Source organism: Acinetobacter bereziniae, from assembly GCF_016576965.1.
GTDB classification, from domain to species: Bacteria; Pseudomonadota; Gammaproteobacteria; order Pseudomonadales; family Moraxellaceae; genus Acinetobacter; species Acinetobacter bereziniae.
Genome location: NZ_CP066120.1, coordinates 1 through 43,270, shown reverse-complemented (window position 1 = coordinate 43,270; position 43,270 = coordinate 1). Strand labels below are relative to the sequence as shown.

Below are 43,270 nucleotides of genomic sequence, written 5' to 3'. Positions count from 1 at the left end.
GTTGATCGTCTGTCCCGTCTAAGCCAAGCAGACTTCCAAGAACTTAAGCGTAGAATCCAAGAGAAGGGGCTTCGCTTAGTAGTTGCTGACCTTCCGACTACTCATCAACTAATCCAAACCAATGACAGTATTACAAGTTCGATCCTAGATCTCATCAACAATATGCTGATTGATCTACTTGCTACTATGGCTCGTTTGGATAACGAGAAACGTATAGAAAGGATCAAGCAAGGCTTAGAGCGTTCAGGGTACAAACCATCAGGTAAGAAACCAAATGAAGCCAAGCACAAAAGAATCAAGGAGTTGCTTGCTACAAATAACATGACTAAGCAGGAAATTGCGAAAGCTGTTGGTTGTGGGGTAGCTACTGTGTATCGAGTAATGAACCAAGGAGAAGATGCAGAGCTGAATCAGCTTGTCGAATCTCGTGCACAACAAGGCAGGATTCGAGTAGCCATTGAAGACCTTTAGTTGAAATGTTAGCCACTTTTTTGGTCCTAACTGGCATGACTTGCGATACATGAAGTGGCATTATTATCATAACCTATAGGTGTTTGCCTATAAGCCAAACTTTCTATAGTCTTTGACAATTACAATTCATAAAAACTAAGTATGCCTGATCAACAGCTTTCCCTCAGTGAATACCTCGAAACAGTTCAAGAGATCGTAAAGATTTCCTTTGGTGATCCTGTATGGGTTAAAGCTGAAATTAGAAGCCTGAACACCAAGAGTGGTCACTGCTACCTAGAACTTGCTGAAAAAGAAGAGGGCACTGATAAAGTCATTGCATCTTGTAAAGGAACCATTTGGAAGTCCACTGCAGCTAAGCTTCTGTACAAGTTTCAGAACGAAAGTGGAATGGAGCTGTCAAAGGACCTGAATGTTCTGATTAAAGTCAAAGCCAGCTTTAGCCCACAATATGGGTTCTCAGTAAACATTGAAGACATTGATTCAAGCTTTACGCTCGGTGATCTTGCGAGACGTTACCAACAGATCGTAAAGCAACTCACAGAAGATGGCTTGATTGACAAGAATAAGAAGCTCCCTACACCATTTGACATCAACAAAGTTCTCGTCATTGCACCTGAACAAGCTGCAGGATTAGGAGACTTTAGGAAGGATGCTGATATTCTGCATAAAGCTGGGGTCTGTGAATTCATCTATCACTCAGCAACATTTCAAGGTAATACAGCAGCAGCAAGTATCATTGCTTCTTTAAGCCAAGGATTAAGACAGTGGGCCAATGAATACAAAACACCTCCTGACTTGATTGTCATCATTCGTGGTGGTGGTGCTGTCAATGATTTGGCTTACTTGAATGATTACGATCTAGCTGCTTTGCTTTGCAAACGATCAGTACCTATTTGGGTTGGTATTGGACATGAACGAGATAAGACCATTCTCGATGAAATTGCACATCGATCTTTTGATACACCAAGTAAAGTGATTGGCGGTATTAGAAACCATATTGCTGAACGTGTAGATGAGGTCAAGGTTTTCATTCAATCCATCCAACTGTACTCTCAGCAGCAGATCCAAGCGTACCAAAGCCAAAATGATCAGTTAATGCAAATCACCAAATCTATGGCTCAGGCACAACTTAATCAAGCCAGCAAACAAGCTGACCAAGTGAAGACGAATGTCCATTACTTTGCTCAGCAACAATTGAAACGAGCAACGCTTAATGTGGAAACGCTGATGCGAATGACGCTGATCCAAAACCCTACAAATGTATTGGCTAGAGGTTATGCCATCGTTCGTAGTGGAGGGAAGGCTATAACATCCATTCATCAAGCCAAGGATCAAACTTTGGCGATTCAATTACATGATGGTTTAATCAATACACAAGTTTTACAGGTGAAACCAAATGAGTGAACAACAACTAACATTTAAAGAAGGCTATGACATCTTAAAGAAGAATGCTGAGCTTCTAGAGTCTCAAGAGGAGCCGGACATTGATAACCTGATGAAAGTTGTTGAAGAATCCATGGCAGCTTATAAAAGCTGTAAGCAACGCATTGATGCAGTACAACAAGCATTGAATGAAAGCTTTAAGGATTAATCTTTAATTGTTAGCAGTTGATCCCATTTAAAGTAGTTCTGTGTTAGCCGATTTCGTGACATATTCCATGTTCTGTTCGGCATTAAACTCGCGCCCAAGGCAATCTTGGTTTTGCCATACTTAAGATGAATCGCTTCAAGGGAATCCATCAAAGCGTCACTGATCTCGATATGCTTCATGTCGGTAAACATATCATATACATGGCTTGCCTTTGGTTCGAGACACGTTAGAATCACGCCACATTTCTTGAAGGCAATGTCCTTGGCATACAGGCCATCAATCATCGCTGTAGCGAGTTTAGATAGCAGCAATAAGTTGTCGGTAGGTTCTGGTAAAGCCAAGGATAAAGACTTGTTGTAGAAGGGCTTTGAGCTATCAAATGGGTTTGATTGTACGAAACCAATCAGACAACCACACAACAGATTATCATCTCTCAGTCTGCTAACCGCATCCATGACATATAGCGACATAGCCTCCTTGAGATCATCAATATGGTAGATGCGTTGACCAAAAGAGCGACTCGCAATAATTTGCTTCTTGGCTGGTGGCGTATGTTCCAGTTCAATGCAAGCAATTCCATGGAGTTCCAATAAGGTTCTGTGCATCACTACAGAAAATTGGTCCCTGATCATCACAGGGGAAGTCAAGACAAAATCCATAACTGAATGAATCCCCAGGCTGTTGAGCTTCTTGGAATGCTTTCGGCCTACGCCCCAGATTTCACCAACATCTATGGCTTGATGCAGAGTTTCAGCAGAGCATGGATCCATTGAAACCAAGTTGCAAACACCATTGAAGTAAGCGTTCTTCTTGGCAATATGGTTCGCTAGTTTCGCTTCAGTCTTTGAGCGGCCAATGCCAATACATACAGGTAAACCAAGCCAAGAAAACACACGCTGACGAATTTGATGGGCATATTCAGTCAAGTCGTAATTCTCTGAATGAGCTGTCAGATCCAGAAAGCACTCATCAATTGAGTAAATCTCCTGCTCTTTGGGAGATACAAAATCGGACAGGATTTTCATGAATCTGCGAGACATCTCTGCATACAATGCATAGTTGCTCGATAGCACCTGCACCTGATGCTGCTCTACGATGTCCTTGATCTGAAAGAGAGGAACACCCATCTTGATGCCCAAGTCTTTGGCTTCTTGGGAACGTGCTACAGCACAGCCATCATTGTTGGATAGCACAATGACAGGCTTATTGTTCAAGCTTGGGTTAAAGATGCGTTCACAACTGACATAGCAGTTATTGATGTCTACTAAAGCGTAGATCTTGTTTTTACATTCCATGTTAAGAAACCAAGAAGAATGATGAACGCTACTAACGCTTTCTGAATGGCTTGATGACAAAAGTCACTACACCCCAAATTAGCATTTCCTGCCCATCTTGCAGATGAATGTCGGAATACTCAGGGTTCTCTGCTTTAAGCCAACGATTATCATCACCTTCGATCATGAGGCGTTTTACAGTGAACTCATTGTCGATCAGTGCAATCACGATGTCTTCATGCTTGGCTTCAATGCTACGGTCTACAATCAGTTCGTCATCAATCTCAATACCTGCATCCCTCATGGAAAGTGAAGCGACTCTCACAACGAATGTTGCTGCTTCATTTTTGATGAGGTGTTCATTCATGTCTAATGTTTTGTCGACATAATCCTGGGCAGGAGAAGGGAAGCCAGCAGCAACCTTTTCTGAAGCCAAAGGAATACTCATTACAGAGCTTGGATTCACTAGGGTTATAGATGCTACATCATTGAACTTGGCTTTATTTGATCCTGTTAGGTAATTCTTTATTTCAAGAATTCTAGACTCAGGCACACGAATGACCTTAGTAGGTTCATCATATAGAGGCTTTCTACCTGCACCATCTCGACTACCTCCACGTTGTCCAACCATACAATTCACTCCCCAACAATTGAATATGTAACATAATCAAATGATAGGGGATGAGCTTAATCGAAGACAATGAAATTACGATGAATGGTTGATGTGAATCATCAAATGATGTTCCTTTGAGCAGACCTTTACTTATGTCAACGTAGAGGTCAAACCAAGAGGAAGAATAGTTAGTGCCGCCTTCGGCGGTGTTTTGGGATAACCGATTAATGCAAATCCAAACCAAAGGAAACCACTATGAAAATCATGAACCGTACCGGTTTTGTCGGAGACTTTTTTATTTAAGTTAAGCCACCTGACCTAACGGGTTAATCTTATCATAGTACATTGCTTCAAACTCAAAAGGCGACACATAACCTAGTGCACTGTGTACACGCTTTTTATTGAACCAATCTACCCAGTTTAGTGTCGCAAGTTGTACATCTGCTAAACCTTGCCAATCTGCTTTTAAATATTCAATCACCTCTGTTTTGTATAAGCCATTCACCGTTTCAGCCAAAGCATTATCGTATGAATCACCAGTTGTATCGACTGATGCTCGTAAATTTGCTGCTTCTAAACGATTGGTATAGCGAATCGAAAGATATTGCACACCCCTGTCGGAATGATGAATCACATTCTTTGGCATGCCTCGATCGTGCAATGCTTGCTCAAGTGCATCGAGCACCATATCTGTATTCATCCGTGTAGATACTTTCCATCCAACAATTGCTCGTGAGAACACATCAATAATAAAGGCGGTATAGACCCAGCCTGAATGAGTTTGAATATACGTAAAGTCACTGACCCATAATTGGTCAGGTCGATCAGCACTAAAATTACGTTTCACTAAATCATCTGCTCGTTTTTGATCATCTCGGTTGCGGGTAGTTTGTTTGTTCTTACCACGCCAAACACCTTGTATATCTAGCTTCTGCATCAATCGAGCAACTGTACAACGTGCAATAACATAACCCTCACGTTTCAATTGTTGCCAAACTTTACGTACACCATATCGACCTGAACTTTCCTTCCAAATTCGTTTAATTTGTTCAGCATGATGCTTATAATGTAGATCTCGTTTCGCTCGATGTTCTGGATTGTCAGCGAGATCTAAAGTTCGGTAATAAGTTGAAGCTGCGATCGGTAAAATCCTACAAATCGCATCAACACCATATAAGTCTTTATTGTTATGGATGAAATCCACCATTATTTGTGTGGGCGGTCGAGCTCCGCCTGGGCGAAAAAAGCGGCTGCTTTACGTAGAATTTCATTGGCACGCTTTAATTCTTTAATTTCACGTTCCATTTGCTTCATTTTTTCTTGATCAGATATCTGTTGTACTTTAATAGGATTTTGCTGATCTAAATGCTTTTGATGCCAGGCACGAAGTGTTTCAGGAGTACAACCAATCTTAGGCGCAATTGCTGTGATTGCAGCCCAAGTAGAAGGATAATCTTTTTCAGATTCAATTAGTAATTGAACCGCTCTTTCTCTAATTTCGGGGGTATAGGTTGGTTTTTTCATCGGAATAGTCTCTCAGAATATTGAGTCTCCGACAAACCCGGTACGGTTCACTTCCTTATTCCAGCATTTGATTAGGTAGAAGATTGGTTGACCGCCATTCAGTATAGCTTGATCTAGGAAGGCTTGACGCTTACAGCCCTTGATCTTCATTTGTTGTCTTCTTAGTACGTGGCTTTCTTGTTTTTGGTAATACAGGTACACGTGCATCTGCTGTTGCTTTCTTATTGGCTTGTACCAGATTAATGTTGTTGACTTCTAGGCTTGCTTCTAAAGCATTGTCGATACCGCTTTTAAAAGTTTTAATTTCAAAGTCTTCAGGAGCTTTGAAGTACTGTTCAAATACAGTTACAGGAACAGTAGGTCCATTTAGAATAAGCTGTAGCTTTGTTTGATCTGATAGCTCAGGACTGAAGTCTTGATATGTTGCTAATACGAATTTCTTTTTATTGGTGATGATGAATACTGAATACATGGTTGTATCTCTTTTTATTTGAAGTTGTTTTTATTCTTATTGTTTTTCTGTTTGCTTATAATTTTTAGTTATAGAAAACAGATACATATATAACATATTTTTATTATACTGTCAATCCTTATAACTTTTAGGAATAAGAATACCTATTCTGCATAGGCTATTCGTATTTGTAGTCTTTAAAATCAGTTCCCTCTACAAGTGTCATACACGTAAGGAAAGCTACATCACTTGCTAACTGTTCATCTCTTACGTTCCAGAACTCATCTACAACTGCATTAATTAGTTGCTTATAATAGTTTTTATAAAAGGAATGCTTGTTTAACTGTGTTTCTAAAGTATTGAAATAACCTACCTTAAATTCTTCTTTTCCTATGTCTTCATATTTTTGTATTTCGACAGAACTTTTGGCTATATCCTCCGCTACAGCACAAAGACTAAATTTGTAATTATGATCCACTTCAATAGCTTGAGCCATAGTACCAGTACAAGCCAACAGTAAAGTTAAAACTATCTTTTTCATATTAAACAGTTATATGTAAAGTTGTAGCTTCATTCTATTTGATTAGTATTGAAAAATAAACAGCATACAAAACAGATTAGTAGGCAGTCAGTTCAATGTTTGATATGGATACGTGCCTGTTAAGGTACGGATACAGATTAAAGATTGATTATCTGACTGTTAAAGGTTGTTATTCATTGACTGTTAAGGAAATGAATAAGAAGCTTGTTATAGGTTGAACAACTATTTTTCTATAAGAAGATATGAGAACGACTGAAAGGAGTTCGATATATCGCTCTATTCTTTTTCTTTATTTGAAAAATTAATTAAATATTTATTAATTAGTTATCTGTATTTTTTTATAATTTCTTCTTTAAGATTCAAGTTAAAAAAAGCCCTAAAAGATTGACTTTTTTGATAGTCCCAAGACAAGGTTTTGTCTAGCCTTATTTTATAAGACTTTTTAAGCTTCCTTCAAAATCAGTTGAAAACATTGAGTTATAAAAGAATGGACCTCAGCTCGAAACTTTACGAAGTATAGCGAGTAACAACGAAGCTATGCTGAAGTAAATGTTTGAGCAACCAACCGACTGTATGCAATAGCTACAGTAATGGAAGGAACAGAGGGCGGTCAGTAAATAGGCTTTAGGTGCTATGTCTGTGTGCGCTTATGTGTACCTAGAATCCGTACATTTTTGTTTTAAGGTTTTTGCTTTTTTCATTTTTAAAAACAAGTAGTTATAAAATGTCTAAGACAAGGTTTTGTCTACAGCCTTTAAATTTTCCTTTATAAATTCACTGTAATTTGAGTATCGAATTGCAGCGAAAGCCGTATAAAACCTAAGATCAATTAAGACCGAAATCTGTCTTACTTATCCACAGTTTTAAATTTAAAAACAAAACAAGTGTTTAGCTAGACAAATAAAGCAATTCAAGACAAAAATAGATCCACAAGACAAGTTATTGACATTATCTGTCTTGATGTAATATAATCTGTCTCAAGAGGGGAGAACAGTCTTCCATTACAACAATATGCAATGAGGATAATAAAACGTGCAAATAGGAAAAATAAGCACAGTGTTTAAAGTTTATGATGCAATGATGGGTAGCGGTAAGACTACTCAAATTATAGAAAACATTAGAACAGCAGAAAAAGACCAGAACTTTCTTTACATCACTCCATTACTTGATGAATGCCATCGTATTTCAGGTACAACATACGATCCTGAAGATGTATTAAAACGTCCTTTAATTACCACAGAAGACGATACAAGCGTTCATTACGCATATTTAGATGATGCTCCTTTGAAGGAAAGACGTTTCAAGCATCCAAGCTATAAGGGTGGAAATAAAGCTGAAAGCTTGCAATACCTGTTAAAGAACAAAGAAAACGTAGTCAGTACACATCAGCTTTTTATGAACCTAACACCAAATATGTTGGATGATGCGAAAGACTATGTACTGATTATTGACGAAACAATTCAAGTCTATGATGTATATACAGAGCATTCATCTACAGAGTTAGAAGCTCTTTTCCGTTTAGGTTGGATTCATGTTGATGATGATGCTGTCACTCTTCGTTTCAACCGTGAAAAGTATGGTGATAACGGTGGTGACCCGACGGGTACGAAATATGAAAACCTAGCAACAATGTGTGATCTCGGTCAGCTCTTGTATGTGGACCAGAAGCTGATTGTTTGGGAATTGAGTATCGACACACTGAGATCTTTTAAAGAAGTCTGGATTGCTACTTATATGTTTGAAGGCTCTCAAATGTCAGCGTATTTGAAATCGTATGGCGTTGAGTATGAACTGATCCGTTTTGGTAACAAGCCTTCTCAAATTAAGCATTTAGTCACTATTTCAGATAACAAGTTTATTAATGAGATTGGTACTAAAACTACAGCATTGAGTTCAAGCCAATTCAAATCAAATAAGAAAGCTTTATGTGAGCAGTTGTCAAAAAATCTTGATAACTATTTCCGTAACCATGTTAAAGCGAAAAAGTCAGATAGACTTTGGACTTCATTTAAAGAAGCACATTCAGCAATTGCTGGATCACGCTATAAAGAAGAATGGTTAGCCTTCAATACAAAGGCAACTAACGAATACAAAGACAAAACCAACTTAGCTTACTTGATGAACCTATATCCAAATCCAATGGTTGTTAAAGCTTCAGCTATGAAGGGATTCCCTGTTAAGGAAGATGTATTCGCTCTATCTGAGATGGTCCAATGGATATGGCGTTCTGCTATTCGTGAAGGTAACCCAATCAATATTTATGTACCAAGCTCAAGAATGCGTAGTTTATTACAGCGTTGGTTAAATGATGAATTTGAAAATTCTGCTGCTGAAGATATTGAAGTTACAGAAGAAGCCGAACAGTTAGAATTAGTTTAAATTGGCTTTGTTGCACAAAGATTTGAAATGCAAAGCGCCCCTAATTGAGCCAAATTTAAGGCGTAACTTGGGTAAGTGGTCGACCTAATTCCGTAAATCTGTTAAGGACTGCTACACGTGCATGGATCTCATTCACTTGGCTATCAAAACTCCTTGCACTGAGTTTATCTCCTAATAATTTGATGCAATGCATCTTAGTTTCAACCAACTTCGCCGATGATAGCCTGACCATTTTTTCCATAGTGTCCTGCCTAAACGTTTAACTGTTCGAAGTAATTCATTTCGCTCTAGCGAGCTACTCTTTGTATCTTTCCATGGTTTCGCATTTTTTCTAGGTGGAATCACCGCATGTGCTTGCCGATCTGCAATGACCTCACGGCATTGCTTGGTGTCATAAGCTCCATCGGTATAAACAGAGTCAATCTGCTCATCTTGTGGAATCTGATTAAGTAAATCACCAAGCACCTGTGAATCACTGACATTATTGGTTGTAAGCTGAACTGCTCGTATTTGTAGGGTTTTGGCATCTATACCAATATGTAGTTTACGCCATTGGCGACGATATTCAGCTCCATGTTTCTTGCGTTTTCATTCGCCCTCACCTAGAAACTTCATGCCTGTAGAGTCTACGAGTAGATGCAGCCCATCGCTACTTTTTTGGTAGCTGATTGCAATATCAATATGCTTTTGTCTTCTACAAAGCGTACTGTAATCTGGTGCGGTCCAATTTAATCCGCAAAGTTTAATCAGACTTTGCACAAAGCCAGTGACCATACGTAAAGATAGACGGAATAAGGATTTAATCATTAAGCAGCATTGGATAGCTGCGTCGGAGTAGGTTTGATTTCGCCCTTGTTTGCCTTTTGATGGAGCATACCATTGCGTAGCAGGATCAAACCAAATGACAATATTTCCGCGACTCATGAGTGCTCGGTTATATGCGGGCCAATTGGTTGTGCGGTAGATTTTGTGTGTAGGCTTCTTCATTTGAAAATTATATCGCTGAAAAACCCTTTACAGATAGGTTTGTGCAACAAAGCCTTACGACGATCACACTCAGCTATGCATTCACCTTGCTGATTTTATTGCTACATACAACTTCGACCGCAGACTCAAAACACTCAGGGGCCTGACTCCCTACGAATTCATCTGCAAACAGTGGATAGATGAACCTGAACTTTTTAAGATTGATCCGATCCATCAAATGCCGGGACTACACAAAAGAAAAAAAAGGCTTTTAGTTTTTTAAATTTCCACTGTGGAAAATTAAAAATATTTTTTTAATTTTTAAAATTATGCTAATATAAATTTAATTTTTATATATTTAATCCATGACAATATACGTAATTGCCAATCAGAAAGGTGGCGTTGGAAAGACCACACTCTCAACCAATTTAGCTGTTGCTCTGAGCAAAAAAGGTCAGACTATTCTTGTAGATGGAGATGATCAACAATCCTCTATAAAATGGAGTAAACGTAGAACACAAGACTCGATTACAACCATTTCGCTCAAAGATAATTTAAAAGAAGAACTACAACAGTTAAAAAATAATAATAAATATATTGTATTGGATGTTGCAGGACGTGATTCAGCTGAGTTTCGTTCAGCATTATTAATAGCAGATGTTCTTATTATTCCAACGCAACCTAGTCAAACAGATATCGAAGTGCTGCCATTTGTGCTTAGATTGGTAAATGCTGCTAAGCAAGTAAATAAGAAATTAGAAACTTTTGTAGTCTTAAATAAAGCACCAACCAATACCAAATCTACAGAAATTGATGCTGCTTTAGAGTTGCTACAACAAGTCAAGTCTGTGAAAACACTAAATACCATTGTGCGTGATCGCAAACAATTTCGCGATGCAATGATCGAAGGAAAATCAGTATTAGAAATGGGTAGTAGTAAAGCAAAAGATGAATTAAATGAATTTTTGGTGGAGATCCTGTAATGGCGAAAAAACCACTCATTGTCGATTTTGATGATGCCTTTGAAATGGAACAAGCATTTATTAATGCAGCAGGAACAGGCAAAGTTGCATTGGTATCATCGACTGAAAATAATATTGTTGATCTACCTATAGAGCTTATTGACTTCTCAGAGCATCAACCTCGCATTATTACAGACAAAGTTTTACAAGATGTTGAAAAGCTTGCCAAAAGTATTGAAACGAATGGGCAAATTTATCCGATTGTTGTGATCAAAAAAGAAGAAACATATGAGCTTGTTGGTGGAGAAAAAAGGTTTCGAGCTGTTCGTGATGTATTAAAACATAAGACTATTCGTGCAATTATTCGAGATGATAAATCTACAGAAAAGACAGCTTTAATTTCATTGATTGACAATTTACATCGGTCAAATCTTAGTGATTTTGAATTAGTCAATGCTATACAAAAACACTGCGATGAGTTTGGTTATACTATACAAAATATAGAATTTATTACTCAAAAATATCAATTAGATCAATCTAAATACTTTAGATTAATGAGCTTTTATAAACTGCCAAACTATATAAAAGAAGATCTAAAAATCCACCCCAAAGCGATTTCAGGTGCAACCGCACAACAATTGTTAACTGAATTAAATAAACTGGTTTTAAAGTTTAACCATCAACTAGTTGAAGATACCACGTTAACCATATGGAAAAAGTACCTAAATGAATTTACAGAAACAAATCGTCCATCAAAAAAATTCATTTATCAAATAGAAAAAGCACTAACGGTACAAGAGACAGCTAAAAAACAAGATCAAAGCATCGAAAATGCCTCTCTAGTAAACAAAATGATCTTAAAAAATAAAAATGGTCTTAAATTTGGTTCGATTAAGATCGAGAAAAGTCTCAATGGGAAAACAGTCCTAAATATTCGCACCAGTTTAAATGCTGAATTTAATCAAGAAAAGATTGAAAAGTTAGAAGAATTTCTTGCCGGTTTAGATGACCACCCATAAAAATTATAAATTTCCACTGTGGAAATTTATAATTGAGTATCCAATATTTTTTTAAATATTGGGTACTGCTATTTATCATACATATTGAATTAAAAAGTGTTAAAGGGAAAAATGCTTACCAGAACGGTAACTGATCTTCTGATGGATCTAAAATTTCATCCATATCAGAATCAACAATATTTTTATCTTCATGATCTGCCTTTTTAGGCTTAACAGATTCTGTTGAGCCTAAGTTGTAAATTTAAAAATTAGCCATTTCAACAGTATTGAGTTTATACAGCCAGTATCAGCTGAGATGGTTACGATAGAAAAAAATTGGAAATGCAAAAAAAATCACTTGAAGTCCTGACCAAGTTAAGTGCAGTTTTGATATTAGATTTACCAGATTTTATTCGACATTTTATCTTGAATCTTAAAAACAAGCTGGATGCTTATATCAAAAGAATTCTTAACAAGGGTGAAAAATCCCATAAAGGTGTTGATGAATTTGAAATTCTAAAATGGTTAATCCATAAAATTTCTTTAGATTTGGAACAGGTTCCAAAGCACAAACATAAAGAGGTACATGCTGTTCTATTTACATGTTTTTTTACTCAATTGTCCGATACCTTAGGTTTGCCATTATCACGGTATATGAAGGTGGGAAAAAATCCGCAGCGTTGTGTTCAATTGAGTGCAAACACTTATAAAAAATACTTTGGCCTGAATAAAGACTTGAAGCTCAAGTTCGAACGAAACCTGAATATCAATTTTTACCCTGAAAAATTATGGTAGCTTTATGAGCCAAACTGATGAATTGTCAGCTGACAAGCAAATTAAACTATTGGAAGAATGGGTCAATCAACCCCTGAGTGTAAAAAAACAAATTTTGACTCAGCTCTTGGCGCAAGATCAGCAGGCACAGGAACTGTATGCTGCTGCTCACAAAATACATGTGGTGATTAAAAATAATCGGATAGTGACACAACAGAAATTATTAGCAGGGTTAACGCAATGGGCTAAAAGTGCATCTATAGGAGAACTAAGCGACCAACAAAAAGCAGTATTCATCTATTCCTATCTTTGTACTGCAGCCTTGTGTGAAATACTGAAGGAAATCATCTTGTTAGAGCCTCAGATTACAAGGGATGAAAAGGATGAAAAGGATGAAAAGGATGAAAAGGATGAAAAGGATGAAAAGGATGAAAAGGATGAAAAGGATGAAAAGGATGAAAAGGATGAAAAACAGGTTATTCTAAATAATTGTAAAAACAACAATAAAATCAACACAGTATCTTATAATTTAAAACTTCTTTTGCAAAAGCAGTTATCGAATACTGAGAAAAATAAACTGTTGTATAAAAAAGTTACACGCAAACTCCAAGCTATGGATGAATTTGATGCCAACGAGTTAAAAATTCTTTTAGAGCGTAAAACAATAAAAAATGATTTTGAACAGCTTAATCTTGGCCGTTATATTCAACAATTTATTATTGTTTTCAACGAGATTGCCAATAGTAGATTAAATTCAACAGTAATTAATGTTCAGGCTTTAATTAACGATATTAAAAAGGGCATGACCTATAAATCTGATTCAGGCACATCATCGTTGGATGTAGAGAATGAGGATACTGGACAGGATACAGAGGCCAATCTTGTCGATCCTGAACAGGATGAGATCGCCAAGCGGGTGAAGGGGAGTTTCTCTGATGACAAACAGAAACAGCTCGAAAAGCAAGCTAAGAGAATTCAGCGACGTGACTTAGCCTGTAAAACTAATCCGCTTTATCTGAAACCCAGTTTATTAACTGAGGTATATCAGCGATTGCAGAAGTGTTATCAAGAAAATAAGAGAAATGATGCATATCAATCGGCTTTAGCTGTGTGTGGTCTGATGTGTCTCTTGACCGGTCTGAGTCCAACGGTCTTTCAAAAGATCAAGTATTTGATTGATATTGGTAGAATTAAAAAAAAATCAGTCAAAAAAGTCATCCATTATTATTGGGTGATCGATCCTAAGTTGAATGCCAATCATTCCGGTGCCATGCAAGATAAAGCACAGCGTTATAATCGGGCCTTAACCCTGGAATGGCGCATGCCAGCACCCTGGATCACCAGTTTAGAGGCTTTAGAGGAACCTGAATTTTGTGTGATTGAGTACAATAATTTTTTGCGGGAAATTTTTAAAGAGCATGCAATTGGCGAAATCACCTGTGGTATGTTAGAGCGGCAAATCTATTTTTATATGGATATGGAGACGGATGATAACCTGGTCGCACACTTGCTGGCCAACAGAGATAGCCGTCATATCGTGCAATGGAACTATGAAGGGCGTCAGATCGATCAAATCGACCAGCATTTTCAAGGCTATATTAATGTTCTATTAGACCGTAGAAAAGGTGAACCATGGATTGAGGATGAACACCCTGGTCATATTTTTCATCGTGAGGAACGTATCGGCAGTCAGCGATGCTGGACTGTAGAGGCCGCGAGTAAATTTTTTAATCAGCTTTATCATTTTGTCAAAAACACATTAGCCAATACTCAAGCGAATCTGATCGAGAAGCTGAATGCTTACAGCATTTGGATGTGGCATCTTTCCTTAATCTGCCTGACGGTGCGTCCAATAGTCGGCATGCCGGGGTTACTGAAACATTATGATCCTAAGGCACAACTGCTTTACGTGCATGATAAAAAAACTGATTCACGAAAAGTAGGACGTCCTGTTCCTGTTACAGGCTACTGGCAGGATCATTTCAATGCATATCGAAAATATCTGACGAAAACCATCGAATCACTCGGGATAAAAAGTTTGCAAGCGCAATTGGAAAACGATGGTTTTATGCTCTATGTCATCTCACATCCTCGGATCAAGTCCCAAAAAGGTCAGGTGAATCTTGCTGAAGTCGTGGAGCATTTGGAGTTACAGCCCATGTCTGCTGATTTTGTCACGAATTACCTTAAAGAGACTGTACAGATTTATAAAAACTGGCCAAGGCATTTCACTAAAAATCATCTCGCCCTGAGTGGTGACATTCACAATACGCTATATACCCATGATAAGCAGAGCATGGGATTCAGTCACATTTCTGGATTAAGCCCTTATCTCTACAAACACGACATTCAGCAACAAGTTAAAAGCTTGCTCAACAAACTAGAAATCGCAAAGCTTGAAGTGCTTTAAAGGACCATCTTGTGCTTGATACATCACTTGTTACGCAATTAGAAAATGCCATTAAAAGAGAAATCGGTGACATTTTTAAGGAAATTTCTCAGCTGATCACTGCTACATACACAGATGTAAATTCTGACCTTGCTCAAATTGATTTTAAGTGGCTTGATCAGCAAATTCTGGACAAGTTTACTCTCTATAGAGCAGTTTTAGAGCAGCTCTGCCAAATATCCAAATTTAAGGGCAATGCTGCAGATTACCTTCAATTCTGTTTTAAACAAGTGAAACGGATTTGTAACGAGAAAAACCAGCAGTGGCAAAAGGATTACCCTTCCTATGCCGAGAGCTATGAGATTAAGTTGCCCGATTGGATAGTCTACACACCTAAACGTCTAGACAACGTTTTTTCAGGACGAAAGTTACAGCAGGGTACTATGCTCGTCGAGGTAAAAGAAAAACTGTATGTGAATTGGGCGGATTATCTCAAACAACAAACTCAAGGTATCTTCTTATACTCTACGGCTAAAGAGCAACAAAAATTAGTGAATACCTTGTTTGAATGTCTGTGTATTTCATTAATTTTTGATCAGGGATGCATGCAACCTGAACGACTGATAGCCATTCATGATGCGATTTTTCATATGAACCTGGATAGTGGCTTGCTTCCGATCTATTCAGGTGACGAAAAGGTTCAAAAAGCTTATGTCTTTTCATACACGTTGCCCTCGACAAAGTATGGCAACATCTATCGTCAGGATGGCGAAGAAGAGACGGAGTTATGGCAAACTCAGCATATCTATTTCAATGCCTTTGTGATGCTATGTTATCGACGGATTCAGGAGCTAATCAATAGATCGCAAGGGCATCAATTACAAAGCACTTCGCCATTGCTGTGCTGGGAAAAAGAACAGAGTGAAATTGAAACGGGGAATCAGCCTGAAGCCTTACTGCTAGAAAAACTTAAAATCCATTTAAACATTGTACTGAATATGGCGGAGGAGGGGGACTCTAGAAAAGCACGTGAGGATCAGCAGCCATTTACACAGCTTAATCACGTGAAGCTATTTTTAAAAGGCTTGGAAAAGACCGGTTTTGCCATTTTTAAGCATATGGATTATGTCTTGTGGCAAGAGATTCCTAATCTGGATGTTTTAAGTACCAGTGTACTGAACAATCAGATCATCACTTCGCCTTTAATCTATGAGCAGTATACACAGCTCTATGATCAACCCGATTGCTGGAAAACTATTCAAGCTAGAATCAAAAATCTTGAAAAAAAGCCTCAAGTCTTAGACTTGGAGATGCCTACAGTTACAGTCAAAACATTTCATGATCGACGAACCGGTCAACGTCATGAGCTGAAATCCTGGCTTTTATCTTTTCATCAGGATATCAAACCCAAACAGCTTGCGGATCAACTCCAAGAAAGCATCCAAAAATCTGAGGACTATAAATCTGCGTATGAGGCTGGAAATGGCGAGTACCTAGATTATGTAGTGGCTATTGCACATTTACGCGTGTGTCAGTGGTTAGAAAACGAATTTGCTTATCATGGGAAAGCAGCGATTAAAGTCTCAACAATCAAGCGTTACTATAGTAGTTTTGTGCTTGACCTACTTTGTTATGTTCTAGAACAGCAGATCAATCTAGATACAGCCACTGAAGAGCAGTTTGAGGAAATGTATCGCACGATTGTTGAAGAAAAACTGCTGAATGATCAGAAAAATCATAAAACGACCGCACAAACCAACAACAATAAAAAATACAATACCTCGGGTTATGCCTTTGATCGGCTGAAAGCCTTTCACCAATACTTAGTCAAGAATCATCGTGCACCGATTGTGCAATATTTATATGAACGTCAAAGTGACGGTTTATTTTTAAAAACCAGACTCATTAGTCCGCAGATGTTTCAATTGATGATACGGATTCTTAGAGAATACCCAGAAGCTTTGGGTCTGACTGAGCAGGATGCAACCTGTCTAGAATGGGTCTATACATTGGCATTTAGACTGGGCTTGCGTATTGATGAAGCTGCCGGGATCTGTATCGATGATTTTGTATCTCCGCAGTTACGAAAACATCCTGACAATCGACAGCTCTATTATGTGTTTGAATCCGCTTTAGATCAGCAGAAAGACGATCGATCTCACCATAAAATGAGAAAAACAATGGGTGATATTGATGATCTCACCCTTAGGATTCGTCTAAATTCTGAGCGTGATCTGAAAAGTGATAATGCCACGCGTCAGTTTGATTTAGCTTATTTTTTAGCACCGGACGAGTTCACAGGATTTTGTCGCTTTTATCAAAACCAGTTACCTGGCTCTAAAGCGACTGCAGCAGTCTGCAATAGAAAAATCAAACAGCTCTTTATGCTGGGTGAACAACCTTTATCCAGTACAAATTTATCAAAAATTACCCAGTTGCTGTTTAATACTGTATTAGGGACAAACGATCATCAATATACCTTTCACGCTTTCAGGCATAGTACCGCTTCACATTTGGCTATCCTTTTAAAAGGCAGCATAGCACTGGTACGTTGTTTTACTGACTATGATTCCGAGTTTGGGCGTAAGCTTAAAAAGCACATTTTACCCAATATGAAGGATGCTTCATCGCGTAGTGCCCAAGCCTGGTCTCGACTTGCGCATCTGATGGGGCATGAAGACATTCGGATCACTGCAAGACATTATCTGCATCATCTGAATATCCTGATTGCTGACATGTTTTATCAAGCAAACCGTGAATATTCACCTCAATTGATCAAGGCATTATTAGGCGATAGTCAGTTGATGCATCGCGATTTCAAGGTTAAATTTCAGTCGAATGAAACAGATATTTTAAAATTGATGAAGAAGATTCATTCACACACAGAAAATAATTCTCAAACTGCTGCATTAAAGAGCAAGAAAAAGCAGAAGCAGCCTCAACAACAGGACGTATTTTTATACCGTGAAACGTTTCTAGACGAATACCGGAAGTGGCGGGAAAAAAAAGAAAAAGCAACGATCGATCCTGAAGTATTGAAATTCATTCAATCGATCAGCCAGCCGTTTTCTCTCTATACAAGTCACGTCAAAAATGATGCTAATCATGAGGATCTTATCGGTTTTACTTGGAAGAAAATGGTGACATGGTCTAATCACTATGAGATTGAGAAACCTTTTAACTTAAATAAAAATGTAACCCAGAATGATCTTAAACATTTTTTTTATTGTTTAGAAAATAAAATTTCACTTGAAAAAGATCGTCCTATTTTGAATTTTAAGGCATCATCTGAAAATGACTTGATTGACTATCAAAGATTCTTAGATTTTATTAATAAAATTTATTCAAAAGATTCAGATAATTTTTTAAAATATTCAGATAATTTTGAATGGGATGAATATAATACGGGTGAATTTAATAATGTAAAAAAGGGCGAGGTGAAAATAAAAAAATATAAAATATGGAATAAAAAAGATAATAATTTTATTCAAAAGATGCTGTTGCAAAGCGTCTTTTACAAGATGAAAGAGTGCCTAGAGGTTCTATCAGAGGTTGACGATATCAACGGAAATTCATCAAAAAAAACACATTGAAATCAGATGGATATTTTTGTTGATTTTACAGCTTAGTTTTTTTTAGCATATTTTTGCAGAAAAGTGAGTTTTTATCGCTCAAAAACTGGGTAATTAAGGGTGAAAATCCAACCCCGGGTTTTAGGCTTTTTGAGTGTTTTTTAGCCTAAAAAACAGCATTGTTGAGACGCAAGACAATAATCACGCTACGTTAAAATTAATTGAAATATTATTGATATAAATAATACCTTTTGTTGTTAATAAAATAATAAATTAAAAGCGATTTAATATGAAATTGAGTGTTGTTTTAAATTAATTGGAGAATCAGTTTTAAATAATGTAACCCTCTATTTTGGGTTGATTTTTTTGGTTTTTTAACCAAATAAAAAGTACGTTTTTTCATATTATGTTGATAATTTTTAATCAATTTTATACATTGCTGAAGATAGAAACTGTATTTAAGTTGAATTAATCTGTTTTGATGAGTTAATGCTCATAAATGAAAATTCCTTATTCTAGCCTTTAGTTAAAACTGCTAATCATAAATATTCTAAAAATAGCCTAAGCTTAATAAGTGGTTCAAAAGGGGCCCAGGCCTTTGCTTTGTCAAAATCTGATTTGCCAAGCAAAGGCCTGGGAATCCGCGAATTTGATTTTTTGTTTTAATAATGCTCAATATTTTAATTTATTGAGGTCCTTTCATAGAATTAATGATTAAAAAAAGTCTAATTTGGTTTGACCAAAGAAAAAGATACAAATATGATAATTACATTACAGTAAAATCTGTAATCAGGCGTGGAAACCTGAAAATTACTACAGAAGCATTAAAACTGCTTTAAGCGGTTTTTTTGTGCTTATTATGCTTAGCTTGCCATTATGGTAGGCCAGGCAGGGCAGTCGATGACTGGCCGTCTTCTGTAGTGCGGTATTTCCACCCCTGTTTGGTCTACCTCCATCTCGTGGAAAAAGATGGTTGTAGATAGTAAAATCTAAACTACAGGTACTCAGCATGAAGATTTCATTATCTCAAATCCCCATTTCTCTTACGTTTCTTTTGTTAGCGCTGACCGGATATTGACGGTCATTTAATTCATCGCTTTAACCAAATTGAACGATATGCACTTTCAAATTTCGTATTTGAGCGAATATAGAGAAGTGCTGCCTGGAGAAAACAAAAAATGGGCCAAACTCGATTACTGACGAATATCATTCAGCGTAAAGTCATGTTGCCAGAAGAAATGTCACCATCAATGCAACGAGACAATTTTGAAGTTGCACTGACTGATTTTGAAAAGCATGCCATCATCAAATGTTTATTTAAAGCGGATAACCAGCGTTCTACTGAATGTTGGAGTGTGCGGGAAATTGCAAACTTTATTGGGAATTGCACAGAAGATCAAAATATCAATTTGTGTATCTTGTATTGGAAAGATATACACGGCAACATCTATATTATCGATGGGGCGCATCGTCTTTCGAGTATTTATGCGTGGGTCAAGAGATATTTTGCAGATGAACAAGCCACTCAAGCGCCTAATTTTAGCGATCAACAAAAAGAAGATATTCGTGACCTGCGAAATCATTTAGGGGATCTGGCTGACTTCCAAAAAATTTGTATTGATCCTAAATTTGCAGAACAAAAATCTAAATTAGACGATATTAAAATCAGTTTCCGGCAAGTGCTTGGTACTCCAGAAGATGCACGACGCGTATTCCAATCGATTAACTCAGATACTAAACGCCTGGATAAATATGAGGAATATCATCTAAGAAGTCGGGGAAGTGATGCATATTATGCGATCTATGCTTGTTGTTATATCAATGACAATAAATCCAATTTAGAAGAGCTTCAATATACACGTTTAAATGCGCTCATCGAGTTGGGGGAGAGGATCCATCAGCTGCTTTTCTCTACCATCTTATTAGATACTGAAATGAGTCATGGCAAAAAAATTGGCTTGGTCAATGAGCTCATGAATATCATCGCGGGTGATCGGATTCATAATATCATGAGCCTGAATCAGGGTGAACGCGTTGAAAAGATCATGTCACATCTGTTTACGGCCCTTTGCAGAATGGCCACTCCTGTAAAAAATACTGGGGTTCCGAGTTTGGGCTTACATCCGTTCTTATATTTTTATAAGGACCAGCGTTTTCAAATTACTTCCTTTCTAGCATGGTTTTCAATTGTGTTTGAAATTCATGAAAGTCGCATGCAGATTCATCATCGAACGATTAGTTTCAAGGACTTCACCCGGGTACGCCGTAGTATTGAGTTCTTGATCGCCAATTTCCCCGTGGCGACCACCGAAACGGTCGGCAAGTTCGGCAGTGGTATCAAGGGCTATGATCGGCTACAAATTGTCTATAAAGCCTTTATTTGCTTAAGTTTGGAAATGGAGGTTGATTTTGATGATGAGGAATGCCTGAATACATTTATTCTGTCCATGTCTAAGGCCTTCAAATACATAAACTTTAATGAGTTTTATGTTGAAAGATTTTTGGGGAATTATGATGATACGGTCGTGAAGCATGTGGTGGGATATGTGGAGTCGATTAGTCCAATCTCGCGCTCAAAGCCCAAATCCTTTTCAGCATTAACCAAAAGTTTACTTAAGCACAATTTTCTGGTGGGTAATCATAACTTTTGCCTCATTTGTGATGGATTAATCTATCTTGATTCTACTGAATCGGATCATAAAATTGCCAAAGCCGTTGGTGGGCAAGGGGTGCTAGAGAATGGTCTGCTGGTTCATCCAATCTGTAATAGAATGAAATCAGATCTCAGCTTAGAAGAGATCAGAGCGGATTTGTTTGGTGAGTTATTGTATTAATCAGCAGGGCTATGTTTTTGTGTTCTCAAGTGTGTTAATTAATGATAAATCACATGATTTAACTTTTGATCTATTTTGCCAATGTGGTTTTTTTAATTCAGTAGACCTCTTGCGAAAGTATAGTTTTATCTAATTTTTGAATTGGCTAAAGCCTCATAAAATATAGCTTTTGGCTGCTTAAAATTTGACTAACGCAAGAAGTCTAATGCAGAATCATAGTTAGAAGCTAGCTGTAGTTTCTGAATGATCGTCAAGATCCTTAGTTTTGCCCATAGATTCCCTCTATGGGTATTTTTTTGATCAAAAATCATGTGTAGATGCCCTAGAATAAACCTTTTAGCATTTCATAAGCAATCAAGATTAAGCCTGACACCATCAGCACCACAAAAATGAGTTCCACTCTAGTTAACATAGTAATTCCATTTACTTTTCACCCAATTTATGTGGCAAATAAGTCGTAGTAGCAATGACATAACATGACATAGAAAATAATCAAAAAGACAGAATTTGGATTTTTATATTCAAGGTGAATTATTAAGATAATTGTGAAAACTTCATAGGAACTTCTTTTTTCTCAATGAAAATGTTATATCCTTAGAGTCTGCATGATCCATTTGAAGCGAGAATTTTATGAAAAAAGTTATTGGTATGAGAAATAGCCGTACTGAAGCCTTTAAAATCGTAAAAGCTTCATTTGCCGTAGATAATTTGGTTGTAGATAATAAAGGCTTACAAGCAATTAATGACTATGTGACGGGTTCTAAGACATTTGAACAAGCCAGAAATACACTCGTTGAAATGTACCGTGTACGATAAAAATGTTTTTTGATGATGCACTACATTATTATCTGACGGAAGAAGATTTTGGCACTGTTGCAAATAGTCGGTGGTGATAAACTTATCATCCCCTTTTGCTGATGGAGCTGCACATGAACCCATTCAAAGGCCGGCATTTTCAGCGTGACATCATTCTGTGGGCCGTACGCTGGTACTGCAAATACGGCATCAGTTACCGTGAGCTGCAGGAGATGCTGGCTGAACGCGGAGTGAATGTCGATCACTCCACGATTTACCGCTGGGTTCAGCGTTATGCGCCTGAAATGGAAAAACGGCTGCGCTGGTACTGGCGTAACCCTTCCGATCTTTGCCCGTGGCACATGGATGAAACCTACGTGAAGGTCAATGGCCGCTGGGCGTATCTGTACCGGGCCGTCGACAGCCGGGGCCGCACTGTCGATTTTTATCTCTCCTCCCGTCGTAACAGCAAAGCTGCATACCGGTTTCTGGGTAAAATCCTCAACAACGTGAAGAAGTGGCAGATCCCGCGATTCATCAACACGGATAAAGCGCCCGCCTATGGTCGCGCGCTTGCTCTGCTCAAACGCGAAGGCCGGTGCCCGTCTGACGTTGAACACCGACAGATTAAGTACCGGAACAACGTGATTGAATGCGATCATGGCAAACTGAAACGGATAATCGGCGCCACGCTGGGATTTAAATCCATGAAGACGGCTTACGCCACCATCAAAGGTATTGAGGTGATGCGTGCACTACGCAAAGGCCAGGCCTCAGCATTTTATTATGGTGATCCCCTGGGCGAAATGCGCCTGGTAAGCAGAGTTTTTGAAATGTAAGGCCTTTGAATAAGACAAAAGGCTGCCTCATCGCTAACTTTGCAACAGTGCCTCGCGGTCGGACTGCAAGTGATCTTGAAGCCACGGGCCCGTCCCACCCCGACATGGACCTCGATGCCCGAACGGACGTTAGATTTCGAGTTCTAGGCGTTCTGCGATGAAGGTTGGATCCCAGCCGGGATTGAAAGTGTCGACGTGGGTGAATCCGAGCCGCTCGTATAGGCCACGCAGGTTCGGGTGGCAGTCGAGCCGCAGCTTGGCGCACCCCTGCGTTCGCGCGGCATGGCGGCAAGCCTCGATCAGCGCGGAGCTGACACCCCGGCCCGCATGTGTCCGTCGCACCGCGAGCTTGTGCAGATATGCGGCCTCCCCCTTGAGGGCGTCGGGCCAGAACTCGGGATCCTCGGCCGACAAGGTGCAACAGCCGACGATGCCGTCGCTGCAACTCGCGACTAGGAGCTCGGATCTCAGGACGAAGGTCTCCGCGAATGTCCGGTCGATCCGCGCGACGTCCCAGGCGGGCGTTCCCTTGGCGGACATCCACGCCGCAGCGTCGTGCATCAGCCGCACAACCTCGTCGATATCACCCGAGCAGGCGACCCGAACGTTCGGAGGCTCCTCGCTGTCCATTCGCTCCCCTGGCGCGGTATGAACCGCCGCCTCATAGTGCAGTTTGATCCTGACGAGCCCAGCATGTCTGCGCCCACCTTCGCGGAACCTGACCAGGGTCCGCTAGCGGGCGGCCGGAAGGTGAATGCTAGGCATGATCTAACCCTCGGTCTCTGGCGTCGCGACTGCGAAATTTCGCGAGGGTTTCCGAGAAGGTGATTGCGCTTCGCAGATCTCCAGGCGCGTGGGTGCGGACGTAGTCAGCGCCATTGCCGATCGCGTGAAGTTCCGCCGCAAGGCTCGCTGGACCCAGATCCTTTACAGGAAGGCCAACGGTGGCGCCCAAGAAGGATTTCCGCGACACCGAGACCAATAGCGGAAGCCCCAACGCCGACTTCAGCTTTTGAAGGTTCGACAGCACGTGCAGCGATGTTTCCGGTGCGGGGCTCAAGAAAAATCCCATCCCCGGATCGAGGATGAGCCGGTCGGCAGCGACCCCGCTCCGTCGCAAGGCGGAAACCCGCGCCTCGAAGAACCGCACAATCTCGTCGAGCGCGTCTTCGGGTCGAAGGTGACCGGTGCGGGTGGCGATGCCATCCCGCTGCGCTGAGTGCATAACCACCAGCCTGCAGTCCGCCTCAGCAATATCGGGATAGAGCGCAGGGTCAGGAAATCCTTGGATATCGTTCAGGTAGCCCACGCCGCGCTTGAGCGCATAGCGCTGGGTTTCCGGTTGGAAGCTGTCGATTGAAACACGGTGCATCTGATCGGACAGGGCGTCTAAGAGCGGCGCAATACGTCTGATCTCATCGGCCGGCGATACAGGCCTCGCGTCCGGATGGCTGGCGGCCGGTCCGACATCCACGACGTCTGATCCGACTCGCAGCATTTCGATCGCCGCGGTGACAGCGCCGGCGGGGTCTAGCCGCCGGCTCTCATCGAAGAAGGAGTCCTCGGTGAGATTCAGAATGCCGAACACCGTCACCATGGCGTCGGCCTCCGCAGCGACTTCCACGATGGGGATCGGGCGAGCAAAAAGGCAGCAATTATGAGCCCCATACCTACAAAGCCCCACGCATCAAGCTTTTGCCCATGAAGCAACCAGGCAATGGCTGTAATTATGACGACGCCGAGTCCCGACCAGACTGCATAAGCAACACCGACAGGGATGGATTTCAGAACCAGAGAAAGAAAATAAAATGCGATGCCATAACCGATTATGACAACGGCGGAAGGGGCAAGCTTAGTAAAGCCCTCGCTAGATTTTAATGCGGATGTTGCGATTACTTCGCCAACTATTGCGATAACAAGAAAAAGCCAGCCTTTCATGATATATCTCCCAATTTGTGTAGGGCTTATTATGCACGCTTAAAAATAATAAAAGCAGACTTGACCTGATAGTTTGGCTGTGAGCAATTATGTGCTTAGTGCATCTAACGCCGCCATAAGTTGCGGCTTTGGAGTTGATTGTTTTGTGGTAGCGTAGCGTTAAACCACAAAACAAGCGACGGAAAAGCCGTCAACTTGATGGCCTTGTTAGCCTTATCAGCGCGACTGTGATGTATAAACGTCAAAAATTGAATGACCAATTTTAACAATCGCATCATTTCGCTCTGCCATTGAAGCCTGTGTTTGAGCTAGATAGATGCTCACAATAATTGGGGCTTGATGCTCACTCCACACAACTGCTGTAATACTCCGAGCACCAAATCCGCCAGCACCTGAGCGATCCGCAATGTTCCATCCCGCCGGCAATACTGAACGTAGTAAATTACCAGTGACTTGATTGTTCACCATCCAAGACTCTAATTTTTTCTGGTTCATTTCAGATAGCGCGGAACCAAATAAAAATTTATTCAAAGTACTGGCTATTGCCTTAGGAGTTGTCGTATCCCTCAAATCACCGAGCTTACCTTCATTTAAATCAGGCTCAATACGGTCTAGACGAGTCTCTTTGTCCCCAATTTGTCTTAAAAAATCAGTAACGCCTTTGGGGCCACCTACAGCACTTAGGATGATATTTGCCGCAGTATTATCACTTGTAGTCATAGTTGCGAAGCACGCATCATCGAGTGTGATTGCCTGCCCTACTTGCTTTTCTATTACAGGGGAATAGGTCACAAGATCTGCTTTCTTAATCTCGACTGTACTATTGGGATTAACTTTTCCTTGCTCAGCATCATATAGTAATTTAGCGCAAGCTATTGTTTTAAAAGTACTTGTTAACGGGAAGCGCTGATTGCCATTGTAATCCCAATATTCTCCATTTTGAGTATCAAGAACGGAAACACCTATACGAGCAGAAAGAGAAACTTCAATTGCCTTAACGTCTTGTTCAACTTGCTGAAACTTTGAACTACTTGCAAAAACCACGGATGGTATTAAAAGCGAAAATGCCAATAAAAACTTCATGTAAGTAACCCCATAATTTTGATTGTCACACATTTTATATAAAAGCATGAGGCTCCATAATATGGCTAACTTTGTTTTAGGGCGACTGCCCTGCTGCGTAACATCGTTGCTGCTCCATAACATCAAACATCGACCCACGGCGTAACGCGCTTGCTGCTTGGATGCCCGAGGCATAGACTGTACAAAAAAACAGTCATAACAAGCCATGAAAACCGCCACTGCGCCGTTACCACCGCTGCGTTCGGTCAAGGTTCTGGACCAGTTGCGTGAGCGCATACGCTACTTGCATTACAGCTTACCAACCGAACAGGCTTATGTCCACTGGGTTCGTGCCTTCATCCGTTTCCACGGTGTGCGTCACCCGGCAACCTTGGGCAGCAGCGAAGTCGAGGCATTTCTGTCCTGGCTGGCGAACGAGCGCAAGGTTTCGGTCTCCACGCATCGTCAGGCATTGGCGGCCTTGCTGTTCTTCTACGGCAAGGTGCTGTGCACGGATCTGCCCTGGCTTCAGGAGATCGGAAGACCTCGGCCGTCGCGGCGCTTGCCGGTGGTGCTGACCCCGGATGAAGTGGTTCGCATCCTCGGTTTTCTGGAAGGCGAGCATCGTTTGTTCGCCCAGCTTCTGTATGGAACGGGCATGCGGATCAGTGAGGGTTTGCAACTGCGGGTCAAGGATCTGGATTTCGATCACGGCACGATCATCGTGCGGGAGGGCAAGGGCTCCAAGGATCGGGCCTTGATGTTACCCGAGAGCTTGGCACCCAGCCTGCGCGAGCAGCTGTCGCGTGCACGGGCATGGTGGCTGAAGGACCAGGCCGAGGGCCGCAGCGGCGTTGCGCTTCCCGACGCCCTTGAGCGGAAGTATCCGCGCGCCGGGCATTCCTGGCCGTGGTTCTGGGTTTTTGCGCAGCACACGCATTCGACCGATCCACGGAGCGGTGTCGTGCGTCGCCATCACATGTATGACCAGACCTTTCAGCGCGCCTTCAAACGTGCCGTAGAAGGCACTGTTGCAAAGTTAGCGATGAGGCAGCCTTTTGTCTTATTCAAAGGCCTTACATTTCAAAAACTCTGCTTACCAGGCGCATTTCGCCCAGGGGATCACCATAATAAAATGCTGAGGCCTGGCCTTTGCGTAGTGCACGCATCACCTCAATACCTTTGATGGTGGCGTAAGCCGTCTTCATGGATTTAAATCCCAGCGTGGCGCCGATTATCCGTTTCAGTTTGCCATGATCGCATTCAATCACGTTGTTCCGGTACTTAATCTGTCGGTGTTCAACGTCAGACGGGCACCGGCCTTCGCGTTTGAGCAGAGCAAGCGCGCGACCATAGGCGGGCGCTTTATCCGTGTTGATGAATCGCGGGATCTGCCACTTCTTCACGTTGTTGAGGATTTTACCCAGAAACCGGTATGCAGCTTTGCTGTTACGACGGGAGGAGAGATAAAAATCGACAGTGCGGCCCCGGCTGTCGACGGCCCGGTACAGATACGCCCAGCGGCCATTGACCTTCACGTAGGTTTCATCCATGTGCCACGGGCAAAGATCGGAAGGGTTACGCCAGTACCAGCGCAGCCGTTTTTCCATTTCAGGCGCATAACGCTGAACCCAGCGGTAAATCGTGGAGTGATCGACATTCACTCCGCGTTCAGCCAGCATCTCCTGCAGCTCACGGTAACTGATGCCGTATTTGCAGTACCAGCGTACGGCCCACAGAATGATGTCACGCTGAAAATGCCGGCCTTTGAATGGGTTCATGTGCAGCTCCATCAGCAAAAGGGGATGATAAGTTTATCACCACCGACTATTTGCAACAGTGCCGTTTCATCAACATAACCTAATATAATTTCACCACGTGCCGCTTGCTCTCGTAATTTTTCAATCTGCTGTGTTGCTTGTTCAAATGCAATCGGATCTCTTTTTTTTCAAGCTATGACGGGTACGCTTGAAGACCATACCTGAATCACGTAAAAACTTACGAATGGTTTCAACAGACACGGACACTTCGTATTCTTCATGTAGTTTGACTCGGATTTGTTCTGCATTGAGTGGACTTGTATTGACCCAATCTAGGATTTTCGCCTGATAGTCTGAGATCAATGTATTGGGCCGACCTGAGCGATGACCTTCTTTAATCGATTCAAACTCATACAATTCCCAACGTCGGCGTTGTAGCCTTATGGTTTCTGGGATACGTTCTTGTAGAGTGGCAACTTCCGCAACACTTTTACCTTCAGAAAGCCAGAGAATAGTTTGGGCACGTTGTCTTTCACGCCAATGTTTTGCATGCTTGGCCAGAAAAATGAGTCGTTCTCGCTGTTCTAAACTAAGTGGTACAGAAACAATTCGAGGCATGTGTGAACATCTGTTAACTAAAAAAACTTTTTCGCATGATTAGTTATTTTTGTCAACTTATTCAATAAAAAAACTATAATCATTATGTTAATTTAGAGTATACCCTAAAGTTACAATCTGAAAGTTCATGAAATTATGTATCATTTAAATGGTTTTTAATCATAAGTAACATGTAACTTTAGTGTTAAAGAATTATAATTTACGAAATTGTTCATTTTTATCCAATTGGGGCGTGAAAAAGTGAAAGGCCAAAAAGTAGGGTATGTCCGGGTAAGTTCTGTCGAGCAAAACACTGGACGTCAACTTGAAGGAATTGAGGTCGACCGGATTTTTGTTGACCGTGCTTCAGGTAAAAATACTGACCGACCTAAATTTCAGGAAATGTTGAACTATGTCCGGGAAGGGGACAGGGTGATTGTACATTCAATGGATCGTTTTGCGCGAAGCCTAAAAGATTTGGTCACTGAAGTAGATAAACTGGTCAAACGAGGGATCGCCATCCAGTTTGTAAAAGAAAATATTACTTTTACAGCCGAATCCACCCCGATGGATAATTTGATGCTTCAAATGATGGGTGCTTTTGCACAGTTCGAACGTGAGATCATTTTAGAGCGGCAAAAGGAAGGAATAAAACTCGCCTCTGCTCAGGGGAAGTACAAAGGTCGGGTGCATAAACTAAAGCCTGACCAAGCTGAAGCTTTACGACAAGCATGGAAGGAGGGGAAGTATTCATCGAAAATGGCATTAGGGAAAGCTTTTGGGATTAGTCGTCAGGCGGTATACCGATATTTACAAGTTAGTGAATAGCTTATTGGGATTAGCAACTAAATTTAGTTTAACTTATAAAAATCATGAAACACTGTTCGAATTTTAAGCGTGGAACGTGAAAAATCACAAAAAAAGCCCACCTTGGGGAAGGTGGGCTATCAACTAGAAACTACAGCATTGATTTCTAAGTGGAATTATAACACATTACGTATAAGGTGTATTATGTTAATTTTAGATAAACTATAGAATCCATTAGTTTTTAAACCAATAAATTAAATATTTTATGGAACTCCAGAATATTTATTCAGGCGATACTTAAGCAATAAGGGTAGGGTGATTACATAAAGTATTGCAGCTAATGCCCATACCATTCCAGGAGCTGATGCCTGAGTCATAAAATAGAGGCTAGTAACTAATACAGGACCAATTATAGCCCCCAGACTATTAAAACTGCTTAATAGCCCTTGTAATTCACCTTGTCTTTCATCACTAATACCTCTGGACATCATTGCTTGCAAAGCAGGAACGGCTACTCCACCAAGGGCAAACAATGGTAACAACGCAAAAGGCACCCATTCTTCAACAGCAATAGATAAAAGAAGTAAACCAATTGCATCGCAAGCTATTCCACATAACAACGTATTTTTCTCTCCAAACCTCTTTACCATAGGGGCGATAGCAAAAGCCTGTGCAATAGAATGGCATATTCCATAACTAGCAAGGGAAACACCTGCAATAAATATACTCCAGCCATAACGATCCTGCCCATAGATAACCCATAAAGTTGCGGGGACTTGTGAAACCAATGTGATAATTAAAAAGATACCAAGCAATGGAGCCATATTAGGTTGAGTGATCAAATAGGATAATTTCTTTAATATTGATTGCTCCTGAACCTTCTCAGTCATTTTATTGCTGTGTTTTGATTCTTTTAATAAGACTGCTGTCATTATTAAATTAATCCCATTCATAAAAGCAGCAGCAAAGAACGGTGCATGTAAGTTCCATTCACCCAAAACTCCACCTATTACCGGACCCGCTATAAACCCAATACCAAAGACAGCTCCAAGGAGACCAAACCTTTTTGCACGCTCATGGGCTGGAGTAATATCTGAAACATAAGCTGTTGCAACAGCCATGTTGGCACCTGTAATTCCCGCAAAAATACGACCAATATATAGCCACAATAGAGAAGGAGCAGCAGCCATTAGGAGATAATCAGCCGTTGCACCAGCAATTGAAATAATTAATACAGGTCGACGTCCAAATCGGTCACTCAACGCTCCAAGGATAGGTGCAAAAATGAACTGCATCAGAGCATACACAGCTAATAAAGCACCATAGTGAACACCGCCTGCTTCAGCTCCAGCCAATGACCGTAATAATTCAGGCAAGATCGGCATAATTAAACCAATCCCAACAGCATCCAGAAATATAGTGATTAAAATCACGCTCAATGATTTCTTCACAAATGCCTTCTCTAGCAATGATAGAATTAATATTCTCTCACACACTCCCTATCAGTGATAGATTTATGAGTAAAAAAGATATTGCACCTCAACGTCTGACACGTGAAATAGTCCTGCGTACCGCATTGGATATGTTGAATGAAGAAGGCATAGATTCAATAACCACACGCAAGCTAGCTCAACGATTGGGTATTAAATCTCCAACTCTATATTGGCATTTCAAGAATAAATCCTTGTTAATGGAAGCAATGGCGGAAACCATTATAAATGAACACCATTTAGTTTCTTTACCCATCGATGGGATGACATGGCAAGATTGGTTGCTCGCTAATTCTGTAAGCTTTCGTCGAGCACTACTAGCTTACCGTGATGGTGCTCGTCTACATGCAAGAACTAGCCCCAGTCAAGGACATTTCAACACGATTGAGGCCCAAGTTGCGCTGTTATCTCATGCTGGGTTTTCTCCTGTTGAAGCAGTTGCATTACTTATGACATTAGGAAGGTTTATTGTTGGGTGGGTCCTTGAGGAGCAGCAAGAAGAAATAAGATCAGACCCACCATTCGAAGCCGATCCAACTATATATCCACTCATGCTCCAAGGAGTGAATACCTTACAAAATATGAATGCGGATGACATTTTTGAAAATGGGATTCGTATGGTGATTATCGGTGCTGAAAGACAACTTGATATTAAAATGCAAACTTAACTCTATACTGCTTTAAGCAACTGTTCTATTTAGTAATAAAGCTTTTATCCTTAATTATTTAACATAATGGCGGTTATACGAAATTCACCGTTTCGAGCCCCAAATATCAAGTTTATTTCTTGCATAAATGTATCCTATAGGATACATTCTACTTATGTACTCAATATATACCACTGAAGTCTTTGATGACTGGTTCACCAAGTTAAAAGACCAGCAGGCAAAAAGACGCATACAAGTCCGAATTGATCGGGTTGAAGATGGAAACTTTGGAGATACTGAGCCGGTCGGTGAAGGTGTTTCTGAATTACGTTTCTTCTTTGGGCCAGGCTATAGGATTTATTACTGCAAGCAAGGGCAAAGGGTTGTTATTCTTTTAGCAGGCGGAGATAAGTCTACGCAAAGTAAAGATATAAAACTTGCCCTGCAATTGGCACAAGATTTAGAGGAGGAGCTATAAATGGCTATTAAACTTCGCAAATGGGACAGTGCTGAGCATCTTAAAACAGAGGATGATATGCAGGCTTACTTACAAGCATGTATTGAAGAATCTAATGGCGATGCCGCATTCATTGCAAAGGCTTTAGGTAACATTGCAAAAGCTAAAGGAATGGCTCAATTATCACGAGATACAGGCTTAGGCCGAGAAAGTCTTTATAAAGCACTTTCTGGTGATGTTAACCCTAGTTTTGATACTGTGATTAAAGTTGTAAAAGCACTGAATTTACGCTTAGCAATTTAAAAAAAGTTATTAAAAAATGGAGCTTTAGGCTCCATTTTTTATGTAATTCCAAAATAGAAATGTCCGGTTTCTCCAAAGTAAAAATGTCCGCTTTTAGAATATGCACTTTTGCAATTTTCTTAGCGGACGGTTTGATATGTTGGTGTCTATGTCGGATAAAGAACTTAAACGATTGTCGGTCTTGCAAGAAATCTGTGATCAACGCATAACCCAGTCCCAAGCTGCTCAGCTACTTCATATTTCAGAACGTCAGATCAGACGTTTATTGCAAAAATACAAAGCTCAAGGCCCAGCTGCATTAGCACATGCTGCACGTGGCCAAATCAGCAATTCCAGGCTTCCTGAAGAGCTCAGACTCAAGTGCCTCAATATTGTTTCGGATCAACTGCATGGTTTCGGACCCACTTTAGCGCATGAAAAGCTCACCACCGTTCATGGCTTTGATATTTCAGTGGAAACACTGCGTTCCTGGATGATTGCAGCCGATTTATGGATTCCTCGCGCCAAGCGTCTGAAACGCCCGTATCAGCCTCGTTATAACCGGGACTGTTATGGTGAACTGATCCAAATCGATGGCTCACACCATGACTGGTTTGAAGGTCGAGCCCCTAAATGCTGTCTGCTGGTATTTATCGATGATGCCACAGGAAAATTGCAGCATTTACGCTTCTGTGAATCAGAATCAGCCTTTGACTATATGATTTCAACACGTTTGTATATTGAGCAGCATGGTAAGCCGTTGGCATTTTACAGCGATAAACATTCAGTCTTCAGGGTGAATCAAAGCAGTAAGAAAGACACCAAGATTACCCAGTTTGGGCGCGTACTCAGCACCCTGAATATCGATATTATCTTCGCTAATTCACCACAGGCCAAAGGCCGTGTAGAACGGGCCAATAGAACGCTTCAGGACCGTCTGATCAAAGAAATGCGCCTGGAAGGCATCTGTTCGATTGAGCAAGCGAATGCCTGGCTACCCTGCTTCATTGAGCAGTTCAATCAGAAGTTCGCCAAGATGGCTTTTAATCCCAAGGATTTACACCGGACTGTTACTGAAACTGCTGAGGAGTTAGATGATGTTTTTACTTGGCGTGAACCCCGCAGAGTCACGAATAGCCTGACGATTACTTATGATAAATGCGTATATCTCCTGGAAAACACGGAAGAAAACCAAAGATTGATTGGTAAGTATCTTGAGTTCCTAGAATACCCGGATGGTACAGTCGCGATTGAATATCAGGGAAGAAAAATCAATTACAGCATCTTCGATAAATTAAGTCAGCTTAACCAGCGAGAGATTGTTGAGAATAAACGTTTAGGTGCTGTTCTCAATCATATTCAACAACAGCATGAAGAATTGGAACAGCAATACAAACGCAATCGTTCTCAATCTATGCCAAGAAGACGTGCACAGAAAACAGCAATTCAACAACGAAATCTGAATCCTGTGCTTGACTTGGAAATGTCTGTATAGGACATTTCTATTTGGTTTTAAGATAGGACATTTCTACTTTGGAATAACAGAGATCTACCAGCTCTCGTTTTTTGTTATGGAAACTGCTAAAATTCAAATACGCCATTGACGTATAAAGAGTCCATGTTATTTATTGAAACCAGCATCTTTACCAAGCAAATTAAAGACCTTGTATCTGATGAGGAATATCGTCAACTTCAGCAAGATCTTTTGGTACAGCCTGATAGAGGTGACCTAATCAAGAATGGCGGTGGTATTCGCAAAGTACGTTGTGCTCAAGGTAACAAAGGGAAAAGTGGTGGGATACGGGTGATTTATTATTGGGTCACCGAGGATGATCAGATCTTTTTCTTAGTGGCTTATCCAAAATCAGTAAAAGATAATTTAACAGATAAGGAAACCGCCATTCTGCACCAACTCGTGAAGGAGCAATTTCATGGATAACAACTTATTTGATGACTTGGTTGCTTCAATCAAAGAAGCTGGAGCTATCAAACGTAAAGAAGTTAAAGCAAGCCGAGTTACAGAACTCGAATTGCCTGATATTAAAGAAGTACGTGAAAAAACTGGCTTGAGCCAAAATGAATTTGCTGCACGTCTACATATTAGCCCCCGTACCCTGCAAAATTGGGAACAGGGACGACGCTATCCAACTGGACCAGCAGCTACATTGATTCGAATTTTAGATGCTCACCCAAGCCTTATTTGAAAAAATTACTTAAAAAATGGGAGCTTAAGGCTCCCATTTTTTGTTATTCCAAAGTAGAAATGTCCTATCTTAAAACCAAATAGAAATGTCCTATACAGACATTTCCAAGTCAAGCACAGGATTCAGATTTCGTTGTTGAATTGCTGTTTTCTGTGCACGTCTTCTTGGCATAGATTGAGAACGATTGCGTTTGTATTGCTGTTCCAATTCTTCATGCTGTTGTTGAATATGATTGAGAACAGCACCTAAACGTTTATTCTCAACAATCTCTCGCTGGTTAAGCTGACTTAATTTATCGAAGATGCTGTAATTGATTTTTCTTCCCTGATATTCAATCGCGACTGTACCATCCGGGTATTCTAGGAACTCAAGATACTTACCAATCAATCTTTGGTTTTCTTCCGTGTTTTCCAGGAGATATACGCATTTATCATAAGTAATCGTCAGGCTATTCGTGACTCTGCGGGGTTCACGCCAAGTAAAAACATCATCTAACTCCTCAGCAGTTTCAGTAACAGTCCGGTGTAAATCCTTGGGATTAAAAGCCATCTTGGCGAACTTCTGATTGAACTGCTCAATGAAGCAGGGTAGCCAGGCATTCGCTTGCTCAATCGAACAGATGCCTTCCAGGCGCATTTCTTTGATCAGACGGTCCTGAAGCGTTCTATTGGCCCGTTCTACACGGCCTTTGGCCTGTGGTGAATTAGCGAAGATAATATCGATATTCAGGGTGCTGAGTACGCGCCCAAACTGGGTAATCTTGGTGTCTTTCTTACTGCTTTGATTCACCCTGAAGACTGAATGTTTATCGCTGTAAAATGCCAACGGCTTACCATGCTGCTCAATATACAAACGTGTTGAAATCATATAGTCAAAGGCTGATTCTGATTCACAGAAGCGTAAATGCTGCAATTTTCCTGTGGCATCATCGATAAATACCAGCAGACAGCATTTAGGGGCTCGACCTTCAAACCAGTCATGGTGTGAGCCATCGATTTGGATCAGTTCACCATAACAGTCCCGGTTATAACGAGGCTGATACGGGCGTTTCAGACGCTTGGCGCGAGGAATCCATAAATCGGCTGCAATCATCCAGGAACGCAGTGTTTCCACTGAAATATCAAAGCCATGAACGGTGGTGAGCTTTTCATGCGCTAAAGTGGGTCCGAAACCATGCAGTTGATCCGAAACAATATTGAGGCACTTGAGTCTGAGCTCTTCAGGAAGCCTGGAATTGCTGATTTGGCCACGTGCAGCATGTGCTAATGCAGCTGGGCCTTGAGCTTTGTATTTTTGCAATAAACGTCTGATCTGACGTTCTGAAATATGAAGTAGCTGAGCAGCTTGGGACTGGGTTATGCGTTGATCACAGATTTCTTGCAAGACCGACAATCGTTTAAGTTCTTTATCCGACATAGACACCAACATATCAAACCGTCCGCTAAGAAAATTGCAAAAGTGCATATTCTAAAAGCGGACATTTTTACTTTGGAGAAACCGGACATTTCTATTTTGGAATTACATTTTTATTTCGTATAAGGTGTATTATGTTAATTTTAGAAAATCTTCACTACTATTATTTTAAAATAAGCCTTATATCCAAGCATAAAACAAGGTTGTCTAGACTTCTTTTAACAGTAAAGTTATCATAAAACTGAATTTTATTTTTTAGGTAAGTTTATGCATTCTATCCGCATTCGTTAAGACACAACTATTTGCATAGTGACACTATTTTATAATGGTGGGCTTTTGTTGTGTCTTTAAGAATATATGCGGATATATAAAGTAAAAGTATGCTTAATTTATAAGTATGCTTTTAGTGCATAGTTTCCAGTTATAACTTAATTGACTAGCTATTTGTCCACCCTGTGGATGAATAGCTTTTTTTTTGGGAGGACACTGTGATGCTAGCTTTTGTTTTCACCTAAATCCTGTTTGCTGCATAAAAAATTTCAAGAGCTAAACAGGAGTAAATAAAAATGAGTTTAATTATTAAAGCGAGAAACATACGCTTGGATTATGCTGGGCGTGATGTTTTGGATATTGATGAATTGGAAATTCACTCTTATGACCGTATTGGTCTTGTGGGTGATAACGGAGCAGGAAAGAGTAGTTTACTCAAAGTACTTAATGGCGAAATTGTTTTAGCCGAAGCGACATTACAGCGTTTTGGTGATTTTGCACATATCAGCCAACTGGGCGGAATCGAAATAGAAACGGTCGAAGACCGGGCAATGTTATCTCGCCTTGGTGTTTCCAATGTACAAAACGACACAATGAGTGGCGGAGAGGAAACTCGTGCAAAAATTGCTGCCGCATTTTCCCAACAAGTACATGGCATTCTAGCGGATGAACCAACCAGCCACCTTGATCTCAATGGAATAGATCTACTTATTGGTCAACTTAAAGCATTTGATGGAGCATTACTTGTTATCAGTCATGACCGATATTTTCTTGATATGGTTGTAGACAAGATATGGGAGTTAAAAGACGGTAAAATTACGGAATATTGGGGTGGTTACTCGGATTACTTGCGTCAAAAAGAAGAAGAGCGACAACACCAAGCCGTAGAATATGAGCTGATGATGAAGGAACGGGAGCGATTAGAATCTGCTGTGCAAGAAAAACGCCAGCAAGCTAATCGATTAGACAATAAGAAAAAAGGAGAAAAATCCAAAAACTCTACCGAAAGTGCTGGACGACTTGGGCATGCAAAAATGACTGGCACCAAGCAAAGAAAACTGTATCAGGCAGCTAAGAGTATGGAAAAGCGTTTGGCTGCATTAGAAGATATTCAAGCACCAGAGCATTTGCGTTCTATTCGTTTTCGTCAAAGTTCAGCCCTAGAACTGCACAATAAGTTCCCGATTACGGCAGATGGTCTGAGCTTAAAATTTGGTAGCCGTACTATCTTTGATGACGCTAACTTTATAATACCGCTTGGCGCTAAAGTCGCTATAACTGGATCGAATGGAACAGGGAAAACGTCCTTGTTAAAAATGATATCAGAACGTGCTGATGGATTAACCATATCTCCAAAAGCTGAAATTGGCTACTTTACACAAACAGGATATAAATTTAACACGCATAAATCTGTGCTCTCCTTTATGCAGGAAGAGTGCGAGTACACAGTTGCGGAAATTCGTGCAGTATTGGCTTCAATGGGGATCGGAGCGAATGATATTCAAAAAAACTTATCCGACTTATCGGGAGGTGAAATCATCAAACTGCTTTTATCCAAAATGCTTTTAGGAAAATATAATATTTTGCTTATGGATGAACCAGGAAACTATCTTGACCTAAAAAGTATTGCCGCATTAGAAACAATGATGAAGTCCTATGCAGGAACTATTATCTTCGTATCTCATGACAAGCAATTGGTCGATAATATTGCTGACATTATCTACGAGATCAAAGACCACAAAATCATCAAGACTTTTGAGAGAGATTGTTAATGATAGCCAATCTAATCCGAACATTAATTATTGAACTCTTTAAAGGAAATTAAAAATGACAATTCAAGATATTCAATCACTTGCTGAAGCACACGGCTTGTTGCTTACGGACAAAATGAATTTCAATGAAATGGGCATTGATTTTAAGGTCGTTTTTGCTCTTGATACAAAGGGGCAACAATGGTTGCTGCGTATTCCTCGTCGTGATGGCATGAGGGAACAAATCAAGAAAGAAAAACGCATTTTAGAATTGGTAAAAAAACATCTTTCTGTAGAGGTTCCTGATTGGAGAATTTCATCTACAGAATTAGTGGCTTATCCCATACTTAAAGATAATCCTGTTTTAAATTTGGATGCTGAAACCTATGAAATAATTTGGAATATGGACAAAGATAGCCCGAAATACATAACATCTTTGGCAAAAACCTTATTTGAAATCCATAGTATTCCTGAAAAAGAAGTTCGGGAAAATGATTTGAAAATTATGAAACCTTCAGATTTAAGACCTGAAATAGCAAACAATTTGCAGTTAGTAAAATCTGAAATTGGTATAAGTGAGCAATTGGAAACCCGCTACAGAAAATGGTTGGATAATGATGTTCTATGGGCAGATTTCACCCAATTTATACATGGCGATTTATATGCTGGGCATGTACTAGCTTCAAAGGATGGAGCTGTTTCAGGCGTTATTGATTGGTCAACAGCCCATATAGATGACCCAGCGATTGATTTTGCTGGGCATGTAACTTTGTTTGGAGAAGAAAGCCTCAAAACTCTAATCATCGAGTATGAAAAACTAGGGGGTAAAGTTTGGAATAAACTATATGAACAGACTTTAGAAAGAGCAGCGGCCTCTCCTTTGATGTATGGTTTATTTGCCTTAGAAACTCAAAATGAAAGCCTTATCGTTGGAGCAAAAGCTCAGTTGGGAGTTATATAATTTAAAAATATGATTGCTGAGAACTGCCTTGTTTTGAAACTTGGTTGGCTTTAATTAGTTTTTAGTATTCTTTATAGAAAATGCCTCGATCAAGGGGCATTTCTAACAATCATTTAACATAAAATTTCTTATACGAAAGACTTCTGTAATTCCAAAATAGAAATGTCCGGTTTCTCCAAAGTAAAAATGTCCGCTTTTAGAATATGCACTTTTGCAATTTTCTTAGCGGACGGTTTGATATGTTGGTGTCTATGTCGGATAAAGAACTTAAACGATTGTCGGTCTTGCAAGAAATCTGTGATCAACGCATAACCCAGTCCCAAGCTGCTCAGCTACTTCATATTTCAGAACGTCAGATCAGACGTTTATTGCAAAAATACAAAGCTCAAGGCCCAGCTGCATTAGCACATGCTGCACGTGGCCAAATCAGCAATTCCAGGCTTCCTGAAGAGCTCAGACTCAAGTGCCTCAATATTGTTTCGGATCAACTGCATGGTTTCGGACCCACTTTAGCGCATGAAAAGCTCACCACCGTTCATGGCTTTGATATTTCAGTGGAAACACTGCGTTCCTGGATGATTGCAGCCGATTTATGGATTCCTCGCGCCAAGCGTCTGAAACGCCCGTATCAGCCTCGTTATAACCGGGACTGTTATGGTGAACTGATCCAAATCGATGGCTCACACCATGACTGGTTTGAAGGTCGAGCCCCTAAATGCTGTCTGCTGGTATTTATCGATGATGCCACAGGAAAATTGCAGCATTTACGCTTCTGTGAATCAGAATCAGCCTTTGACTATATGATTTCAACACGTTTGTATATTGAGCAGCATGGTAAGCCGTTGGCATTTTACAGCGATAAACATTCAGTCTTCAGGGTGAATCAAAGCAGTAAGAAAGACACCAAGATTACCCAGTTTGGGCGCGTACTCAGCACCCTGAATATCGATATTATCTTCGCTAATTCACCACAGGCCAAAGGCCGTGTAGAACGGGCCAATAGAACGCTTCAGGACCGTCTGATCAAAGAAATGCGCCTGGAAGGCATCTGTTCGATTGAGCAAGCGAATGCCTGGCTACCCTGCTTCATTGAGCAGTTCAATCAGAAGTTCGCCAAGATGGCTTTTAATCCCAAGGATTTACACCGGACTGTTACTGAAACTGCTGAGGAGTTAGATGATGTTTTTACTTGGCGTGAACCCCGCAGAGTCACGAATAGCCTGACGATTACTTATGATAAATGCGTATATCTCCTGGAAAACACGGAAGAAAACCAAAGATTGATTGGTAAGTATCTTGAGTTCCTAGAATACCCGGATGGTACAGTCGCGATTGAATATCAGGGAAGAAAAATCAATTACAGCATCTTCGATAAATTAAGTCAGCTTAACCAGCGAGAGATTGTTGAGAATAAACGTTTAGGTGCTGTTCTCAATCATATTCAACAACAGCATGAAGAATTGGAACAGCAATACAAACGCAATCGTTCTCAATCTATGCCAAGAAGACGTGCACAGAAAACAGCAATTCAACAACGAAATCTGAATCCTGTGCTTGACTTGGAAATGTCTGTATAGGACATTTCTATTTGGTTTTAAGATAGGACATTTCTACTTTGGAATAACAACTTCTGTAACTCCTAAATAGGAGTTTTTTTATTGAATAACTCTCTAAAAAACAGGCATTGCAAAGTCAATTCTAATGATATACACTAATTGATATACATTTAGATTGTGGTTATTGAAATGCTAATGCTTAGATTACCAGTAGAACTAGATAAGCGGTTAGATGAAATAGCGAAAAAGACCCAACGAACTAAATCATTTCTAGCTAGAGAAGCAATTTTATTAAGTCTTGAGACCCTAGAAAAAAAATATACGATTGAAAACAAAGAATTAAGAGATATGAATATTAATTTATATGAAACTTTAGTTAAGTCTTTTTCTACACCAATTGATTTAGAAACTGAATCAAGAAAGTCAAAATTTCGTATCTTTAGCGAAGATGGAAAGCTATTTGTTCATAATAATAAAGACAATATTCGCCCATTAAGTGTAGATGAAGTTGATAATTTTTATAAAGTTTTCAAAGAAACAGGAAGTCGGTCTCCATCAACATATACAGATGTAACCTTTAACTCATCATATATTCTTGCTGCGATATCGCATTTAAAGGAACAAGATATTCTTTAATACCTCGTGTAATAAAAAAGCCCGACATCCTGTCGGGCTTTTTCATATCGGGTTGCTCGTCTTACTGATCTCGTGCTGCCCATTCCTTGCGCAATTTTCTTATTCTTGTTGTCTGGAAACATCCAGTTTCCTTATGTATTCATCATAGGGCTAATGCTTTGGATTACCAATCCGCAAAATCCTTAAATCCATGTAAGTTTTCGCTTACAAAGCTGGCTTATTTTATCCCAAGAGTTGTCCGCAGAAATTGGGGATTATTTCTGAATTGTGAACCTTGATAAATCAGGAAAAAACGCAAAAATGAGTGTTTTTTGATCAATTTTATTGGCTAAAAGTTACAGTTTTGCTTAAAAAGAAACCGACTTGTTTCCCAGTCGGTTTTTTGTGGTTTTTTAGGGGGATGGAAAATTTTTAAATATATGAAAAACAAGGATATTTTAAAAGGCATTTCGTATAAGCTCTATTATGTTAAATAGAAATTTTTAATTAGTTCAGCACAAACGTACAATCTTTAAGGCCTATAACTCGATACCGTTCTCTCTTTGATGTTTATTGCTATCTAATTGAGTGAACTCTGTGGAAATATTTCTTTATACATTAAGCGTTATGTATAGCCCAGGCCCTGTAAATTTTATGGGGCTAAATTCTGGCCTTACAGGTCAATTAAAAAAGACTATAGGATTTTACCTAGGCATTGGTTTCGCCATGTTGATCTTATTCGTATTGTTTGGCTATATAGGTGAAGCTGTTATTCCACATGGATTGATTCATTATATTGCTTTAGCGGGTGCAATTTATACATTCTACTTGGCTATAAAAATGATTAGGGCGAATGTAGAAACAACTCAACAGCAAGAAAGCCATCTAACATTCTTAAATGGCTTATTTATTCAGTTATTAAATCCAAAAGCCATTCTCGTCACTCTACCTGTTACGACAATTATGTACCCTGCAGCCAAAATCACAGGAATCATGATCTTGATTGTTTCTTTACTGATTTCACTTGGTGCTGTTGGCGCACCATTCACCTATGCTCTGGTTGGAAAAGTATTAGGCAACAAAATTGCTAATCCTATCTGGTTTAATCGGCTAAATAAGCTGATGGGTATACTCTTGATTTTATCAGGGCTTTTTATGTTCAAAGATTTTCTTAATGGAATAAATCTGCTGTAGGACAAATTAGCCGTTCAAATCGAACGGCTATCTTTTAATATTTATCATTTTCCATTGAGTGGGAGTTAAACCAAATGTTTTTATAAAATGTCTGGTCATATGACTCTGATCAAAAAAGCCTGCATTTAAAGCAGCATTAACAATAGACTCCCCTTGAGCAAGGTAGAACTTAACTGTTTCTAAGCGACGCATGATCATATAACGGTGTGGGCTAGTTCCAAATAATAATCGGAAATCACGAGAAAGGCTCCAGCGGTCACGATCAGCATGTTTCTCTAAATCTGACAAACTTAAGTTTTCATGTGGATACGCCAAAATACACTCACGCGCTCTCTCTGCTGCCTTGTAGTCAAATTTTTTGTTTTGGTTAGATGAAGTATCTGAAATTTCACACAGTGTAGTTGCCAAATCAAATAGAGCATCTTCCTCTTCTAGGGTATCCATATAATTATTTATATTATTTAGAAAGCTATCCATTGCCCTAAACAGGCGAATATCATTACTTAAGCCATGTCTGATAAAAGGCAAAGGTTTACCCTTTAAAATGGTTTGGATCATCGCTGGTTCGATGTAAATCATTCTATAGCGATAGCCATCTAATGTTCCTGATTCACCATCATGCTTTTCATCCGGGTGTAGAACCATAGTCATGCCTGGCAAGCTATGTTGCAATGTACCTTTGTAATGAAAGTTTTGAACTCCGGAAAGAGTCCTGCCAATAGCATAAGTATCATGTCGGTGAGGTTTATAAGCATAATTGGAAAGAAATGCTTCAATTCTTTCTAATTTATGATTTTGAGTGGGGGATCTCACAATCCAATTATTTCCACTGGAGAAATCAGGCATAATTGATGGCCAATTTTTCGTAGATTCTATTGTAGATTATTTTTCACTTTTCCTAAAATTAACATAATACACGTTATACGAATCCCAAGGCATGGCTTTTAGTCATGCTTTTTTTATCAAAAGAGTATACCCGAATGATAAGGAAACAGTTAGTTACAACGAAATATCATTAGAGTTGTTATGTTGATTAAATGATAGCTGTATCATTGTAGTATATTCAATAATCTCAAATGATAAACCATGACGACTAGAATCTACTTAAGAGCTTCAACCAAAGATCAAGATGCACAGAGAGCACTAAACCAATTAGATGACTTAAACCAAAGGCTCGAGTTAGGTGAATCGGTTACCTATATTGAGAATTTCTCAGGGACGAAGTTGGATCGTCCTGAACTAAACAGGTTGCTCACAGAAGCAAACCAAGGCGACACGTTATTGGTAGAAAGC

The 43,270-nt window shown here is 40.0% G+C and carries 38 protein-coding genes, 4 pseudogenes and 1 other annotated feature; of the genes and pseudogenes, 27 read left to right on the top strand and 15 right to left on the bottom strand.

Annotated features, from left to right (window positions below):
* The 3 genes and pseudogenes from I9192_RS22195 to xseB all read left to right on the top strand — a co-directional run.
* Positions 1-381 (top strand): annotated as a pseudogene (locus tag I9192_RS22195) (helix-turn-helix domain-containing protein); the annotation flags it as partial.
* Positions 382-612: 231 nt separating this feature from the next.
* A complete protein-coding gene (gene xseA / locus I9192_RS22190; RefSeq protein ID WP_154320114.1) occupies positions 613-1,875 on the top strand; it encodes an exodeoxyribonuclease VII large subunit in 1,263 nt (420 codons plus the stop codon).
* Entirely contained in the window at positions 1,868-2,062 is a 195-nt protein-coding gene (gene xseB / locus I9192_RS22185; RefSeq protein WP_020753603.1) for an exodeoxyribonuclease VII small subunit, read from the top strand. Before xseA ends, xseB begins: the two co-directional genes overlap by 8 nt.
* On the opposite strand, the gene I9192_RS22180 is transcribed toward xseB, so the two are convergent.
* The 5 genes from I9192_RS22180 to I9192_RS22160 all read right to left on the bottom strand — a co-directional run bounded on the left by I9192_RS22180 (position 2,059) and on the right by I9192_RS22160 (position 6,465).
* Positions 2,059-3,357 (bottom strand): Y-family DNA polymerase, encoded by a 1,299-nt coding sequence (locus tag I9192_RS22180; RefSeq protein ID WP_020753602.1) that lies wholly within the window; start codon positions 3,355-3,357, stop codon positions 2,059-2,061. The genes xseB and I9192_RS22180 overlap by 4 nt on opposite strands.
* A gap of 31 nt (positions 3,358-3,388) precedes the next feature.
* Positions 3,389-3,967: a LexA family protein gene (locus tag I9192_RS22175; protein WP_020753601.1), complete on the bottom strand. Its 579-nt coding sequence runs from the start codon at positions 3,965-3,967 to the stop codon at positions 3,389-3,391.
* 286 nt (positions 3,968-4,253) lie between these two features.
* Positions 4,254-5,473 (bottom strand): IS3 family transposase gene (locus I9192_RS22170; protein WP_087513996.1). Its coding sequence is split into 2 segments (ribosomal slippage): positions 4,254-5,197 and positions 5,197-5,473, totalling 1,221 coding nucleotides; the frame shifts between segments, so codons are not numbered across the junction.
* Positions 5,082-5,198 (bottom strand) — a sequence feature (AL1L pseudoknot). Its footprint overlaps the gene before it by 117 nt.
* 130 nt (positions 5,474-5,603) lie before the next feature.
* On the bottom strand, positions 5,604-5,945 hold the full coding sequence (locus tag I9192_RS22165) for a hypothetical protein (protein ID WP_020753599.1): 342 nt from the start codon (positions 5,943-5,945) through the stop codon (positions 5,604-5,606).
* A gap of 157 nt (positions 5,946-6,102) precedes the next feature.
* Positions 6,103-6,465 (bottom strand): hypothetical protein, encoded by a 363-nt coding sequence (locus tag I9192_RS22160; RefSeq protein ID WP_020753598.1) that lies wholly within the window; start codon positions 6,463-6,465, stop codon positions 6,103-6,105.
* A gap of 1,032 nt (positions 6,466-7,497) precedes the next feature.
* On the opposite strand from I9192_RS22160, the gene I9192_RS22155 reads away from it, so the two are divergent.
* On the top strand, positions 7,498-8,844 hold the full coding sequence (locus tag I9192_RS22155) for a hypothetical protein (RefSeq protein WP_020753597.1): 1,347 nt from the start codon (positions 7,498-7,500) through the stop codon (positions 8,842-8,844).
* Between the two features lie 55 nt (positions 8,845-8,899).
* Here I9192_RS22155 and I9192_RS22150 read toward each other — a convergent pair.
* A pseudogene (locus I9192_RS22150) lies at positions 8,900-9,831 on the bottom strand (IS5 family transposase).
* Between the two features lie 55 nt (positions 9,832-9,886).
* On the opposite strand from I9192_RS22150, the pseudogene I9192_RS22145 reads away from it, so the two are divergent.
* From I9192_RS22145 to I9192_RS22105, 9 genes and pseudogenes are all read left to right on the top strand, one after another.
* Positions 9,887-10,093: pseudogene (locus I9192_RS22145) on the top strand (hypothetical protein); the annotation flags it as partial.
* 82 nt (positions 10,094-10,175) lie between these two features.
* The gene (locus I9192_RS22140) at positions 10,176-10,793 is read left to right on the top strand and encodes an AAA family ATPase (RefSeq protein ID WP_000158575.1); all 618 of its coding nucleotides are present in this window, start codon (positions 10,176-10,178) and stop codon (positions 10,791-10,793) included.
* Positions 10,793-11,791 carry a ParB/RepB/Spo0J family partition protein gene (locus I9192_RS22135; protein ID WP_001085468.1) on the top strand — a complete coding sequence of 333 codons (999 nt, stop codon included), beginning with the start codon at positions 10,793-10,795 and terminating at the stop codon, positions 11,789-11,791. Before I9192_RS22140 ends, I9192_RS22135 begins: the two co-directional genes overlap by 1 nt.
* 321 nt (positions 11,792-12,112) lie before the next feature.
* A complete protein-coding gene (locus I9192_RS22130) occupies positions 12,113-12,565 on the top strand; it encodes a hypothetical protein (RefSeq protein ID WP_031974804.1) in 453 nt (150 codons plus the stop codon).
* A 4-nt stretch (positions 12,566-12,569) separates the two neighbouring features.
* Positions 12,570-14,954 carry a hypothetical protein gene (locus I9192_RS22125; protein WP_130114451.1) on the top strand — a complete coding sequence of 795 codons (2,385 nt, stop codon included), beginning with the start codon at positions 12,570-12,572 and terminating at the stop codon, positions 14,952-14,954.
* A gap of 11 nt (positions 14,955-14,965) precedes the next feature.
* A complete protein-coding gene (locus I9192_RS22120; protein ID WP_031974806.1) occupies positions 14,966-18,526 on the top strand; it encodes a hypothetical protein in 3,561 nt (1,186 codons plus the stop codon).
* A 1,157-nt stretch (positions 18,527-19,683) separates the two neighbouring features.
* Positions 19,684-21,339 carry an HNH endonuclease signature motif containing protein gene (locus I9192_RS22115; protein WP_031974807.1) on the top strand — a complete coding sequence of 552 codons (1,656 nt, stop codon included), beginning with the start codon at positions 19,684-19,686 and terminating at the stop codon, positions 21,337-21,339.
* A gap of 630 nt (positions 21,340-21,969) precedes the next feature.
* Entirely contained in the window at positions 21,970-22,155 is a 186-nt protein-coding gene (locus tag I9192_RS22110) for a hypothetical protein (RefSeq protein WP_000755725.1), read from the top strand.
* Between the two features lie 113 nt (positions 22,156-22,268).
* Positions 22,269-22,973, top strand: coding sequence for an IS6-like element IS26 family transposase (locus I9192_RS22105; RefSeq protein ID WP_001067855.1), 705 nt, complete (start codon positions 22,269-22,271; stop codon positions 22,971-22,973).
* Positions 22,974-23,102: 129 nt separating this feature from the next.
* Here I9192_RS22105 and I9192_RS22100 read toward each other — a convergent pair whose 3' ends face one another.
* From I9192_RS22100 to I9192_RS22085, 4 genes are all read right to left on the bottom strand, one after another.
* A complete protein-coding gene (locus tag I9192_RS22100) occupies positions 23,103-23,603 on the bottom strand; it encodes a GNAT family N-acetyltransferase (RefSeq protein ID WP_000376623.1) in 501 nt (166 codons plus the stop codon).
* Positions 23,604-23,730: 127 nt separating this feature from the next.
* Positions 23,731-24,570 carry a sulfonamide-resistant dihydropteroate synthase Sul1 gene (sul1, locus tag I9192_RS22095; RefSeq protein WP_000259031.1) on the bottom strand — a complete coding sequence of 280 codons (840 nt, stop codon included), beginning with the start codon at positions 24,568-24,570 and terminating at the stop codon, positions 23,731-23,733.
* On the bottom strand, positions 24,564-24,911 hold the full coding sequence (locus tag I9192_RS22090) for a quaternary ammonium compound efflux SMR transporter QacE delta 1 (protein WP_000679427.1): 348 nt from the start codon (positions 24,909-24,911) through the stop codon (positions 24,564-24,566). The genes sul1 and I9192_RS22090 overlap by 7 nt, the downstream gene beginning before the upstream one ends.
* A 216-nt stretch (positions 24,912-25,127) precedes the next feature.
* Positions 25,128-25,994, bottom strand: coding sequence for a PSE family carbenicillin-hydrolyzing class A beta-lactamase CARB-2 (locus tag I9192_RS22085; protein WP_001931474.1), 867 nt, complete (start codon positions 25,992-25,994; stop codon positions 25,128-25,130).
* A gap of 205 nt (positions 25,995-26,199) precedes the next feature.
* Here I9192_RS22085 and intI1 point away from each other — a divergent pair.
* Positions 26,200-26,997, top strand: a pseudogene (gene intI1 / locus I9192_RS22080) (class 1 integron integrase IntI1); the annotation flags it as partial.
* Positions 26,998-27,049: 52 nt separating this feature from the next.
* Here intI1 and I9192_RS22075 read toward each other — a convergent pair.
* The gene (locus tag I9192_RS22075; RefSeq protein ID WP_001067855.1) at positions 27,050-27,754 is read right to left on the bottom strand and encodes an IS6-like element IS26 family transposase; all 705 of its coding nucleotides are present in this window, start codon (positions 27,752-27,754) and stop codon (positions 27,050-27,052) included.
* Positions 27,755-27,895: 141 nt separating this feature from the next.
* Positions 27,896-28,351 carry a helix-turn-helix domain-containing protein gene (locus I9192_RS22065; protein WP_004973749.1) on the bottom strand — a complete coding sequence of 152 codons (456 nt, stop codon included), beginning with the start codon at positions 28,349-28,351 and terminating at the stop codon, positions 27,896-27,898.
* Between the two features lie 240 nt (positions 28,352-28,591).
* Between I9192_RS22065 and I9192_RS22060 the strand changes: the two genes are divergently transcribed.
* Entirely contained in the window at positions 28,592-29,158 is a 567-nt protein-coding gene (locus I9192_RS22060; RefSeq protein ID WP_179994456.1) for a recombinase family protein, read from the top strand.
* Between the two features lie 242 nt (positions 29,159-29,400).
* Here the strand turns inward: I9192_RS22060 and tet(39) are convergent, their stop codons facing one another.
* A complete protein-coding gene (gene tet(39) / locus I9192_RS22055) occupies positions 29,401-30,588 on the bottom strand; it encodes a tetracycline efflux MFS transporter Tet(39) (RefSeq protein WP_004856455.1) in 1,188 nt (395 codons plus the stop codon).
* A gap of 65 nt (positions 30,589-30,653) precedes the next feature.
* On the opposite strand from tet(39), the gene I9192_RS22050 reads away from it, so the two are divergent.
* From I9192_RS22050 to nadS, 6 genes are all read left to right on the top strand, one after another.
* The gene (locus I9192_RS22050) at positions 30,654-31,295 is read left to right on the top strand and encodes a TetR/AcrR family transcriptional regulator C-terminal domain-containing protein (protein WP_004787586.1); all 642 of its coding nucleotides are present in this window, start codon (positions 30,654-30,656) and stop codon (positions 31,293-31,295) included.
* A 154-nt stretch (positions 31,296-31,449) separates the two neighbouring features.
* Positions 31,450-31,752 (top strand): type II toxin-antitoxin system RelE/ParE family toxin, encoded by a 303-nt coding sequence (locus tag I9192_RS22045; protein ID WP_000286964.1) that lies wholly within the window; start codon positions 31,450-31,452, stop codon positions 31,750-31,752.
* Positions 31,753-32,034, top strand: coding sequence for an addiction module antidote protein (locus tag I9192_RS22040; RefSeq protein WP_000985609.1), 282 nt, complete (start codon positions 31,753-31,755; stop codon positions 32,032-32,034).
* A gap of 148 nt (positions 32,035-32,182) precedes the next feature.
* A complete protein-coding gene (locus I9192_RS22035) occupies positions 32,183-33,508 on the top strand; it encodes an ISNCY family transposase (RefSeq protein ID WP_200150442.1) in 1,326 nt (441 codons plus the stop codon).
* Between the two features lie 123 nt (positions 33,509-33,631).
* A complete protein-coding gene (locus I9192_RS22030; RefSeq protein ID WP_000897307.1) occupies positions 33,632-33,952 on the top strand; it encodes a type II toxin-antitoxin system RelE/ParE family toxin in 321 nt (106 codons plus the stop codon).
* Positions 33,945-34,217, top strand: a complete 273-nt coding sequence (gene nadS, locus I9192_RS22025; RefSeq protein WP_000369781.1) for a NadS family protein — start codon at positions 33,945-33,947, stop codon at positions 34,215-34,217. The genes I9192_RS22030 and nadS overlap by 8 nt, the downstream gene beginning before the upstream one ends.
* Positions 34,218-34,307: 90 nt before the next feature.
* Here the strand turns inward: nadS and I9192_RS22020 are convergent, their stop codons facing one another.
* The gene (locus tag I9192_RS22020) at positions 34,308-35,633 is read right to left on the bottom strand and encodes an ISNCY family transposase (protein WP_200150442.1); all 1,326 of its coding nucleotides are present in this window, start codon (positions 35,631-35,633) and stop codon (positions 34,308-34,310) included.
* 563 nt (positions 35,634-36,196) lie between these two features.
* Here I9192_RS22020 and msr(E) point away from each other — a divergent pair.
* The 5 genes from msr(E) (at position 36,197) to I9192_RS21995 (ending at position 41,977) form a co-directional block, all read left to right on the top strand.
* Positions 36,197-37,672, top strand: a complete 1,476-nt coding sequence (gene msr(E) / locus I9192_RS22015; RefSeq protein WP_000052512.1) for an ABC-F type ribosomal protection protein Msr(E) — start codon at positions 36,197-36,199, stop codon at positions 37,670-37,672.
* Positions 37,673-37,727: 55 nt separating this feature from the next.
* A complete protein-coding gene (locus I9192_RS22010; RefSeq protein WP_000155092.1) occupies positions 37,728-38,612 on the top strand; it encodes an Mph(E) family macrolide 2'-phosphotransferase in 885 nt (294 codons plus the stop codon).
* Between the two features lie 251 nt (positions 38,613-38,863).
* Positions 38,864-40,189 (top strand): ISNCY family transposase, encoded by a 1,326-nt coding sequence (locus I9192_RS22005; protein ID WP_200150442.1) that lies wholly within the window; start codon positions 38,864-38,866, stop codon positions 40,187-40,189.
* Positions 40,190-40,363: 174 nt separating this feature from the next.
* Complete coding sequence (locus tag I9192_RS22000; RefSeq protein WP_200523715.1) at positions 40,364-40,804, top strand: ribbon-helix-helix protein, CopG family; 441 nt, start codon at positions 40,364-40,366, stop codon at positions 40,802-40,804.
* Between the two features lie 576 nt (positions 40,805-41,380).
* Positions 41,381-41,977: a LysE family translocator gene (locus tag I9192_RS21995; RefSeq protein WP_200150441.1), complete on the top strand. Its 597-nt coding sequence runs from the start codon at positions 41,381-41,383 to the stop codon at positions 41,975-41,977.
* Between the two features lie 27 nt (positions 41,978-42,004).
* Here I9192_RS21995 and I9192_RS21990 read toward each other — a convergent pair whose 3' ends face one another.
* On the bottom strand, positions 42,005-42,823 hold the full coding sequence (locus tag I9192_RS21990) for an AraC family transcriptional regulator (RefSeq protein WP_032073151.1): 819 nt from the start codon (positions 42,821-42,823) through the stop codon (positions 42,005-42,007).
* A 240-nt stretch (positions 42,824-43,063) separates the two neighbouring features.
* Between I9192_RS21990 and I9192_RS21985 the strand changes: the two genes are divergently transcribed.
* Positions 43,064-43,270: recombinase family protein (locus I9192_RS21985; protein WP_200150440.1), on the top strand; the 207-nt coding region annotated here is incomplete at its 3' end.

What these genes read in the sequence shown, in the direction of transcription:
- I9192_RS22045 (WP_000286964.1), top strand. Translation starts at nt 31,450, where the DNA reads ATGTACTCAATATATACCACTGAAGTCTTTGATGACTGGTTCACCAAG.
- I9192_RS22000 (WP_200523715.1), top strand. Translation starts at nt 40,364, where the DNA reads ATGCTTAGATTACCAGTAGAACTAGATAAGCGGTTAGATGAAATAGCG.
- I9192_RS22140 (WP_000158575.1), top strand. Translation starts at nt 10,176, where the DNA reads ATGACAATATACGTAATTGCCAATCAGAAAGGTGGCGTTGGAAAGACC.
- I9192_RS22135 (WP_001085468.1), top strand. Translation starts at nt 10,793, where the DNA reads ATGGCGAAAAAACCACTCATTGTCGATTTTGATGATGCCTTTGAAATG.
- I9192_RS22105 (WP_001067855.1), top strand. Translation starts at nt 22,269, where the DNA reads ATGAACCCATTCAAAGGCCGGCATTTTCAGCGTGACATCATTCTGTGG.
- sul1 (WP_000259031.1), bottom strand. Translation starts at nt 24,570, where the DNA reads ATGGTGACGGTGTTCGGCATTCTGAATCTCACCGAGGACTCCTTCTTC.
- I9192_RS22050 (WP_004787586.1), top strand. Translation starts at nt 30,654, where the DNA reads ATGAGTAAAAAAGATATTGCACCTCAACGTCTGACACGTGAAATAGTC.
- I9192_RS22160 (WP_020753598.1), bottom strand. Translation starts at nt 6,465, where the DNA reads ATGAAAAAGATAGTTTTAACTTTACTGTTGGCTTGTACTGGTACTATG.
- I9192_RS22175 (WP_020753601.1), bottom strand. Translation starts at nt 3,967, where the DNA reads ATGGTTGGACAACGTGGAGGTAGTCGAGATGGTGCAGGTAGAAAGCCT.
- I9192_RS22110 (WP_000755725.1), top strand. Translation starts at nt 21,970, where the DNA reads ATGAAAAAAGTTATTGGTATGAGAAATAGCCGTACTGAAGCCTTTAAA.
- xseB (WP_020753603.1), top strand. Translation starts at nt 1,868, where the DNA reads ATGAGTGAACAACAACTAACATTTAAAGAAGGCTATGACATCTTAAAG.
- I9192_RS22040 (WP_000985609.1), top strand. Translation starts at nt 31,753, where the DNA reads ATGGCTATTAAACTTCGCAAATGGGACAGTGCTGAGCATCTTAAAACA.
- I9192_RS22125 (WP_130114451.1), top strand. Translation starts at nt 12,570, where the DNA reads ATGAGCCAAACTGATGAATTGTCAGCTGACAAGCAAATTAAACTATTG.
- I9192_RS22030 (WP_000897307.1), top strand. Translation starts at nt 33,632, where the DNA reads ATGTTATTTATTGAAACCAGCATCTTTACCAAGCAAATTAAAGACCTT.
- I9192_RS22130 (WP_031974804.1), top strand. Translation starts at nt 12,113, where the DNA reads ATGCAAAAAAAATCACTTGAAGTCCTGACCAAGTTAAGTGCAGTTTTG.
- xseA (WP_154320114.1), top strand. Translation starts at nt 613, where the DNA reads ATGCCTGATCAACAGCTTTCCCTCAGTGAATACCTCGAAACAGTTCAA.
- I9192_RS22090 (WP_000679427.1), bottom strand. Translation starts at nt 24,911, where the DNA reads ATGAAAGGCTGGCTTTTTCTTGTTATCGCAATAGTTGGCGAAGTAATC.
- I9192_RS22020 (WP_200150442.1), bottom strand. Translation starts at nt 35,633, where the DNA reads ATGTCGGATAAAGAACTTAAACGATTGTCGGTCTTGCAAGAAATCTGT.
- I9192_RS22115 (WP_031974807.1), top strand. Translation starts at nt 19,684, where the DNA reads ATGGGCCAAACTCGATTACTGACGAATATCATTCAGCGTAAAGTCATG.
- I9192_RS22065 (WP_004973749.1), bottom strand. Translation starts at nt 28,351, where the DNA reads ATGCCTCGAATTGTTTCTGTACCACTTAGTTTAGAACAGCGAGAACGA.
- I9192_RS22180 (WP_020753602.1), bottom strand. Translation starts at nt 3,357, where the DNA reads ATGGAATGTAAAAACAAGATCTACGCTTTAGTAGACATCAATAACTGC.
- I9192_RS22005 (WP_200150442.1), top strand. Translation starts at nt 38,864, where the DNA reads ATGTCGGATAAAGAACTTAAACGATTGTCGGTCTTGCAAGAAATCTGT.
- I9192_RS22100 (WP_000376623.1), bottom strand. Translation starts at nt 23,603, where the DNA reads ATGGACAGCGAGGAGCCTCCGAACGTTCGGGTCGCCTGCTCGGGTGAT.
- I9192_RS21990 (WP_032073151.1), bottom strand. Translation starts at nt 42,823, where the DNA reads ATGCCTGATTTCTCCAGTGGAAATAATTGGATTGTGAGATCCCCCACT.
- I9192_RS22035 (WP_200150442.1), top strand. Translation starts at nt 32,183, where the DNA reads ATGTCGGATAAAGAACTTAAACGATTGTCGGTCTTGCAAGAAATCTGT.
- I9192_RS22165 (WP_020753599.1), bottom strand. Translation starts at nt 5,945, where the DNA reads ATGTATTCAGTATTCATCATCACCAATAAAAAGAAATTCGTATTAGCA.
- I9192_RS22085 (WP_001931474.1), bottom strand. Translation starts at nt 25,994, where the DNA reads ATGAAGTTTTTATTGGCATTTTCGCTTTTAATACCATCCGTGGTTTTT.
- nadS (WP_000369781.1), top strand. Translation starts at nt 33,945, where the DNA reads ATGGATAACAACTTATTTGATGACTTGGTTGCTTCAATCAAAGAAGCT.
- I9192_RS22010 (WP_000155092.1), top strand. Translation starts at nt 37,728, where the DNA reads ATGACAATTCAAGATATTCAATCACTTGCTGAAGCACACGGCTTGTTG.
- I9192_RS22075 (WP_001067855.1), bottom strand. Translation starts at nt 27,754, where the DNA reads ATGAACCCATTCAAAGGCCGGCATTTTCAGCGTGACATCATTCTGTGG.